The organism is Enterobacter cloacae complex sp. 397G4 (assembly GCF_050031515.1).
GTDB classification, from domain to species: Bacteria; Pseudomonadota; Gammaproteobacteria; order Enterobacterales; family Enterobacteriaceae; genus Enterobacter; species Enterobacter hormaechei_C.
Genome location: NZ_JBLGWE010000001.1, coordinates 516,188 through 573,858, shown reverse-complemented (window position 1 = coordinate 573,858; position 57,671 = coordinate 516,188). Strand labels below are relative to the sequence as shown.

The 57,671-nt window shown below is 57.4% G+C and carries 49 protein-coding genes and 1 pseudogene (2 of these 50 running past the window's edge); 23 read left to right on the top strand and 27 right to left on the bottom strand.

The genetic code is table 11. The features are described from left to right. On the bottom strand, window positions 1-429 hold the start of the coding sequence (yagE, locus tag ACQG1Y_RS02750) for a 2-keto-3-deoxygluconate aldolase (protein ID WP_023302991.1). The gene continues 480 nt to the left of window position 1, outside the view; only the first 429 of its 909 coding nucleotides appear in the window; the start codon lies at window positions 427-429; its stop codon lies beyond the left edge, outside the window. 236 nt (window positions 430-665) lie between these two features. Then, on the bottom strand, window positions 666-1,118 hold the full coding sequence (locus ACQG1Y_RS02745; protein WP_077580394.1) for a YhcH/YjgK/YiaL family protein: 453 nt from the start codon (window positions 1,116-1,118) through the stop codon (window positions 666-668). A 675-nt stretch (window positions 1,119-1,793) separates the two neighbouring features. Here ACQG1Y_RS02745 and arcA point away from each other — a divergent pair. The 5 genes from arcA to ACQG1Y_RS02720 all read left to right on the top strand — a co-directional run bounded on the left by arcA (window position 1,794) and on the right by ACQG1Y_RS02720 (window position 7,070). Continuing rightward, window positions 1,794-3,014, top strand: coding sequence for an arginine deiminase (gene arcA, locus ACQG1Y_RS02740; protein ID WP_368740763.1), 1,221 nt, complete (start codon window positions 1,794-1,796; stop codon window positions 3,012-3,014). A gap of 10 nt (window positions 3,015-3,024) precedes the next feature. Continuing rightward, on the top strand, window positions 3,025-3,936 hold the full coding sequence (arcC, locus tag ACQG1Y_RS02735) for a carbamate kinase (protein WP_254309540.1): 912 nt from the start codon (window positions 3,025-3,027) through the stop codon (window positions 3,934-3,936). 119 nt (window positions 3,937-4,055) lie between these two features. Further along, window positions 4,056-5,060 (top strand): ornithine carbamoyltransferase, encoded by a 1,005-nt coding sequence (gene argF / locus ACQG1Y_RS02730; RefSeq protein ID WP_368740764.1) that lies wholly within the window; start codon window positions 4,056-4,058, stop codon window positions 5,058-5,060. 46 nt (window positions 5,061-5,106) lie between these two features. Further along, a complete protein-coding gene (locus ACQG1Y_RS02725) occupies window positions 5,107-6,510 on the top strand; it encodes a YfcC family protein (protein WP_063134966.1) in 1,404 nt (467 codons plus the stop codon). Between the two features lie 80 nt (window positions 6,511-6,590). Further along, window positions 6,591-7,070: an arginine repressor gene (locus ACQG1Y_RS02720; RefSeq protein ID WP_003863366.1), complete on the top strand. Its 480-nt coding sequence runs from the start codon at window positions 6,591-6,593 to the stop codon at window positions 7,068-7,070. Between the two features lie 3 nt (window positions 7,071-7,073). On the opposite strand, the pseudogene ACQG1Y_RS02715 reads toward ACQG1Y_RS02720, so the two are convergent. Next, window positions 7,074-7,191: pseudogene (locus tag ACQG1Y_RS02715) on the bottom strand (hypothetical protein). Between ACQG1Y_RS02715 and ACQG1Y_RS02710 the strand changes: the two are divergent. From ACQG1Y_RS02710 to gbpA, 5 genes are all read left to right on the top strand, one after another. Then, window positions 7,171-7,275 (top strand): pyrBI operon leader peptide, encoded by a 105-nt coding sequence (locus ACQG1Y_RS02710; RefSeq protein WP_071524139.1) that lies wholly within the window; start codon window positions 7,171-7,173, stop codon window positions 7,273-7,275. The pseudogene ACQG1Y_RS02715 and the gene ACQG1Y_RS02710 overlap by 21 nt on opposite strands. A 34-nt stretch (window positions 7,276-7,309) precedes the next feature. Next, complete coding sequence (pyrB, locus tag ACQG1Y_RS02705) at window positions 7,310-8,242, top strand: aspartate carbamoyltransferase (protein WP_003863368.1); 933 nt, start codon at window positions 7,310-7,312, stop codon at window positions 8,240-8,242. A gap of 12 nt (window positions 8,243-8,254) precedes the next feature. Continuing rightward, window positions 8,255-8,716, top strand: coding sequence for an aspartate carbamoyltransferase regulatory subunit (pyrI, locus tag ACQG1Y_RS02700; protein WP_003863370.1), 462 nt, complete (start codon window positions 8,255-8,257; stop codon window positions 8,714-8,716). A gap of 73 nt (window positions 8,717-8,789) precedes the next feature. Beyond that, complete coding sequence (ridA, locus tag ACQG1Y_RS02695; RefSeq protein WP_003863373.1) at window positions 8,790-9,176, top strand: 2-iminobutanoate/2-iminopropanoate deaminase; 387 nt, start codon at window positions 8,790-8,792, stop codon at window positions 9,174-9,176. A gap of 137 nt (window positions 9,177-9,313) precedes the next feature. Beyond that, entirely contained in the window at window positions 9,314-10,762 is a 1,449-nt protein-coding gene (gbpA, locus tag ACQG1Y_RS02690) for an N-acetylglucosamine-binding protein GbpA (protein WP_368740765.1), read from the top strand. A gap of 85 nt (window positions 10,763-10,847) precedes the next feature. Here the strand turns inward: gbpA and ACQG1Y_RS02685 are convergent, their stop codons facing one another. Further along, window positions 10,848-13,232, bottom strand: coding sequence for a beta-N-acetylhexosaminidase (locus ACQG1Y_RS02685; RefSeq protein WP_045341486.1), 2,385 nt, complete (start codon window positions 13,230-13,232; stop codon window positions 10,848-10,850). A gap of 200 nt (window positions 13,233-13,432) precedes the next feature. Continuing rightward, entirely contained in the window at window positions 13,433-16,141 is a 2,709-nt protein-coding gene (gene mgtA / locus ACQG1Y_RS02680; RefSeq protein WP_086626230.1) for a magnesium-translocating P-type ATPase, read from the bottom strand. A 386-nt stretch (window positions 16,142-16,527) separates the two neighbouring features. Here mgtA and treR point away from each other — a divergent pair, with 386 nt between their 5' ends. From treR to ACQG1Y_RS02660, 4 genes are all read left to right on the top strand, one after another. After that, window positions 16,528-17,475 carry a trehalose operon repressor TreR gene (gene treR / locus ACQG1Y_RS02675; protein ID WP_017383908.1) on the top strand — a complete coding sequence of 316 codons (948 nt, stop codon included), beginning with the start codon at window positions 16,528-16,530 and terminating at the stop codon, window positions 17,473-17,475. A gap of 127 nt (window positions 17,476-17,602) precedes the next feature. Continuing rightward, complete coding sequence (gene treB / locus ACQG1Y_RS02670; protein ID WP_020480548.1) at window positions 17,603-19,021, top strand: PTS trehalose transporter subunit IIBC; 1,419 nt, start codon at window positions 17,603-17,605, stop codon at window positions 19,019-19,021. Between the two features lie 51 nt (window positions 19,022-19,072). Next, complete coding sequence (gene treC / locus ACQG1Y_RS02665; RefSeq protein ID WP_165468259.1) at window positions 19,073-20,728, top strand: alpha,alpha-phosphotrehalase; 1,656 nt, start codon at window positions 19,073-19,075, stop codon at window positions 20,726-20,728. Window positions 20,729-20,862: 134 nt separating this feature from the next. Then, the gene (locus ACQG1Y_RS02660; protein ID WP_047732933.1) at window positions 20,863-21,609 is read left to right on the top strand and encodes an oligogalacturonate-specific porin KdgM family protein; all 747 of its coding nucleotides are present in this window, start codon (window positions 20,863-20,865) and stop codon (window positions 21,607-21,609) included. Window positions 21,610-21,617: 8 nt separating this feature from the next. Here ACQG1Y_RS02660 and ACQG1Y_RS02655 read toward each other — a convergent pair whose 3' ends face one another. Then, window positions 21,618-22,277 (bottom strand): MurR/RpiR family transcriptional regulator, encoded by a 660-nt coding sequence (locus ACQG1Y_RS02655; protein ID WP_015572516.1) that lies wholly within the window; start codon window positions 22,275-22,277, stop codon window positions 21,618-21,620. Between the two features lie 179 nt (window positions 22,278-22,456). Between ACQG1Y_RS02655 and ACQG1Y_RS02650 the strand changes: the two genes are divergently transcribed. The 5 genes from ACQG1Y_RS02650 to nrdG all read left to right on the top strand — a co-directional run bounded on the left by ACQG1Y_RS02650 (window position 22,457) and on the right by nrdG (window position 30,148). Continuing rightward, window positions 22,457-23,854, top strand: coding sequence for a PTS fructose transporter subunit IIC (locus ACQG1Y_RS02650; protein WP_072059120.1), 1,398 nt, complete (start codon window positions 22,457-22,459; stop codon window positions 23,852-23,854). A gap of 10 nt (window positions 23,855-23,864) precedes the next feature. Continuing rightward, window positions 23,865-26,462 (top strand): glycoside hydrolase family 38 C-terminal domain-containing protein, encoded by a 2,598-nt coding sequence (locus ACQG1Y_RS02645; protein ID WP_163278566.1) that lies wholly within the window; start codon window positions 23,865-23,867, stop codon window positions 26,460-26,462. A gap of 1 nt (window position 26,463) precedes the next feature. After that, window positions 26,464-27,036 (top strand): PTS sugar transporter subunit IIA, encoded by a 573-nt coding sequence (locus ACQG1Y_RS02640; protein ID WP_045338909.1) that lies wholly within the window; start codon window positions 26,464-26,466, stop codon window positions 27,034-27,036. Window positions 27,037-27,404: 368 nt separating this feature from the next. Beyond that, a complete protein-coding gene (nrdD, locus tag ACQG1Y_RS02635) occupies window positions 27,405-29,543 on the top strand; it encodes an anaerobic ribonucleoside-triphosphate reductase (RefSeq protein WP_015572514.1) in 2,139 nt (712 codons plus the stop codon). Between the two features lie 140 nt (window positions 29,544-29,683). Next, window positions 29,684-30,148, top strand: a complete 465-nt coding sequence (nrdG, locus tag ACQG1Y_RS02630) for an anaerobic ribonucleoside-triphosphate reductase-activating protein (RefSeq protein WP_015572513.1) — start codon at window positions 29,684-29,686, stop codon at window positions 30,146-30,148. Window positions 30,149-30,180: 32 nt separating this feature from the next. Here nrdG and ACQG1Y_RS02625 read toward each other — a convergent pair whose 3' ends face one another. From ACQG1Y_RS02625 to ACQG1Y_RS02580, 10 genes are all read right to left on the bottom strand, one after another. Then, window positions 30,181-32,091: a BglG family transcription antiterminator gene (locus ACQG1Y_RS02625; protein WP_414234791.1), complete on the bottom strand. Its 1,911-nt coding sequence runs from the start codon at window positions 32,089-32,091 to the stop codon at window positions 30,181-30,183. A gap of 19 nt (window positions 32,092-32,110) precedes the next feature. Further along, window positions 32,111-33,247 carry a lactonase family protein gene (locus ACQG1Y_RS02620; RefSeq protein WP_032652328.1) on the bottom strand — a complete coding sequence of 379 codons (1,137 nt, stop codon included), beginning with the start codon at window positions 33,245-33,247 and terminating at the stop codon, window positions 32,111-32,113. 115 nt (window positions 33,248-33,362) lie between these two features. After that, the gene (gene dagF, locus ACQG1Y_RS02615; protein WP_015572511.1) at window positions 33,363-34,103 is read right to left on the bottom strand and encodes a 2-dehydro-3-deoxy-phosphogluconate aldolase; all 741 of its coding nucleotides are present in this window, start codon (window positions 34,101-34,103) and stop codon (window positions 33,363-33,365) included. Continuing rightward, a complete protein-coding gene (locus tag ACQG1Y_RS02610; RefSeq protein ID WP_368740784.1) occupies window positions 34,100-35,218 on the bottom strand; it encodes a DgaE family pyridoxal phosphate-dependent ammonia lyase in 1,119 nt (372 codons plus the stop codon). The genes dagF and ACQG1Y_RS02610 overlap by 4 nt, the downstream gene beginning before the upstream one ends. After that, on the bottom strand, window positions 35,202-36,335 hold the full coding sequence (locus ACQG1Y_RS02605; RefSeq protein WP_039271920.1) for an amidohydrolase/deacetylase family metallohydrolase: 1,134 nt from the start codon (window positions 36,333-36,335) through the stop codon (window positions 35,202-35,204). Before ACQG1Y_RS02605 ends, ACQG1Y_RS02610 begins: the two co-directional genes overlap by 17 nt. Before the next feature lie 42 nt (window positions 36,336-36,377). Beyond that, window positions 36,378-37,019, bottom strand: coding sequence for a DUF4310 family protein (locus ACQG1Y_RS02600; RefSeq protein WP_015572508.1), 642 nt, complete (start codon window positions 37,017-37,019; stop codon window positions 36,378-36,380). A gap of 13 nt (window positions 37,020-37,032) precedes the next feature. Next, window positions 37,033-37,809: a DUF4311 domain-containing protein gene (locus tag ACQG1Y_RS02595; protein ID WP_006810337.1), complete on the bottom strand. Its 777-nt coding sequence runs from the start codon at window positions 37,807-37,809 to the stop codon at window positions 37,033-37,035. A gap of 22 nt (window positions 37,810-37,831) precedes the next feature. Further along, window positions 37,832-38,131, bottom strand: a complete 300-nt coding sequence (locus ACQG1Y_RS02590; protein ID WP_006810338.1) for a DUF4312 family protein — start codon at window positions 38,129-38,131, stop codon at window positions 37,832-37,834. Between the two features lie 2 nt (window positions 38,132-38,133). Next, on the bottom strand, window positions 38,134-38,496 hold the full coding sequence (locus ACQG1Y_RS02585) for an SFCGS family glycine-rich protein (RefSeq protein WP_006810339.1): 363 nt from the start codon (window positions 38,494-38,496) through the stop codon (window positions 38,134-38,136). Window positions 38,497-38,506: 10 nt separating this feature from the next. Beyond that, window positions 38,507-38,845, bottom strand: a complete 339-nt coding sequence (locus tag ACQG1Y_RS02580; protein ID WP_026080657.1) for a PRD domain-containing protein — start codon at window positions 38,843-38,845, stop codon at window positions 38,507-38,509. Between the two features lie 416 nt (window positions 38,846-39,261). Between ACQG1Y_RS02580 and ACQG1Y_RS02575 the strand changes: the two genes are divergently transcribed. Next, the gene (locus tag ACQG1Y_RS02575) at window positions 39,262-39,417 is read left to right on the top strand and encodes a Hok/Gef family protein (protein WP_072058938.1); all 156 of its coding nucleotides are present in this window, start codon (window positions 39,262-39,264) and stop codon (window positions 39,415-39,417) included. Window positions 39,418-39,487: 70 nt separating this feature from the next. Here the strand turns inward: ACQG1Y_RS02575 and cybC are convergent, their stop codons facing one another. Together cybC and pmbA are read right to left on the bottom strand one after the other, a co-directional pair. Beyond that, window positions 39,488-39,874 carry a cytochrome b562 gene (cybC, locus tag ACQG1Y_RS02570; protein WP_010427378.1) on the bottom strand — a complete coding sequence of 129 codons (387 nt, stop codon included), beginning with the start codon at window positions 39,872-39,874 and terminating at the stop codon, window positions 39,488-39,490. A gap of 44 nt (window positions 39,875-39,918) precedes the next feature. Then, window positions 39,919-41,271, bottom strand: coding sequence for a metalloprotease PmbA (gene pmbA, locus ACQG1Y_RS02565; protein ID WP_015572506.1), 1,353 nt, complete (start codon window positions 41,269-41,271; stop codon window positions 39,919-39,921). A gap of 95 nt (window positions 41,272-41,366) precedes the next feature. On the opposite strand from pmbA, the gene yjgA reads away from it, so the two are divergent. Continuing rightward, window positions 41,367-41,918, top strand: coding sequence for a ribosome biogenesis factor YjgA (yjgA, locus tag ACQG1Y_RS02560; protein WP_003856072.1), 552 nt, complete (start codon window positions 41,367-41,369; stop codon window positions 41,916-41,918). Window positions 41,919-42,022: 104 nt separating this feature from the next. Here yjgA and mpl read toward each other — a convergent pair whose 3' ends face one another. Next, window positions 42,023-43,396, bottom strand: coding sequence for a UDP-N-acetylmuramate:L-alanyl-gamma-D-glutamyl-meso-diaminopimelate ligase (gene mpl / locus ACQG1Y_RS02555; protein ID WP_017694649.1), 1,374 nt, complete (start codon window positions 43,394-43,396; stop codon window positions 42,023-42,025). Window positions 43,397-43,575: 179 nt separating this feature from the next. On the opposite strand from mpl, the gene fbp reads away from it, so the two are divergent. After that, complete coding sequence (fbp, locus tag ACQG1Y_RS02550; RefSeq protein ID WP_003856070.1) at window positions 43,576-44,574, top strand: class 1 fructose-bisphosphatase; 999 nt, start codon at window positions 43,576-43,578, stop codon at window positions 44,572-44,574. A gap of 36 nt (window positions 44,575-44,610) precedes the next feature. On the opposite strand, the gene ACQG1Y_RS02545 is transcribed toward fbp, so the two are convergent. The 5 genes from ACQG1Y_RS02545 to ytfQ form a co-directional block, all read right to left on the bottom strand. After that, window positions 44,611-46,179 (bottom strand): methyl-accepting chemotaxis protein, encoded by a 1,569-nt coding sequence (locus ACQG1Y_RS02545; protein ID WP_015572503.1) that lies wholly within the window; start codon window positions 46,177-46,179, stop codon window positions 44,611-44,613. 93 nt (window positions 46,180-46,272) lie between these two features. Then, a complete protein-coding gene (gene yjfF, locus ACQG1Y_RS02540; RefSeq protein WP_017383921.1) occupies window positions 46,273-47,274 on the bottom strand; it encodes a galactofuranose ABC transporter, permease protein YjfF in 1,002 nt (333 codons plus the stop codon). Continuing rightward, window positions 47,261-48,286, bottom strand: coding sequence for a galactofuranose ABC transporter, ATP-binding protein YtfT (ytfT, locus tag ACQG1Y_RS02535; RefSeq protein ID WP_017383922.1), 1,026 nt, complete (start codon window positions 48,284-48,286; stop codon window positions 47,261-47,263). Before ytfT ends, yjfF begins: the two co-directional genes overlap by 14 nt. A 10-nt stretch (window positions 48,287-48,296) precedes the next feature. Beyond that, entirely contained in the window at window positions 48,297-49,799 is a 1,503-nt protein-coding gene (ytfR, locus tag ACQG1Y_RS02530; RefSeq protein ID WP_017383923.1) for a galactofuranose ABC transporter, ATP-binding protein YtfR, read from the bottom strand. A gap of 103 nt (window positions 49,800-49,902) precedes the next feature. Next, the gene (gene ytfQ, locus ACQG1Y_RS02525) at window positions 49,903-50,859 is read right to left on the bottom strand and encodes a galactofuranose ABC transporter substrate-binding protein YtfQ (RefSeq protein WP_017383924.1); all 957 of its coding nucleotides are present in this window, start codon (window positions 50,857-50,859) and stop codon (window positions 49,903-49,905) included. Between the two features lie 309 nt (window positions 50,860-51,168). Between ytfQ and ppa the strand changes: the two genes are divergently transcribed. Continuing rightward, the gene (ppa, locus tag ACQG1Y_RS02520; protein WP_006810347.1) at window positions 51,169-51,699 is read left to right on the top strand and encodes an inorganic diphosphatase; all 531 of its coding nucleotides are present in this window, start codon (window positions 51,169-51,171) and stop codon (window positions 51,697-51,699) included. A gap of 157 nt (window positions 51,700-51,856) precedes the next feature. On the opposite strand, the gene ACQG1Y_RS02515 is transcribed toward ppa, so the two are convergent. The 3 genes in view from ACQG1Y_RS02515 to tamA are tightly spaced (at most 2 nt apart) and all read right to left on the bottom strand, a layout consistent with a single transcriptional unit that may run on beyond the window. Beyond that, complete coding sequence (locus ACQG1Y_RS02515; protein WP_017383925.1) at window positions 51,857-52,201, bottom strand: gamma-glutamylcyclotransferase family protein; 345 nt, start codon at window positions 52,199-52,201, stop codon at window positions 51,857-51,859. Window positions 52,202-52,203: 2 nt separating this feature from the next. Continuing rightward, a complete protein-coding gene (gene tamB / locus ACQG1Y_RS02510) occupies window positions 52,204-55,980 on the bottom strand; it encodes an autotransporter assembly complex protein TamB (RefSeq protein ID WP_368740783.1) in 3,777 nt (1,258 codons plus the stop codon). Then, window positions 55,977-57,671 carry the 3' portion of an autotransporter assembly complex protein TamA gene (gene tamA, locus ACQG1Y_RS02505; RefSeq protein ID WP_017694656.1) on the bottom strand. Its footprint extends 39 nt past the window's final position, so only the last 1,695 of its 1,734 coding nucleotides appear in the window; its start codon lies beyond the right edge, outside the window — the gene reads right to left on this strand; the stop codon is at window positions 55,977-55,979. The genes tamB and tamA overlap by 4 nt, the downstream gene beginning before the upstream one ends.

Here is a 57,671-nt window from a genome sequence, read left to right as displayed (position 1 = left end):
TAGCGCCGGGAAGTTATAGAGCATCACCGGCAATGTGACGCTGTCGGCCACCTGTTCGAAATAGCGGATCAGGTTCGCTTCCGATACTTTCCAGTAGTAAGGGTTGATCACCACGATGCCGTCCGCGCCCGCCTGCTGCGCGTGCTGGCTCAGCTCAATGGTTTCCCGGGCATTGGTGCCGCCGGTGCCGATCAGAACCGGCACGCGACGATCGACATGATCGATCGCAAACCGGGCAATGGTTTTACGCTCTTCGGCGCTGAGCTGGGAGAACTCGCCGCCGCTGCCCAGGAAGAACAGGCCGTCGACGCCCGCAGCAATCAGATCGTCGATCAGCGCGGCGGTACCCGGTTTATCGAGCTGGCCATCGGCGGTAAAAATGGTGGAGACAGGGGGAATGATACCCGTGAACAACGCGGACTGCGGCATGAGATCTCCTTGCTGAATCATTTTGTTCTACATTATAGAACAGCGTTCATTATTTTAACGATCATACTATGACGCAGAAAAAGCGCAGGTAAATGGGAGATGAGGAGGGAGTGCGGGAAGTTTAAGCTGGATCACATTATGCGTGGGTGCGGTCTGGTTCCCTCACCCTAACCCTCTCCCAAGGGGAGAGGGAACTTTTACACCCTCTCCCCTTGGGAGAGGGCCGGGGTGAGGGGTTACTCTACCAGCATCTTCACCACAACCTTACGCACCTGCGCCGGCGCTCCCGCCGCGCACAGCGGCTTATGCACTTCGCCCGGCCAGAACACTACAAAATCCCCTTCGCTCAGCACCACGGTTTTCTCCCGCTCGCCTTCCGGCAGGAACGCGATGTCTTTGTCCGCCAGCCAGTCGGTGTCCGGCGTACCGTGCGGCAGGGTACTGAAGGTCATCCCTTCCTGACCTTTTAGCACAATCTGAATATCCAGATAGCGTGCATGGTATTCAGCGCGACGCTCGGCGAACGGCTGGGTCATGTCCTCCGAAACCAGATAAAACAGGCTGTTGCCATTGATGTCGTGCTTACCGGTCGGCGTTGCGTCGGTGACGTGGGCCTTAACGTGCTCAATGGCCTGGCGCAGCTCTTCTGGCAGCCAGGACTGGAGATGATGAATATTGCCAATAATCATGATACAACCCTCAGATTAAAACATTGTTTCATTTTTATGTTTTATACGAGAATTGCCTCTTCCATACCAGCCCTTTTTTGACAAGATTTGCGTCAGCGCATGTTTATCGGGAAATGTGTTAATCCACTGTTAATTGCACACAGGCATTTATGCAATGGTTATGCATAACCTCATTTCATGCACTTTGCACACAGGATCTAACTCACTGAATTTAAAACATAACTCACAAAACCTGTTGGTGTATCACACTTTACCACTTTGGTTATTTCCTTTAAAAATCCATAATTATTTATTGATTTCTCTTAAGTGAAAAATAGTTAACTGTCATTATTGCATAGCTATTCCCGTGACAACATTTTATCCATTAAAATCAACAACATAACTAAATATTTCAAAGCGTGTGATTCTACAAAATAATAACAACTTCAAATATTGCCACCCGTTCCTGCTTAGCTATTCATCCCTTAATAATATGAAATTAATCATTATCTGATACGAATCATGCAATTGAAAATAAACTGCTCAATATCGGTTTTCGCGTGAGCAATGTCACAATAACCATTATTTAAGCGCCTACTATAAATCACGAAATCAATTGAGCTTAGCCGCCATGAAATTAAACACATCACATGGCGCATGCCCTTTTTATTCTGAAAAAAAGTTAAAGGAATAATTATGGAAAAGCATTACGTCGGTTCTGAAATTGGTCAATTGCGTAGCGTTATGCTGCACCGTCCTAATTTAAGTCTGAAACGGTTAACCCCCTCAAACTGTCAGGAGCTGCTATTTGATGACGTGCTCTCGGTTGAACGGGCGGGTGAAGAGCATGACATCTTCGCAAACACGCTGCGCGAGCAGGGTGTGGAAGTCCTGCTGTTGACCGACCTTCTTACGCAAACGCTTGATATTGCTGAAGCAAAAGCCTGGCTTCTTGAAACACAAATCTCCGACTATCGCCTGGGACCAACCTTTGCCGCCGACGTGCGCGGCTGGCTGGCGGATATGCCGCACCGCGAACTGGCGCGCAGATTAAGCGGCGGATTAACCTACGGTGAAATTCCGGCGGCCATTAAAAATATGGTGGTCGATACCCACACGGCGAATGATTTTATTATGAAGCCGCTGCCGAACCACTTATTTACCCGCGATACCTCCTGCTGGATATATAACGGCGTCTCCATTAATCCGATGGCGAAACCCGCCCGCCAGCGTGAAACCAATAACCTGCGGGCAATATATCGCTGGCACCCCGCATTTGCCGACGGCGAGTTTATTAAGTATTTCGGCGACGAGAATATTAATTACGACCACGCCACATTAGAAGGCGGCGACGTATTAGTGATTGGTCGCGGGGCGGTACTGATCGGCATGTCCGAGCGCACGACGCCGCAGGGCGTGGAGTTCCTCGCCAACAGCCTGTTTAAACATCGCCAGGCCGAGCGCGTGATTGCCGTTGAGCTGCCGAAACACCGCTCCTGCATGCACCTCGACACCGTGATGACCCACATCGACGTGGACACCTTCTCCGTTTACCCGGAAGTGGTGCGCAAGGACGCCCAGTGCTGGACGCTCACCCCGCACGGACGCGGCGGCCTGCTGCGTACCCAGGAAACCGACCTGCTGCACGCCATCGAGAAAGCCCTCGGCATTAACCACGTCCGCCTGATCACCACCGGCGGCGACGCCTTTGAAGCCGAACGCGAGCAGTGGAACGACGCTAACAACGTCCTGACCATCCGCCCGGGCGTGGTGATCGGCTACGAGCGCAACGTCTGGACCAACGAGAAGTACGACAAAGCAGGCATCACCGTGCTGCCGATCCCGGGCGACGAGCTGGGACGCGGTCGCGGCGGCGCGCGCTGCATGAGCTGCCCACTGGAACGCGACGGAATTTAAAGGAGCCATCATGGAACGAAAACCCACTCTGGTTGTGGCCCTTGGCGGCAACGCGCTGCTCAAGCGCGGCGAGCCGCTGGAAGCGGACATCCAGCGCCAGAACATCGAGCAGGCCGCCCGCACCATCGCCGGCTTAACGGAACAGTGGCGCGTGGTGCTGGTGCACGGCAACGGCCCGCAGGTCGGACTGCTGGCGCTGCAAAACAGCGCCTACGACAAAGTCACTCCCTACCCGCTGGACGTTCTTGGCGCCGAAAGCCAGGGAATGATCGGCTACATGCTCCAGCAGGCGCTGAAAAACAATCTGCCCCAGCGCGAGGTCAGCGTCCTGCTCACGCAGGTGGAAGTGGACGCCGCCGACCCGGCGTTCAGCAACCCGACCAAGTACATCGGCCCGGTCTACAGCGAAGCCCAGGCTAAAGCGCTGGCCGCGGAAAAAGGCTGGGTGTTTAAGGCCGACGGCAGCTACTTCCGCCGCGTGGTGCCGTCGCCGCAGCCGAAGCGCATCGTCGAGAGCGACGCCATCACGGCGCTGATTCAGCGCGACCACCTGGTGATCTGCAACGGCGGCGGTGGCGTGCCGGTAGTGGAAAACGCCAACGGCTATCACGGGATCGAGGCGGTGATCGACAAAGACCTCTCCGCCGCCCTGCTGGCGCGCCAGATCGAGGCCGATGCCCTGCTGATCCTCACCGATGCCGACGCGGTGTACCTCGACTGGGGCAAGCCGACCCAGCGTCCGCTGGCGCAGGTGACGCCGGAGCTGCTCAGAGGCATGCAGTTCGACGCCGGATCGATGGGGCCGAAAGTGGCCGCCTGCCGCGAGTTTGTTGAGGCCTGCAACGGCATTGCCGGGATCGGCGCGCTGAATGACGGCGCGGAGATCCTGGCGGGCGAGAAAGGCACGTTGATTCGTAACTGAGTCGTTTTCCCCTCACCCTAACCCTCTCCCAAAGGGAGAGGGAATGTACGCCCCCTCTCCCTTTGGGAGAGGGCCGGGATGAGGGCATCAGACAGCTAAATTTTAAAAAGGATTTCCCCATGACCATTAACCTGAAAAACCGCAACTTCCTGAAACTGCTGGACTACACCCCGGCGGAGATCCAGTACCTGATCGATCTCGCCATCGAGCTGAAGGCCGCCAAAAAAGCCGGACGCGAAAAACAAACCCTGGTCGGGAAAAACATCGCCCTGATCTTTGAAAAAACCTCCACCCGCACCCGCTGCGCCTTCGAAGTGGGTGCGTTCGACCAGGGCGCGCAGGTCACCTACCTCGGCCCAAGCGGTTCGCAGATTGGCCACAAAGAGTCGATGAAGGACACCGCCCGCGTGCTGGGCCACATGTATGACGGCATCGAGTATCGCGGCTACGGCCAGGCCATCGTTGAAGAGCTGGGCGAGTACGCGGGCGTGCCGGTGTGGAACGGCCTGACCGACGAGTTCCACCCCACCCAAATTCTGGCGGATCTGATGACCATGCTGGAGCACTCTCCGGGCAAAACCCTGCCGGAGCTGAGCTTTGCTTATCTCGGCGACGCGCGGAACAACATGGGTAATTCGCTAATGGTCGGCGCGGCCAAAATGGGGATGGATATCCGCCTTGTGGCGCCGAAATCCTTCTGGCCGGAGGCGGGCCTGGTTGAGCAGTGCCGCGCCATCGCCAAAGAGACCGGCGCGCGCATCACCCTCACCGACGACGTGGAGGAAGGCGTGCAGGGCACCGATTTCCTCTACACCGACGTGTGGGTTTCCATGGGTGAGCCGAAGGAGGCCTGGGCCGAGCGCGTCAGCCTGATGAAGCCGTATCAGATCAACGCGGACGTGATGAAGGCCACCGGTAACCCGAACGTCAAGTTCATGCACTGCCTGCCGGCGTTCCACAACGAGCACACCAAAGTGGGCCGCGAAATCGAAATGGCGTACGGCCTGAAGGGGCTGGAAGTGACGGAAGAGGTCTTCGAATCACCGAACTCCATCGTCTTCGACGAAGCAGAGAACCGCATGCACACCATTAAAGCGGTCATGGTGGCGACACTCGGCGACTAATCACCGCCCGGCGCGCCGCGGGGTGCGCCGGGTTCAGGAGAACATCATGGGCAAGTTCAAGTTTCCCTCCGCTTACACCATTCTCTTTTTTCTGATTGCCGTGGTTGCCGTGCTGACGTGGATTGTTCCGGCCGGGCAGTACCATATGGCAATGAACGAGGCGCTCGGTAAAGAAGTGCCGGTTGCTGGCACCTACGCGCACGTGGCAGCGCACCCGCAGGGGCTGGTTTCGGTGCTGATGGCGCCGATTGCCGGGCTGTACGATCCAGAATCCGGCCAGGCCGGGGCCATCGACGTGGCGCTGTTTATCCTTATCATCGGGGGATTCCTCGGGATCGTCACTAAAACCGGGGCGATAGACGCCGGGATCGAGCGCGTCACTACCCGACTACGCGGCCGCGAAGAGTGGATGATCCCGATCCTGATGGCGCTGTTTGCCGCAGGCGGCACGATTTACGGCATGGCAGAAGAGTCGCTGCCCTTCTATACCTTACTGGTGCCGGTGATGCTGGCGGCGCGGTTCGATCCGGTGGTTGCTGCGTCCACCGTGCTGCTCGGCGCGGGGATCGGCACCCTCGGCTCCACCATCAACCCGTTCGCCACGGTGATCGCCGCCAACGCCGCCGGGATCCCCTTCACCAACGGCATCATGTTGCGCATCGCGCTGCTGGTGATCGGCTGGATCATCTGCGTGGCGTGGGTAATGCGCTATGCCCGCAAGGTGCGCAAGGATCCGTCGCTGTCGATCGTGGCGGATAAGCAGGAAGAGAACCGCGCCCACTTCCTCGGCAACAAGGGCGAGCAGTCGCTGGAGTTTACCCCGGTGCGCAAACTCATCCTGGTGATCTTCGCCCTCGCCTTCGCGGTGATGATCTACGGCGTGGCGGTGCTGGGCTGGTGGATGGCGGAGATCTCGGCGGTGTTCCTCGCCAGCGCGATTATCGTCGGGCTGATCGCCCGCATGAGCGAAGAGGAGCTGACCTCAACCTTTATCAACGGCGCGCGAGATTTGCTGGGCGTCGCGCTGATTATCGGCATCGCGCGCGGTATCGTAGTGATCATGGATAAGGGCATGATTACCCACACCATTTTGCACAGCGCCGAGGGAATAGTCACCGGATTGTCGACGGTGGCGTTCATCAACGTGATGTACTGGCTGGAAGTGGTGCTGTCGTTTCTTGTGCCTTCTTCGTCCGGCCTGGCCGTTCTGACGATGCCGATCATGGCGCCCCTTGCCGATTTCGCTAACGTCAACCGCGACCTGGTGGTTACGGCTTACCAGTCGGCGTCCGGCATCGTTAACCTGATCACTCCCACCTCTGCCGTCGTGATGGGCGGGCTGGCTATCGCCCGCGTGCCCTACGTGCGCTATCTGAAATGGGTCGCGCCGCTGCTGGGGATTTTAACGGTGGTGATTATGGTGGCGTTAAGCCTGGGCGCCCTGTTGTAATTTGCCGGATGGCGCTGCGCTTATCCGGCCTACGGATCGGTGCGGTGCCACCGGTTATTTCGGGAACTGATATGGGAACTATGATGGATTACGAAGAGTACTCTCCCAAAGAGCAACTACAGCTAACGGTCTGCCAGCGTCTGATCGCGGAAAAGAGCTATCTCTCCCAGGAGGAGATCCGCCGCGACTTACAGGAGCGGGGTTTTGAGACCATCAGCCAGTCCACCGTTTCACGTCTGCTCAAGTTGCTCGGTGTCATAAAAATTCGCAATGCCAAAGGGCTAAAGATTTATTCGCTGAATCCCCAGCTGCGCCCGGCCCCCGACGCGGCGCGTACCGTCTCTGAAATGGTGGTGAGCGTGGAGCACAACAGCGAATTTATCCTTATCCATACCGTCGCCGGATATGGCCGCGCGGTGGCGCGTATTCTGGATTATCACCAGTTACCGGAAATTTTAGGCGTGGTGGCCGGAAGCAGTATTGTCTGGGTCGCGCCCCGCGTGGTGAAGCGCACCGCGCTGGTGCATAAGCAAATTAATTATTTACTCAGAACGCATTAATATTCATAAAGAACCGTTTGCATTGAGTAAAGCGTGCATTAAATCGCTTGATCCCAAAAGCGAGCTGCGTATAATGCCCGACAATTTGCCGGGAGGAAGCATGGTCAAGCGTGTACGACATATCGTCTTACCGCGTCTGAAATCAGACGCTGGCCTGCCGTTTTTCTTCCCGTTGCTAAACCTATTCCCAGAGCCCCTCATTTGAGGGGCTTTTTTTTGCCCGGCGTCAGGAGATAAACATGAATCCGCTTTATCAAAAACACATCATTTCCATAAACGACCTCAGCCGCGAAGAGCTGGAACTGGTTCTGGAAACCGCGGCAAAACTGAAGGCCAATCCGCAACCGGAGCTGCTGAAGCACAAGGTGATTGCGAGCTGCTTCTTCGAGGCCTCCACCCGCACCCGCCTCTCCTTCGAAACCTCCATGCACCGCCTGGGCGCGAGCGTGGTGGGCTTCTCGGACAGCAGCAACACGTCGCTGGGCAAAAAAGGCGAGACCCTGGCGGATACCATTTCGGTTATCAGTACCTACGTGGACGCGATTGTGATGCGCCACCCGCAGGAGGGCGCGGCGCGTCTGGCGACCGAGTTTTCCGGCGGCATTCCGGTGCTGAACGCCGGTGACGGTGCCAACCAGCACCCGACGCAGACCCTGCTGGATCTGTTCACCATTCAGGAGACGCAGGGCACGCTTGAGAACCTGAACATCGCCATGGTCGGCGACCTGAAATATGGCCGCACCGTCCACTCCCTGACCCAGGCGCTGGCGAAATTTAACGGCAACCGCTTCTTCTTCATCGCGCCGGACGCGCTGGCGATGCCGCAGTACATTCTCGATATGCTGGACGAAAAAGGCATCGCGTGGAGCCTGCACGCCAGCATCGAAGAGGTGATGGGCAACGTGGATATTCTCTACATGACCCGCGTGCAGAAAGAGCGTCTTGACCCATCCGAGTACGCCAACGTGAAGGCGCAGTTCGTCCTGCGCGCCAGCGACCTCGAGGGCGCGCGCGACAACATGAAGGTGCTGCATCCGCTGCCGCGCATCGATGAGATCACCACAGACGTGGATAAAACGCCGCACGCCTGGTACTTCCAGCAGGCCGGAAACGGCATCTTCGCCCGCCAGGCGTTACTGGCACTGGTTCTGAATCGCGAATTAGCTCTGTAAGGGGAGACGACCATGACACACGATAACAAACTCCAGGTTGAAGCCATCAAGCGTGGCACCGTGATTGACCACATCCCTGCGCAGGTGGGCTTTAAGCTGCTGACGCTGTTCAAACTGACTGAAACCGACCAGCGCATCACCATCGGCCTGAACCTGCCGTCGGGCGAAATGGGCCGTAAAGACCTGATCAAGATCGAGAACACTTTCCTGACCGACGAGCAGGTCAACCAGCTGTCTCTGTACGCGCCGGACGCAACGGTTAACCGCATCGACGATTACGACGTGGTGGGCAAATCCCGCCCAAGCCTGCCGGATCGCATCGAAAGCGTGCTGGTCTGCCCGAACAGCAACTGCATCAGTCATGCTGAGCCGGTTTCCTCCAGTTTCGCAGTGAAAAAACGCGCCAATGACATTGCACTCAAATGCAAATACTGCGAAAAAGAGTTTTCTCATTATGTGGTGCTGGCCAACTAATTGAGGTTGGTAATGAAATCCCGGCTGTTATAATGGCCGGGAACATTCTTAACGCTGTAATTCTGGAGAAAAAATGAGCAAAGTACTCGCGACGGAAAATGCACCAGCGGCTATCGGCCCATACGTTCAGGGCGTTGATCTGGGCAGCATGATCATCACTTCTGGTCAGATCCCGGTGAACCCAAAAACCGGTGAAGTGCCAGCCGACGTAGCGGCGCAGGCGCGTCAGTCGCTGGAAAACGTGCAGGCGATCGTCGAATCTGCCGGTCTGAAAGTGGGCGATATCGTCAAAACCACCGTGTTCGTGAAAGATCTGAACGATTTCGCCACCGTTAACGCCACTTATGAAGCGTTCTTCACCGAGCACAACGCCACCTTCCCGGCGCGCTCCTGTGTGGAAGTGGCGCGTCTGCCAAAAGACGTAAAAATTGAAATTGAAGCGATTGCCGTACGTCGCTAATTTATTTCAATAAAGAGAAGGCAGCTCAGGCTGCCTTTTTTATTGCGACCATTTTTACTCTCTCCAGGCAATGACGCATCCCCCACTCCATTAATAGACTGACGCTGCCTTGTTATATTCTAATTAATGGATGAAGAATGAAACTCTCTAAGATCGCGCTGGCCGTTGCCACATTAGCGGTTGCGTCTTCCGCACTTGCACACGGATATATAGAATCCCCCGCCAGCCGCGCTTATATGTGTAAGCTCGGCCAGAATATTGACTGTGGCTCTGTACAATATGAACCGCAGAGCGTAGAAAAGACCTCCGGCTTCCCGACGGGCGCAATGCCGCCTGACGGCCAGCTTGCCAGCGCCGGTATTGCCAGCTACTCCCAGCTTGATAAGCAGAGCCTGAACGCCTGGACTAAAAGCCCCATGACGGCAGGCCCGCATGAATTTGTCTGGCACCATACCGCGCCGCATAAAACCACCAACTGGCGTTATTACATTACCAAACAAAACTGGGACCCCAATAAACCGCTGACCCGTGACCAGTTCGAATTAACGCCGTTCTGTACTATTAACGGGAATGGTCAGGCACCGTCCATGACAAAATCCATGACCTGTAATGTCCCGGAACGTACGGGCTACCAGGTTATTTATGGCGTGTGGGAAATTGCGGATACCACAAACAGTTTCTATCAGGCCATTGACGTTGATTTCGGTAACGGCGGCAACGTCACGCCGGACGATACCCCAGCGGTAATATTCCAGTGGAGTAAAACCCTGAGCGGACAGATTGCCGGGAATAACCTGAACGTGGGCGATAAAGTGATTGCACGCTTCTTCGACGCCAACGGGGAAGTTGCCGCCCTGCGTACTGAAATGACCATCGGCTCTTCAGAACAAGGCGACGCTAACCACTGGTCCTACGATCTGGCGCAGAAGATCAACACCACTCATAGCGATGTCCGCGTCGGTGTGAAAGATGAAGCCGGTGAAATCAGCCCGATTCACGGCGCCAACAGCGTATTCGTGAAAGACGGCAGCACGCTGAGATCCGTTGCCATCTCTTATGAAGAGCAAAAAGCGCAGGTGAGCGAGACCATCGCCGTTTCCGATCTGCAATACAGCAAAATCGAACATGGCAATGTGATTGTGACCTTCCATGTGAACACGCAGGGTGACGTTAATTTTGAAGCGCACGTGATGAACCACCACGGTGCCGAAAAAGGTTACCTGAAGCAGGATATGAATAACGTCAATCAAAACGTGACCATGACGCTGACTGACGTCACGGCGGGCCACCATATGCTGAAATACTACGCCACCAATAAAGACGGCACCCTGTTCGCGCAGGACGTGCTAAACCTGATGCTGGAAAGCGACGCGGCGGACAGCAGCGGCCCGCATGACTTTATCTTCCCGGACAGCATTGCCTCCTACAAAGCGGGCACCGTGGTGTTACAGCCTAAAAACGGTAAGACCTACGAGTGTAAACCGTTCCCGTATAGCGGCTACTGCGTGCAGTGGAGCAAATACGCGACCCAGTTTGAGCCAGGCGTGGGCGCGCACTGGAGAGAGGCGTGGGTGCTGAAGAACTGAGTTGCCTTCACGCCCGGCGGCACTTCGTTTGCCGGGCCTACACGTCACGTAGGCCCGGTAAGCGTAGCGCCACCGGGCGCATTTGTTACTGATTCCGCGTCGCCCTAAGCAGCGTCTCCAGCGGGTACACCGCCGCAATCACCACCTCGTCCTGGATCGTCGCCGCGTTATCCAGTTCGCTCTGGATCGACGCGATCTCGTTGTCGTCCAGCGTGCCCTGACGCGCCACCAGATCCGTCAGCCTCAGGCCAATCGAGGCCAGTTTATCCACCTCCTGGATCACCGGCTTAATGGCCTTCAGCTGATAGCTGTTTTCACTCAAGGCCAGCGCATCGCTGGTGTTGTTCTGCCAGCGGTTAAAGACGTGGCGCAGCGCGTCGGCGCTTTCCGTGTCTTCCGCGTCGCTCACCAGACGGTCCGCCCATTTATTCATCTGACGCACGGTCGCACTTTCCGCGTTTAGCGCGTCAGCGAGCCGGTTGAGCGGCTCAAACTGATGATAGTTTCCGGCCTGGAACTTAAGATGCTGGCGGGTGTAATACTGCGCCGGTTCAAGCGCCTGGGCGAGAATTTGCAGCGGAAGGGTATCCGCATTGTTGGCGAGGCGCGTGAACTGCACCTGCTGCTGGGTATGCTGCTGTAGTCCAGCCGACACCGTGGACCAACTGTCCATCGCCTGGAGCCGGGTATACATGTTGTCGATGTCGTTGACGTCCTTTGCCGACCATAGCCGCTCCGCCACCGCAAAGGCGCGCGGCCACAGACGGATATCCAGCACCGGCGCGACCACGTTTTCCGCCCACAGCGCGGCTTCACCGCCGAGCAGATTGGCCTCGTTCGCCGGGTCCGGCACCACCGGCGGTATGCCTTTTGGCACCGCGTCCAGACGCGTGCCGTCGATCGGGTAGCGGGCGTTACCCACCAGGAAATAGCCGCTGAGCTTATCGTTCTCAACAGAAACGACCGGACGCGTTTCACCCATCCAGGTATCAACGGTAAACGTTACCTGGTTGTCGTCCCGCCACTGAATGTTCTCCACCGCCCGACGCGATTTTCCAGCAAAATCAATAAATCCACGCCACCCGGCATCGCCTTTCACCAGCGTAAAGCTGCCTTCCACCGGCTTGCCTTTCAGACGCGGCATGGAGAAAGCCCAGCTCTGGACGCTGTCGGTGTCCGCTATCACATCCACGCCGTTCAGCCCCTGCGGCACAATTTCATTGCGGTAGTGGTAGGCGGTGGATTGCGGCTGATCGAGGTAGAAACCGGTTGAGAGAATACCCTTATAGCCGTTCTGCGCCACCTGCCCCAGCGCGTCCTGTCCCTGCCAGGACTGGATCAGAATGCTTTTCGGCAGATCGGGATGGTAGATCTCATCCCAGCCAACCATCTGCCGGTGGTGCTTCTCAAGGATCGTCTCCAGCTTGCGGTTGAAATACGCCTGCAACGCGTGGCTGTCCGCCAGTTTGTTGTCGCGCATAAACGTCTGGATCGCAGCGTTCGCTTTCCACTGGCTGTCGTCAACCTCATCGCCGCCAATATGCAGATACGGATCCGGGAAGATCGCCGCCAGTTCGCTGACCATCGCGTCGGCAAAGGTATAAGTTGCCTCTTTTGTTGGATCCAGCACCGGCTTCAGCACGCCCCAGTGGCGCTCCATGGCGTAAGGCCCCGGCGCGCTCATCAGCTCCGGGTAGGCGACGGCAATCGCCGAGGCGTGGCCCGGCATATCAATTTCCGGCACCACGCGTATGCCGCGCTCGGCAGCGTAACGCACAATCTCGCGCATCTGCTCCGGGGTGTAGAACAGCCCATCGCTGGCAAGCTGGGTTAATTTTGGATAACGTTTCGAGGTAAAGCGCCAGCCCTGATCGTCCGTCAAATGCCAGTGCAGGACGTTGAGTTTGGCCGCGGCCATGCCGTCGATCTGGCGTTTAATATCCGGAATCGGGAGGAAGTGGCGCGCCGAATCGAGCAGCAGCCCGCGCCACGGGAAGCGCGGCGAATCTTCAATGGTCACCCACGGGATCGAGGTGTTTTCGGCGCCGTTCTGCATCAGCTGAAGCAAGGTTTCCATGGCGCGCAGCGCGCCAAAGCGGGTGTTGGCAGAGATATTTACGCCGTTGGCGTCCACCGTGAGTTTATAGCTCTCATCGCTGTCCGGCAGCGGCTGCGGCTTCACCTTTTTGGCGATGGCGATGCGGATGGTCGGCTTGTCAGGTTTTTCGGCCTGCGGCTGTAGCGTCCAGCCGGTTTGCAGCGCAATGCGCTGGCGCAGGCGGTTGACCGCATCCCCCAGATCGTCGCCGCTGACGCTCACAGAGAGTTGATTGTTAAGCACCAGCGCGCCCTGAGTGGTCGGACGTTCAACCTTCGCAGGCCAGGGCATTAAGGGAAGGTCACCTGCCGGGGCGGCAAAGGCGGAGGCGCCGAGCATGAGCCCGGCGGTTAAGAGGCTGTACCGTAACATGAATGTTCCTTATCTGACGGGCCAAATACAGGCAAAACATTCTGTTAACATGCGCTCAAATTGTCGTCAAGCGAATGCGCCGACGGAGATCACAGGTTGTTGAATTTGGGAGGAAAGCCAGCTGCCGGGTGGCGGCTTCGCCTTACCCGGCCTACGTTCGGATCGTAGGCCCGGTAAGCGCAGCGCCACCGGGCTTGCCGTTACTGCCATCCATATCGGCGCGCATAGAACCCTTTCACCATCTGCGTCAGCACCATGTAGCCCGCGAGGATCGCCACCAGCCATGGGAAGTAGCTCAGCGGCAGCGCCTGAAGTTGCAGGTAGCTTGCCAGCGGCGAGAACGGCAGCGCGATCCCGAGCGCCATCACAATGCCCGTCATCACAATCAGCGGCCACGCGGCACGGCTCTGGATGAACGGAATGCGGCGGGTGCGGATCATGTGCACAATCAGCGTCTGAGACAGCAGTCCCACCACGAACCAGCCGGACTGGAACAGCGTCTGGTGTTCTGGCGTATTCGCATGGAACACAAACCACATCAGGCAGAAGGTCAGAATGTCGAAGATTGAGCTGATCGGCCCAAAGAACAGCATAAAGCGCCCCAGATCGGCGGGGTTCCAGCGCTGCGGCTTCTGGATCTGCTCGTCGTCCACGTTATCAAACGGGATCGCCACCTGAGAGACATCGTACATCAGGTTCTGGATCAGCAGGTGCAGCGGCAGCATCGGCAGAAACGGCAGAAACGCGCTCGCCACCAGCACGCTGAAGACGTTGCCGAAGTTGGAGCTGGCGGTCATTTTGATGTATTTGAGCATATTGGCGAAGGTGCGACGCCCTTCGATGACGCCCTCTTCCAGCACCATCAGGCTCTTTTCCAGCAGAATGATATCCGCCGCTTCACGGGCAATATCCACCGCGCCGTCCACGGAGATACCGATATCCGCCGCACGCAGGGCTGGCGCATCATTGATGCCGTCGCCCATAAAGCCCACTACGTGCCCTTCGCGACGCAGCAGAGTGACGATGCGCTCTTTATGCAGCGGCGTCAGGCGGGCAAACAGCGTGGTGCGTTGGGCAAGCTCGGCCAGCTCATCGTCGGACAGGTGCTCAATGTCGCTCCCCACGACGACGTCGCCCGCGTCCAGGCCGACTTCGTGGCACACTTTGGCCGCCACCAGCTCGCTGTCACCGGTGAGGATTTTGACGGTGATACCGCTCGCTTTCAGCGCTTTTAGCGCCGGCGCGGTGGTCTCTTTCGGCGGATCGAGGAATGCGATGTAACCTTCGAGGATCAAATCGGATTCATCGATACGCTGGTAGTCACCTTCCCGCGCAGGCAGGAACTTGCTGGCTACTGCCACCACGCGCAGCCCCTGACGGTTCAGGTTATCGGTGACGCGTTTGATGCGGCGCAGCATGGTCTCATCCAACGGCACGATCTCGCCGTTATGGCGCACCTGCGTGGAAACATTCAGGATCTCCTGCAATGCCCCTTTGCAGATCAGCTGATGTACGTCCGCCTGCTCGCTGACCACCACCGACATGCGGCGGCGCTCGAAGTCGAACGGGATTTCATCCACCTTCTGCCAGCGACCGGAGAGCGTGCGGGCAGACTCCTCGTCCACCCCTTCCAGCACCGCCACGTCGAGCAGATTTTTCAGCCCGGTCTGATAGTGGCTGTTCAGCCAGGCGCTGTGGAGCACGCGCTCGCTGGTTTTTCCGGCGATGTCGGTGTGGTTCTCCAGCACGATTTTGTCCTGCGTCAGGGTGCCGGTTTTATCGGTGCAAAGGATGTCCATCGCGCCAAAGTTCTGGATGGCGTCGAGGTGTTTAACGATCACCTTTTGTTTAGAGAGTTTGACCGCCCCGCGCGCCAGCGTGGACGTGACAATCATCGGCAGCATTTCCGGCGTTAAGCCAACGGCCACGGAGAGCGCGAACAGCGCCGCTTCCCACCAGTCGCCTTTGGTGTAGCCGTTGATCAGCAGGACAATCGGCGTCATGACCATCATAAAGCGGATCAGCAGCATGCTGACGCGGCCAATGCCTTTCTGGAACGCATTCGGCTCGCTCTCCTGCTCGCTGACGCGTCCGGCAAGCTGTCCAAACCAGGTATTGCCGCCGGTGGCGGTGACAATCGCCTGCGCGGTGCCGCTGACCACCGTGGTGCCCATAAAGCACAGGGTGTCGCACTCCAGCGGGTTCATCTGCTGCGGATCGCGGGTCCGCGCTACCTTCTCTACGGGCAGGGACTCACCGGTGAGTGACGCCTGCGCGACGAACAGATCCCGCGCCTGGATGACGCGTAAATCCGCCGGGATCATGTCCCCCGCCGCCAGCTTCACCAGATCGCCCGGCACCAGTTGGTCAATGGGAAGCTCAATCCAGGCGTTCTCGCCGAGGTCGTTAATCACGCGCGACACGGTGGCGGTGTTGCTGACCATCGCTTTCAGGGCGTCCGCCGCTTTGGTGGAGCGCGCTTCCTGAATAAAGTTCAGCAGCGTGGAGATCCCCACCATCAGGGCAATCACGCCTGCGGCAAACAGATCTTCAGTGGCGTAAGAGATAATCCCGAGCACCGTCAACAGCAGGTTGAACGGATTGCGGTAGCAGAGCCACAGGTGGACCCACCAGGGAGAGGGTTTCTGCGCCGGGATCTGGTTATCGCCATGTTCCGCGCGGATTTTTGACACTTCTTGCGCGTTCAGCCCTTCCGGGTGGCCGCCAAAGGCGCGCCAGACTTCGTTTTCATCCATCGCCGCCACGTTCAGGCAGCGCTCGGTCAGGGAAGCGGGGATTGCCGCTCCCGCCATGGTGTTGGCATTTGGCAGCGGATCGCGCGCAATCAGGCGATGTGGCAGGTGACGGCTCAGCAGCGCTTGCAGCTGCCGGGTGATATTTTTCAGCATAGTCATTCCCCCGCATCCGCAAAGGCGGACGCAGTTTTCCCGCAGGCGTGGCAAAGCCGTACCTGTCAGGCACTTAATTTATCAAGCAGGAACGTATGAACGTTGCTGCCTCACGCCGGTGAGACAGCAAAAGGCTGGCTTACCGGAAAGAAGGTTTTCTCCTGGTCAGGAGAGGTGTGGGATCGGGATCCATGTGGCCTCCGGTAAGTAAAAAGTTGGGTATCGGCACGCAGTATAGTGATTTATCCATACCGTTTGTGACTAATCGGGCGGTATTATAACGCCCTGCAAATAAACCGAACGTAAACCAGACTTTGCCCATAGCGAATTCGCAGGATAGCATTAGGCTCAATTGATTATTTTATCGTTGTTACAGGGAATACAGCATGCAGAACCGCCTTACGATTAAAGATATCGCGCGTTTAAGCGGCGTGGGGAAATCGACTGTCTCACGCGTGCTGAACAACGAAAGCGGTGTCAGCGAGCGCACACGCGAGCGCGTCGAGGCGGTGATGAATCAGCACGGTTTTTCCCCTTCCCGCTCCGCGCGCGCCATGCGCGGGCAGAGCGATAAAGTGGTCGCCATTATTGTCTCGCGTCTGGATTCCCTCTCCGAAAACCTCGCCGTACAGACGATGCTGCCCGCGTTCTACGAGCAGGGCTACGATCCGATCATGATGGAGAGCAAGTTCTCCGCGCAAATGGTGGAGGAGCATCTCGGCATGCTTCAGCGCCGTAATATTGATGGGGTGGTGCTGTTCGGATTTACCGGCCTAAAAGAGGACGTGCTTAAACCCTGGCAGCCGTCACTGGTGCTGCTGGCGCGCGACGCCAGCGGGTTTGCCTCTGTCTGTTACGATGACGAAGGGGCGATCGTGATCCTGATGCAGCGCCTGTATGAACAGGGCCATCGGCATATCAGCTATCTCGGCGTGCCACATGCTGACATCACCACCGGCAAGCGTCGCCACGAAGCGTACCTGGCGTTTTGTAAAAAACACAATCTTCCCGCCGTGGCCGCGCTGCCCGGTCTGGGTATGAAACAGGGATATGAACAGGTCGCCAGCGTGCTGACGTCACAAACCACCGCCCTGGTATGCGCCACGGATACCCTTGCATTGGGTGCGAGCAAATATTTGCAGGAGCAGCGCATCGGGGAACTGCAATTAGCGAGCGTGGGAAGCACGCCGCTGATGAAGTTCTTACACCCGGAGATTATCAGCGTTGATCCGGGTTACGCCGAGTCTGGCCGGCAGGCTGCCGCGCAGCTGATCGAGCAGATTACCGGGCGAACCGAGCCCCGTCAGATCGTTATTCCAGCCCATCTCTCATAATTCTTTTGAATAGATTATTGTGATCTTCGCCCGATTTCGGGAACGTTCCCATTTTCGCCGTCACGTTGAAGGAGTAGGCTTGCGCACAGGTCATAACCCCTATCACCATCTGTCATGAGGTTTCATGATGAGTAAAGTCAAACAAACAGATATCGATCAGCTGATCGTCCTGGTCGGCGGACGCGATAACATCGCCACCGTCAGCCATTGCATTACCCGCCTGCGCTTCGTGCTGAACGATCCGGCCAAAGCCAACCCGAAGGCCATTGAAGAGCTTTCCATGGTTAAAGGCTGCTTCACCAACGCCGGGCAGTTTCAGGTGGTGATTGGCACCGAAGTGGGCGATTACTATCAGGCTCTGCTGGCGACTACCGGGCACTCTTCCGCCGATAAAGAGCAGGCGAAGAAGGCCGCGCGCCAGAATATGAAATGGCATGAGCAGCTGATTTCCCATTTTGCGGAGATCTTCTTCCCGCTGCTGCCAGCGCTGATCAGCGGGGGCTTAATTCTGGGCTTCCGTAACGTCATCGGCGATGTGCCAATGAGCGACGGCAAAACCCTGGCGCAGATGTACCCGGCGCTGCAAAGCATCTATGACTTCCTGTGGCTGATTGGCGAAGCGATCTTCTTCTATCTGCCAGTCGGGATCTGCTGGTCCGCGGTGCGCAAGATGGGCGGAACGCCAATTCTCGGTATCGTGCTCGGCGTGACGCTGGTCTCTCCGCAGTTAATGAACGCTTACTTACTTGGTCAGCAAACGCCAGAGGTGTGGAACTTTGGCCTGTTTACCATCGCCAAAGTGGGCTATCAGGCGCAGGTGATCCCGGCATTGCTGGCGGGCCTGGCGCTGGGCTTCATTGAGACGCGCCTGAAGCGCATCGTGCCGGATTACCTCTATCTGGTGGTGGTCCCGGTCTGCTCGCTGATCCTGGCAGTGTTCCTGGCGCACGCCTTTATCGGTCCGTTTGGCCGCATGATTGGCGACGGCGTGGCCTTCGCGGTCCGTCACCTGATGACCGGCAGCTTCGCGCCAATCGGTGCCGCGCTGTTTGGCTTCCTCTACGCTCCGCTGGTGATCACCGGCGTGCACCAGACCACGCTGGCGATTGATATGCAGATGATCCAGAGCCTCGGCGGTACGCCTGTCTGGCCGATCATCGCCCTGTCTAACATTGCGCAGGCCTCGGCGGTAACCGGCATCATCATCGTCAGCCGTAAGCACAACGAGCGAGAGATCTCCGTTCCGGCTGCCATCTCCGCTTACCTCGGCGTCACTGAACCGGCGATGTACGGTATCAACCTGAAATACCGCTTCCCGATGCTCTGCGCGATGATCGGCTCCGGTCTGGCGGGCTTGCTGTGCGGCCTGAACAGCGTGATGGCGAACGGGATTGGCGTCGGCGGCCTGCCGGGTATCCTCTCCATTCAGCCCGCGTTCTGGCAGGTATTTGCGCTGGCGATGGCGGTGGCGATTATCATCCCAATGGCGCTGACTACTGTGGTTTACCAGCGTAAGTTCCGTCAGGGCACGTTGCAAATTGTTTAATTCTCTCTTTCGGGGCGCAGTTGCGCCCCTTCGCATTTGCAGGAACGTACTATGAATACCCTTCCTCACTGGTGGCAGAACGGCGTCATCTATCAGATTTACCCAAAGAGTTTCCAGGACACCACCGGCAGCGGCACGGGCGATCTGCGCGGCGTGACGCAGCGCCTGGACTACCTGAAAACCCTCGGCATTGACGCCATCTGGCTGACGCCGTTTTATATCTCCCCGCAGGTGGATAACGGTTACGACGTGGCGAACTACACTGCCATCGATCCGACCTACGGCACGCTGGACGACTTTGACGAGCTGGTTGCCCGGGCGCATGAACGCGGCATCCGCATCGTGCTGGATATGGTCTTTAACCACACGTCCACGCAGCACGCCTGGTTCCGTGAGTCGCTGGATAAAGCGAGTCCGTACCGCCAGTTCTATATCTGGCGCGACGGTACGCCGGATACGCTTCCCAACAACTGGCGCTCCAAATTTGGCGGCAACGCCTGGCGCTGGCACGCCGAAAGCGAGCAGTATTATCTGCACCTGTTCGCACCGGAGCAGGCGGATCTCAACTGGGAAAACCCGGCGGTGCGCGCCGAGCTGAAAAAAGTGTGCGAGTTCTGGGCCGATCGCGGCGTGGACGGCTTGCGTCTGGACGTGATTAACCTGATTTCAAAAGATCAGGATTTCCCGGACGATACCCTCGGCGACGGTCGCCGCTTCTACACTGACGGGCCGCGCATCCACGAATATCTCCAGGAGATGAGCCGCGACGTCTTTACGCCGCGTAATCTGATGACGGTGGGCGAGATGTCCTCCACCTCGCTGGAGAACTGCCAACAGTACGCGTCTCTTGACGGCCGCGAGCTGTCGATGACCTTTAACTTCCACCACCTCAAGGTAGACTACCCCGGCGGCGAAAAATGGACGAAGGCGAAGCCGGACTTCGTGGCGCTAAAAACCCTTTTCCGCCACTGGCAGCAGGGGATGCACAACAAAGCCTGGAACGCGCTGTTCTGGTGTAACCATGACCAGCCGCGCATCGTGTCGCGCTTTGGTGACGAAGGGGAACACCGCGTGGCGGCGGCGAAAATGCTCGGCATGGTGCTGCACGGGATGCAGGGCACGCCGTATATCTACCAGGGTGAAGAACTGGGTATGACCAACCCGCATTTCAGCCGTATCACCGACTACCGCGACGTGGAAAGCCTGAACATGTTCGCCGAACAGCGGGCTAACGGTCGCGATACGGATGAACTACTGGCGATTCTGGCGAGTAAGTCACGCGATAATGGCCGCACGCCGATGCAGTGGGACGCCTCGCATAATGCGGGCTTTACCGAGGCCGAGCCGTGGATTGGCGTCTGCGACAACTACGAAACCGTGAACGCCCGCGCGGCGCTGGACGACCCCGATTCGGTGTTTTACACCTATCAGTCGCTGATTCGCCTGCGCAAAACCTTGTCGGTACTGACGTGGGGAGACTATGAAGATTTGCTTCCGGATCACCCTTCCCTGTGGTGCTACCGCCGCCAGTGGCAGGGACAAACGCTGATGGTGGTGGCGAACCTGAGCCACGCGCGCCAGCAGTGGCAGCCCGCCTCCGTAGAGGGAGCATGGCGGGTGGCACTCAGCAACTATGAAGAGGTTCCCTTCCGACCCGATACGTTGCTATTGCGCCCGTTTGAAGCTATCTGGTGGGTGCAGGAATAAACCTCAGGAGATACAGCATGCTGTATCTCTTTTTTTATGTTTAGCGATACGCTAAATGTACGACGATAACTTTTACAATATGGCGCACTCAAAATAAAAATAGCCTGCCAATTAAATAACCTCGGCAGGATATTATGAAAAAGATAATTATTAAAGCAACGTGTATTAGCGCATTATTATTGAGCACACAGGGATGGTGCGGGAATACGTCCGTCGACCTTCGCTTTGGTCATAATACGCGCTCAGACGTAAATGATTCACGCATTAAGGTCATGCATCAGGCGAATAACGGTTTTTACTTCTCCGTTGAAGCCGCACAAAACCATAATGATACGTTTTTTGGTGATACCGACAGATATAATCCCGACGACAAGGGGTTAACGGAAGCGGCACAGGAAATCGAAACGCGCTGGCGTTTTGATCTGGGAAATGGTTTCGCCGTTGCGCCTGGCATGGTGACGGTTTTCACCGCCAGCAATACGCATTACCGCCCCTTCATTCAGGGCTGGAAAGCCTTCGATAACGGTCTGAATCTCTCCGCCCGTTACCGCTATAACACCGTCAATGACGCGCACAGCGATAAAGAACTCGACGGCAGCGGTTATACTCGCCGCCAGTCACACCAGTTCGACATTTGGTTCGCGTATAACATCGGCAAATTCGGTATGTCCTATAACCCGCGCTTTCGCTGGCAGGATAACGTCGATCAGGGAACCGGGGATGACACCTACTGGGAGCATACCGTCGCGTTCAACTACAAGTTCGACGATGGCTGGACGCCATACGTCGAACTGGTTTCACTGGATAAAACGTACATCAATAATGACGGCAACCATGAAAATGATTATGCCGTACGTCTGGGAATAGTGAAGCAGCTCTGACGGCCTGACTACACCGTATCGTGCTGTAGCAGCCTACAGCCGATACGGTCCACGGCGCTTAACAGTTCAAGCTGCCCTTCCCGCTGATACAGCGAAACCGCGTTAATGTCGATTGGTAACGGCCAGCATAGCGTTGAGATCGACGCCAGTGTCGACCCCTGACGGGTAATCGCAATAATCTTCAACCCTTTGCGCAGCGCGTTACGCGCCATTTCAATCAGCGACTGCGTCTCCCCGGATTTACTGATCAACACCAGCGTCCCCTTCGATACGCGTGTCAACTGGTGCATGTCATTCAAAATAAGGTGCGGCAGGCTCGCCAGCGACAAAAAGCGCGACAGGTAGTTGAGGCTGGTGAGCGAGGCTCCCCGTGCGTAAAGATAGATATGGCTGGAATGCGTAAGCAACCTGGACACGTCTGTCACAATATCATCCGGCTGCGGCCCCACGTCGGGTGTAGCAGGTGCAGGTGTAAAATGGTCGCGTAAAAAACGGTACCGAAGCTCGGTATAGCTTTTATAGCCCATTTTTTTACATACACGATTAACGGATGTTGTCGTGGTAAAGGTATCACGGGCAATCTCTTTTGCCGATATATTAGAAATATTACACGCATGATGCTGAATGTATTCAAATATCAAACGTTCACTTCCCTGGAATGAATTCATCTATTACGCCCCGTTTAATCCCGAGATGATATTAACACAACAGAGAAATAGTCTCTGGAAGGCGCTTCACACATTGCATTTACGCGTATCACGATACGAAATTAGTATTAGCAAACATTAAAAACTGTTTTAGGTTCTCTTTATACTTCCCCTGTTTTCACATCCAGGGAATTATGACAATGACGAAACAAAAAGTTGTCGCGGTAACGGCCTGCCCGACAGGTATCGCACACACCTTTATGGCGGCGAATAAAATTATTGCATGGGCTAACGAGCACAATATCGAGGTAAAGGTCGAAACGCAGGGCAGCGATGGCGTTAAAAACCGCTTAACAAAACAGGATATCGCCTCCGCCACGGCCATTATTCTGGCAACCGACGTTCCCATTCAGGATGCCGAGCGTTTTGAAAACATTCCTCACCTTCAAACCCGCACACAAGAGCTGATCAAACATACCGATCGCTATCTGCGTCAGGCGCTGGCAAAGGAAAAAAACGTCACCACTGTCGCACAAGAAGACGATCTTCAGCGTTCGGCTTACCAGATTTTTATTGGCCATATTATGACAGCCATCAGCTATATGCTGCCGGTGGTGGTGATGGGCGGGCTGATGATGGCGACGGCCAAAATAACCGGGCAGTTTATTAACATCGAACATTCGCCGTTCAGCGTGCTGGATAAAGTGGGCTTTATGACCATTAAGTTCATGTATCCCGTTTTTGCGATGTATCTGGCGTTTTCCATTGCCGGTAAACCGGCACTCATCCCCGGTCTTATTGGCGGCATCATGTCAGACGAAGTCTATAAGCGCTTCTTTGATATCGAAGGCTTTATGCCATCCGGCTTTTTCGGCGCCATTGGTATCGGCTTTTTTGTGGGCTATCTGGTGCGCTGGCTCAATGATTCGATTCACGTCCGCCAGCAGCTCACCACCATTAAAACCATGCTGCTCGTCCCGCTGATCACCGGCATTACGCTGGTGATGGTCATGGAATATTTGATTAACCCGATTTTTGGCTCGCTTAACCAGCTGATGGTGGTCTTTTTTACCTCGGCAGGTGACACCGGGCGCGGGTTCTATTCCGCGATGATTGCCGCGGGCACCGCGTTCGACCTGGGCGGTCCGGTCAACAAGGCGGCAGGCTCGGTCGCGCTCGGCCTGAATGGCATGAGCGAGACGTTTGATTTAACCGCCCGCGAACTCTCCATCGTGATCCCCTCCATTGGCGTCGGCTTTGCTGCGTTCCTCAACGGCCGCTTTGGATTACCGGATGTCTTTAGCCAGGAAGAGAAAACCGTCGGTAGCACCTCGTTGTTGCTGGGCGTGATTGGGATCTCCGAAGGCGCGATCCCGTTCATCCTGAAAAACCCACGTCTGATCCCGGTGTTCATGACCGGTGCCGTCGCCGGCGCGCTGGTCGCCATTACCCTTGGCGTGAAGCAGACGCTGCCTCTGCCAGCCGTCTGGGGCTGGCCGCTGGCAACCAACGTGGCGGGCTACCTGGCGAGCGTCTTTATTGGCGCACTGATTTGCGCCCTGGGCGTGCTCTATGTCAGCCCAAAGAACGCCAGATAAGGGGAACGTCATGAATCAGATCCACGTCATTGCCCATACGCACTGGGATCAGGAGTGGTATTTCACCCGTCAGGACAGCATGGTGCTGGCGTCATATAATTTTGCGGACGTCATCAACACGCTGGAGCAGGACTCCGCTTACACCTGCTATCACCTTGACGGACAGATGGCGGTAGTGGAGGACTTTCTCGCCATCAATCCTGATTATCGCGCCAGGCTGGAAAAGCTGGTCAGAGAAAAAAGGATCTTCGTAGGGCCATGGTATACCCAGACGGACACCTACAACGTGCATGGCGAATCGATTATCCGCAACCTGAAGTACGGCATTTTTTCTGCCCGGACGCTGGGGCATGCGATGCAGGTTGGGTATCTTCCGGATACCTTTGGCCACAATGCGCAAATGCCCACGATCTTGCAGGGCTGCAATATCGACAATATCGTCTTCTGGCGCGGTATCGATCACGACAGGCACGCCAAAAGCAGCCAGTTCCTCTGGCGCGCACCCTCAGGTGCGACCGTCATCGCCTGTGCGATGGCGCTCGGTTATGGCGCGGCTAAAAACATGCGTTCGGAAGCCTCCCATCTCCGGGGAAAAATCTACCCGATGACCACACTTTTGCGTTCACGGGCCGGTCTAAACGACCTGCTCCTGCCCTGCGGCGGCGATCAGGTCAGCATCGACCCGGCGCTACCGAAAATCCTGGAGGTCGCCAGCGCACAGTCCCCGGATCAGGACCGTTACTTCATCAGCTCTCTGGAGCGTTATGTAGAAACCCTTCGCGCGCAGCGTGAACAGTTTGAGCTCCTGGAAGGAGAGCTGAAATCGCCGCGCTACACCCGCATCCATAAAACGATCGGCTCCGTGCGCTACGACATCAAAAAGAAAAACGATGAGGTTGAACAGTTCATCCTGCGACAGCTGGAGCCGACAATCGCAATGGCGCGTCACCAGGGGATTCCGGTCAACCTCGCGGTAGTCGACACCCTCTGGAAAAAGCTGTTGCGAAACCATGCCCACGATTCCATTGGCGGCTGTAATAGCGATGCCACCAACCGCGACATTCTGCATCGTATGGAACAAACCGAACAGCTGTGCCATAGCCTGTGGAATCTGGTGGTGAAAACCCTGGCCGCCGCCTGCGTTCAGGATGGCGACCTGCTGATCTTTAACCCGCTAGCTACCCCAACGCAGCGCGTGGTGATAAACACCCTGTATAGCCGGGCGGATAATATCGCCCTGACGCATCAGGGGCAGCCCATCCCTTTCGACGTCCTGGAAAGAGACATTCTGCCCGGCGGAACGGCGATCTCCCTTACCGCCGAGGGCGAGTGCGAGACGCCCCTTCTCCCTTATTACCGCTGGCACGTTGCGGTAAAGACACCGGTTCTGCCGCCGATCGGCTATCTCACCATTAACGTTGAAGAAGACCCTGCGCCTTTCCTGGCGTCTGAAAAGATAAAGGGCAGCGAGATTGAGAATGCGCATTATCGACTGTCGCTGGATGCCGGAACGCTTACCCTGCATGACAAACGCAGCGGCAGACGTATCCCCTCTTTCTTTACCTTTGAAGACTGCGTGGACGCGGGCGACAGCTACGATTTCTCACCGCTTGCGGGCGACGCGCCGACGCGCTGTTCGCATTTTACGCTCGTCGACGGCGTAAAAACGCCGCTTGTCGAAAAGCTGACCGTCGAGGCCACAATGCGTCTTCCGCAGGATCTCGCCAGCCGTCAGGATACGGCCCGAACGCCGTTATCCATTCGTCTGGTCTGCGAATTACGCCACGACGATCCGAATCTGTATGTCGAGGCTTCGCTGGAAAACAGCCACTGCGATCACCGGCTACGTTTACTGATCGGCAGCGATGTTCACACCCGTCACGCTATCGCCTCACAGCCCTTCGCAATCATCCAGCGCGAAACGGGATATGACGGTGAACACTGGCAAGAACGCTATCGCGAGAAGCCCGTGGATATCGAAACCAGCGAGGGCATTATCGCTGTCACGGAACCGGGTAAAGCGCTGGTTGTGACTAGCCGTGGCATGAAAGAATTTCAGATTATCGGCAGCGAACCCGCTGCTATTGCCCTGACGATGTTTAAATCGACGGGCGTGCTCGGACGCAGCGATCTCGAATGGCGACCGGGTCGGGCCTCCGGCATCAATAATACGGTGGTTGAGACTCCTGATGCCCAGTTGCTGAAACCGTTGCGCTTTTCATTCACCGTCGCGCTGGCCGACAACGCCGACCACCTCACGCTGCGCCAGCTGGAAAATCAGGCGGCTGGACAGCCCTTCACCTACCAACGGCAAACGCTACACACGCTCGATCACCGTCTTGAGCGCTTTTCGTTGCGTCTGCCCGAGCGCAGGCTTCCGGCAGAGTTCTCGCTACTGACCGTGCCGGAGCCGCTCATCCTTTCCGCTCTGCCCCATGCGCAGCTGCTGCATGGCACCGTCTTACGCGTATTTAACGCCGGGACACAACCGGCTCCCGTCCCGGAAAGTCTGGCAGTGTTACGGCAGATCAACTATCTGGAAGAGCCGATGCAACCGGTAACGGCGATCCTCCCCTCCGCAACCTGCGATTTTTTGATTGAGGCTTAATATGAACTTGCTGGCATTGACGCATCCCGATCTGGTGTTTATCAACCCGCCCCAACGTACGCCGGAAGCAGTGATCCGTTGGCTCACCGAGCCGCTCGCCAGGCGGAATGTCATCAACGATCGAGAGGCATTTATCGAAAGCGTTTTACAACGCGAAAGTGAAGGCCCTACCGCGCTGGGTGAAGCGCTCGCCGTCCCGCACGGTAAAACCGAGGCGGTGCAACAGGCGGCATTTTGTCTGGCGCTCTTTGACGATCCGATATGCTGGCCGGGGCTGGAGGGTGATGAAGAGGTGAGGATGGTTTTCCTGCTCGCCATTCCGCCAGCGGAAGCAGGCAGTACGCATATGCACCTGCTGACGACGCTGACCAGCAGACTCACGGATGAGCGGGTGCGTGAGCAATTGCTGGCGGCGCGTACGCGGGAAGAGGCGATGTCTGCGCTGAGTAATGAAGGTTCTCAAAAACAGGACGATGCCCCCGAAAGCTCTCTTCTCATCCCGTTGGTACTGGGCTGCATCGTTACCGTAGCCTTTTTGCAGGCAGGGTTGAGCTGGGCCTGCGGGGTGAGTTAATCGAGCAGCGCTCAGCACAGGCTCTGCTGAGCGCTTGTTTTTGTTGAATAATTAATCAGATTTTTCCTTCGAGTCTTTACAATTGCCCCAGCGCCCGCCGTTTGTACTCTCGTCTTTTTACTTTGTTCTGCATCAAAAAAATCGCAAACTTGTTTGATGCAAATCACTATATGTAGCACTTAAAATGCACGCCGACCCAACATCTTGTATTTATCGTCTACTATTCCAACAACAAGACGGCGCGAACGCTGGCCGGAATTGTGGATAACACGAGCTGGGCACGCGGGAAGTCTTTGCCGCGGCGAGGAATACGTCCGGTGAATACTTCTCCACCTTTGTGGATAACCTGTTTTTAAAATGGAGTGATCATGACACCGCATGTGATGAAACGTGATGGCTGTAAAGTGCCGTTTAAATCAGAGCGCATCAAAGAAGCCATTCTGCGTGCAGCTAAAGCAGCGGGAGTCGATGACGCAGATTACTGCGCCACCGTCGCAGAAGTCGTTAGCAGCCAGATGCATGAACGCAGCCAGGTGGATATCAACGAGATCCAGACCGCGGTTGAAAACCAGCTGATGTCTGGTCCATACAAGCAGCTGGCGCGCGCCTACATTGAGTATCGTCACGACCGTGACGTCCAGCGTGAGAAACGCGGTCGCCTGAACCAGGAGATCCGCGGCCTGGTGGAGCAAACCAACTCGTCGCTGCTCAATGAAAATGCCAACAAAGACAGCAAAGTGATCCCAACCCAGCGCGACCTGCTGGCCGGTATCGTCGCCAAGCACTATGCCCGCCAGCACCTGCTGCCGCGCGACGTGGTGTCTGCGCACGAGCGCGGTGAGATCCACTATCACGATCTCGACTACTCGCCGTTCTTCCCGATGTTTAACTGCATGCTGATCGACCTGAAAGGCATGCTGACCCACGGTTTTAAAATGGGTAACGCCGAGATTGAGCCGCCGAAATCCATCTCCACCGCGACGGCGGTCACGGCGCAGATCATCGCCCAGGTGGCGAGCCACATCTATGGCGGCACCACCATTAACCGCATCGATGAAGTGCTGGCCCCGTTCGTGGCCGAGAGCTTCAACAAACACCGTAAAACGGCGGAAGAGTGGCAGATCCCGGATGCCGACGGTTACGCCCGTTCCCGCACCGAGAAAGAGTGCTACGACGCGTTCCAGTCGCTGGAATATGAGGTAAACACGCTGCACACCGCCAACGGCCAGACGCCGTTTGTGACCTTCGGGTTTGGCCTCGGCACCAGCTGGGAATCACGCCTGATCCAGCAGTCTATTCTGCGCAACCGCATCTCCGGCCTCGGTAAAAACCGTAAAACGGCGGTGTTCCCGAAACTGGTGTTCGCCATTCGTGACGGCCTGAACCACAAGTTTGGCGATCCGAACTATGACATCAAGCAGCTGGCGCTGGAGTGCGCGAGCAAGCGTATGTACCCGGACATCCTCAACTACGACCAGGTGGTGAAAGTCACCGGTTCGTTTAAAACGCCAATGGGCTGCCGCAGCTTCCTCGGCGTGTACGAAGATGAGAACGGCGAGCAGATCCACGACGGGCGCAACAACCTGGGCGTCATCAGCCTGAACCTGCCGCGCATCGCGCTGGAAGCTAAAGGGAATGAAGCGGCCTTCTGGACGCTGCTGGATGAACGTTTACAGCTGGCACGTAAGGCGCTGATGACCCGCATCGCCCGTCTTGAAGGGGTGAAAGCCCGCGTCGCGCCAATTCTCTATATGGAAGGAGCCTGCGGCGTGCGCCTGAAGGCGGACGATGATGTGTCGGAGATCTTCAAAAACGGTCGCGCATCGATCTCTCTTGGCTATATCGGCATTCACGAAACGATTAACGCGCTGTTTGGCGACAAGCACATCTATGACAACGACGCCCTGCGTGAGAAAGGTATCGCGATTGTGCAGCGCCTGCGCGATGCGGTAGACCAGTGGAAAGAGGAAACTGGCTACGGTTTCAGCCTGTACAGCACGCCGAGCGAAAACCTCTGCGATCGCTTCTGCCGTCTGGACACCGCTGAGTTCGGCATCGTGGAAGGCGTGACCGACAAAGGTTACTACACCAACAGCTTCCACCTCGATGTGGAGAAGAAGGTGAACCCGTACGACAAGATCGACTTTGAAGCGGCCTATCCGCCCATCGCGAACGGCGGTTTTATCTGCTACGGCGAGTACCCGAACATTCAGCACAACCTGAAGGCGCTGGAAGACGTGTGGGATTACAGCTATCAGCACGTGCCGTACTACGGAACCAACACGCCAATTGATGAGTGCTACGAGTGCGGCTTTACCGGTGAGTTCGAATGCACCAGCAAAGGCTTCACCTGCCCGAAATGCGGTAACCACGACGCAGCCCGCGTCTCCGTGACCCGCCGCGTGTGCGGCTACCTCGGCAGCCCGGATGCCCGTCCGTTTAACGCCGGGAAGCAGGAAGAGGTGAAGCGCAGGGTGAAACATCTGGGGAATGGGCAGATCGGGTAAGTTCTGCGCAGGGTTTCCCCCTCACCCTACCCCTCTCCCTCAAGGGAGAGGGAACCGATCGAGCAAATTGTTATTCCAGCCACCGGTTTTCTCCCTCTCCCTGTGGGAGAGGGCCGGGGTGAGGGCATCAGGTTAACGCTATGAACTATCACCAGTACTACCCCGTCGACATCGTCAACGGCCCCGGCACCCGCTGTACCCTGTTTGTATCAGGCTGCGTTCACGAGTGCCCCGGCTGCTACAACAAAAGCACCTGGCGCCTGAACTCGGGTATGCCGTTTACCGCTGAGATGGAAGACCGCATCATCAACGACCTGAACGACACGCGCATCAAACGCCAGGGGATCTCGCTCTCCGGCGGCGACCCGCTCCATCCGCAAAACGTGCCGGCGATCCTGAAGCTGGTAAAACGCATCCGCCGCGAGTGCGCGGGAAAAGACGTCTGGGTCTGGACGGGCTATAAGCTGGATGAACTGAATGCGCAGCAGATGGAAGTGGTGGATCTGATTAACGTCCTGGTCGACGGCAAGTTCGTGCAGGATCTAAAAGATCCTATGCTTATCTGGCGCGGCAGCAGCAACCAGGTTGTGCATCATCTGCGTTGAATGAAGGCGGATATCCTCTGTCCGCCTGAACGTCAAAACCGACTCAAACTCTCCATCGCCTCAGCCTTAAACGCCGCAAAATTCTCGCACTGGCACAGGCGCGCCATCGCGCGTTCACGCAGGAAGGTGACAAAGATGTCGTAAATCGCCATTGCCTCTTCGTACTCGCTTTTGCTGATGGCGAGCAGGAAGATGACATGGGCGGTTTCATCTCCCCACTGAATGCCCTGCGGCGCCAGCACGGTGTAGACCACCGTTTTTTGCGCCAGCAGCCCGAGGGAGTGCGGCAGCGCGATGCCGTCGCCGAGCATGGTGCTGACAATGGCTTCACGCTCGATAACCGATTCCAGAAACTCCGCGCCGACAAAACCTTCCCCTTCAAGCTGCCCGCACAGTTCGCGGAACAGCGTTTGCTGGTCGACAGGCTTGTCGAGAATGCGGAAATGGGCCGCGTCGAAGTATTTTTCCAGCATCCACGGGCGGGTGCGATCCACCAGCACCAGCTTGCCGATCTGCTCTAACTGATAATCGGTCGGGAACGGGGCGATCGTCACCACCGGTTTGGATTTTTCGCTCACGCGGGCGGTGGAGATCACGAAGTCTTCGCCAATGGCATCGGCAAGCTCGTACTCACGAAGGGTGAGCGTGCGCGTCACCTCAATCTGCGGATATTTACGCTGAAGTACCGCCTCGATCATGCGCACCATCGCGTTACCGGCGTCGCACACCAGCAGCACCCGCGGCTGGCGCTGGTAGCCGATATTGTAATGGCGCTCCAGCCCGACGCCGATATGCAGCACCAGAAAACCAATTTCGTTTTCGCTGATCACATACGGGGTGTATTTGCCCCAGCTCGACACCGCCGCGAGGGTCATATCCCACGCCATCGGGTAGTGCTGCTTGATGTTATCCAGCAGCGGATTGGGGATCATGATTTGATACCGCACGCGGGTAATCATGGTTTTGATGTGCGTGAGCAGATCTGCATGCAGTTGCTCATCGCTCAGCAGGTTGTAGTTATAGTGGGTGTTGATGTAGCGCAGAATGTAGTTAACCAGCGCTTCGTCGTCGTCGGCGTTAATGGCACTGGGGGCGATCTCCTGGATCTGCCGCGCCGCAATGTGCACGCACAGCCAGCTCTCTTCTGACGGCGACAGCGCTTTGCCCGCCAGTTGCTGAATGGTGACGGCGATATCTTTCGCCGCCTCACGCACGTTCTCTTCCACGTCTTCCGCGTGGAATTCCGGCAGCGGATACCCCTCGCTGATGCGCCGCACCGACACCGCGCAGTACAGGCGCAGGAACAGCTCGCCTTCATCGGTCAGGCGAATGTGATGGCGCGTCAGCGCATCGTGCAGCACCGGCACCATCTTTTCCGCCACCCCCGCGTTCAACGCCACGTCGGTCACCAGCGGGTTCAGGCTGTCCTGCTGCGCCAGCTCCCACAGAAGGTCGGTCAGGCAGGCGCGGATCGCCATCTCGCTGCCAAACAGCTTCATCCCGTGGCGCGGGCGGGTTTCCAGCGTCAGGTTGTAACGGTGAAACCACTCACGCACTTCCACCATGTCGCTCTGCAACGTGGCCCGGCTGACGAACCACTCATCGGCCAGATCCTCCAGCTTGAGGGAAAAGGCTGACGTCAGAAAACGCACCACCAGATAGTGCACGCGCTCCGGTCCGGTTCGCGGAATACGCAGCGCGCGCGGGTGGGACGCCTGCAATTGTTGATAGCGCACCACATCATTAATTTTGAGCTGATAGCCGTTGCCCCGGCTCAAAATGAACTGCGCGCCGTGGCTGGCCAGCAGCGCGTTCAGGGCGGTGATATCCGCCCGGACGGTTCGCGTGGAGACCGACAGCCGCTGCGCCAGCTCGTCCTGTGGCAGCGTCTCGTTTTGCAACAGATCGAAAAGTTGCGCTAAACGTTGGTTCGGAAATCGCACGTCGTTGTCCTCTTACTGCTCAGGGTGAAATGACCATCTGGGATGGGCTGCCGACCGGGGTATAGTCTGGCTCGGCGCTCAGCTTGCCGTCCGGCGCCACGCGGAAACGGGTAATGTTGTCGCTGCGCTGGTTCATGACGTACAGCCAGCGACCCTGCTTATCGAGCGTCAGGGTGCGCGGATAGTCGCCGCGCGTCCAGACATCATCCTGATGCGTCAGCGTACCCTCCGCCGTTACGGTAAAGTGCCCGATGCTGTTATGCAAACGGTTAGCGACATACAGCTGTTTCCCGTCGGCGCTTAGCGCCAGCCCGGCAGCAAAACTGGTGCCTTTATAACCGTCCGGCAAGGCTGAAACCGTTTTACCCTCTTTCAGCCTGCCATTACTGTCCAGCGCATAATGGGTGAGCGTAGACGCCTCTTCGTTAATCAGCCACAGGGCATCGCCTTTCGGCGTAAAGACGAAGTGGCGCGGCCCGGCCCCTTTTGAGGAGGCGCTGATAAATGGCGGATCGTTCGGAGTCAGCTTCCCGGTTTGATCGTCAAAACGGTACTGATAGATGCGATCCAGCCCCAGATCGGTGGAAAAAACGTATTTCCCGCCCGGATCGGCGGCGATCATGTGCGCATGTGGGCCGTTATGATCGCTGATGGCGAAACTGCCCTCGACGGCAGCTTCCGGCTTCGCCGCGCCCGGTTCGCCTTTGTCCTGATGGGTGTCCGTAGCATCGCCCAGGCTGCCGTCTGCGTTAACGGGCAGCACCGCGACAGTTCCGCTGACGTAGTTTGCCACCAGCAGATGTTTGCCGTTCGGCGTCAGGGAAAGATACACCGGCCCCGCGCCGCCGGAGGACACCTGATTCAGCTCGTTCAGCGCGCCGTTATCACCGATGCGCAGCGCCTGCACCACGCCCTGCTCCACTTCGCTTGCCAGATACAGCGTTTTGCCGTCGTGTGAGACGGTTAACTGCGCGGCGTTCGGCAGTTTGCTCACCAGTGTTTTATCGTTCAGCGCACCGGTTTGCGGATCGACGGTAAAGCGGTACAGCCCTTCACCGTTCGGATTATAGGTGCCCACCCAGGCGTACTGGGTTTGAGCGATTGCAGAGGTAGCAAGTAAAGAGAGTGAAGCGACAAGCAGGGTACGGGTGTGCATGGTGGCTCCTTTGGGTGTGTGCGGTTTGTTTCCCCTCACCCCAGCCCTCTCCCAAAGGGAGAGGGGGTAAAGGTTCCCTCTCCCTTTGGGAGAGGGTTAGGGTGAGGGGCAGGTTCTACTTAACCAGCTTCTTCGTCATCGCCAGCAGCGTGCGCACATCTTCCGGACGCGTGTCGCCGCTGGCCTTGTCGATAATCGAGCTGTAGATATGCGGGATGATTTTGCTCACGCCCGCATCCAGGGCGATCTGCAAGATCGCCTCGAAGTTCTCCAGATCGATTCCCCCGGTCGGCTCCAGCCAGAAGTCGTGACGGGCGCAGGCTTCCGCCACCGCCTGGTATTCGTCACGGCATTTCAGGCCGCCCATCGGGAAGTACTTGATGGAGCTGCCGCCGAAATCTTTCAGCAGGGCGATAGCGGTTTCAACCGGCACTATGCCGTCCATAGCTGCGCTGCTCAGCGGGCCGGTGGAGATTTTCACCATCCCGACGGTGCCGGTCGGGGAGACCAGACCGTTGACCACGGACTCATTCTGCCCCAGCAGCGCGCGGCTGGTGGCCACGCCGGTAAAGACCTGGTTAACGTGCTGCGGCTGCACCTGGCGGGAGATTTCACTCACCATCGCCGACTGGTTCGGGTCGCCCGCGCCCAGCCCCACGGAGAGCGCATTATCAATCAGGGCTGCGTATTCGCGCATGTCCGCAACCGCGCTCGCCACGTCCGGGTAATTTTTGGAGAGCACGCCCACCAGCACGTGACCTTCCGCCGCCTCGTAAATGGCGCTGGCGTTGGCTTTCGATCCCGCCAGCACGTTCAGGCAGACGCGGTCACGGTAAAAGTTGGGGGTCAGTTTCATGCTTTTTTCTCCTGTCCTAATACTTCGCTAATGCGGCGGTACACGATGTTCAGCTGGTCAGCATTCACGCTGCGCACGTCCGCCTCGATAATCCCTTCGTTGGCCTTATAGCCACGGAAGTAAATGGCGTATTCGCCCTGTTTCAGCTTCGCCACCAGATCGCCCGTGCCGACGCCCGTAGCGGCTTCGTCGAACTTAATCTCGGTACGGGCGATATCGCGACCGGCGCTGTCCCAGACCACGCGCGCGGTTACGCCGTTCAGGGTGTTCAACGCGTCGATAAACGGCGTCATCTTCGCCACCATCTCGGCCCCGCTCTCTTTGGTCGCCGTCAGGTAGTGTTCGATGGCGCAGGTCAGGCCCAGGATACCCTCTTTGCCCACTTTCATCGCGCGACCAATGCCCGCCGTCTGGCGCTTCACCCACTCAACGTACTGGGTTTTGCCGATCACCAGGCCGCTGGTTGGCCCTTCGATCGCCTTCGCGCCGCTGTAGATCACCAGATCGGCACCGGAGCGGTAGTAGGCGTGCAGATCTTCTTCCGCCGCCGCATCGACGATCAGCGGGAGATCGTGCTTGCGCGCCACGACCGCCGCCTGCTCGACGCTGAGCATGCTTTTCTGCACGCAGTGGTGCGATTTGATGTAGAGGATCGCCGCCGTGCGCGGAGTGATCGCCGCCGCCAGCTGATCGGCAGAGCATTCGTTGGCGTAGCCCGCCTCCGCCAGCTTGCCGCCGCCCAGCGCCACCATGGTGCCCACCGGCGCGCCAAAGTTCACGTTGTGGCCTTTCGGCAGGACGATTTCGTTGTTTTCAACCGGTGTGACGTGCAGGTTTTCCAGCAGCCAGTCGCTGTCTTTCACCAGCACCGCCGCCACGGACTGGGCAATGCCCGCCGACGCGCAGGAGACCACCGTCGCCCCTTCCACCTCCAGCAGCTTCGCGATGTATTCCCCGGTTTTATTGACCAGATCCTTCATCTCGAAATAGTGATTCATGCCGTCCATCGCCGCCTGCACCACTTCCGGGCGCGGCGTGGAGACACCCAGCGCCGTCATGCGGCCAGAGGTGTTGATAACCTGCTTTAAGTTGTACTTCTCATAAATCGAAGGCATGTTCCGTGCTCCCTTGTTCGGTCATGTAGCCCTTGCCCGCGCGGATCGCGGCAAGCGGCATCAGAATGTGTTCAGCCTGTAGGCTGTCGTTTTCGGCATCCGTCAGCACCGTCGGCTGGCGCTTGAGCGTAAACAGCGTCAGATCGGCATCGAGGCCAGGCTGAATGCGGCCTTTGCGCGTCAGGCGCAGGCCGTCGGCGGCGTTGGCCGTGACACAGTCAATCACCTGCGGCAATGACATGCCGATGGCGAGGAATTTCGACATCACGCTCGCCAGCGAGCCGACCGGGCCGTTGATGCGGTTGCGGCAGTAAATATCCGAGCTGATGGTATGCGGCAGAATGCCCATCGCAATGGCGCGCTTCGCCACTTCAAAGCTGAAGCTCGCCGTGCCGTGACCGACGTCCAGGCGCACGCCGCGCTTCAGCGCAGACGTAATGGAGGCGCGTAGCTCGCCGGAGGGCGTCAGAATGCGGTTAGGCTTGCCGTTGTAGCAGTGGGTGATGATGTCGCCGGAGCTCAGCAGTTCGGCAATCTCATCGAGGTTCGGCGGGTTGTTGCCGATGTGCACCATCAGCGGCAGGTCGCTGTTCTCTTTCTGAATCGCTTTCGCGCGCTCCAGCGGGGTGATGCCGTTTTCACCGACCACGCTGCTGCTCATGCGCGCCTTCAGGCCAACGATAAAATCCGGGTGGCGCGTCACAGCCTGCTTCACCGCATCGGCGTCAATGTTCGCCATGTTGGCCAGCTCGTTCTGGGCGATCAGCCCCACGCGGGAGATGTTCAGCAGGGCAAACACCTCGGTGGAAGCCTTGCGGGTGATAGCGTAAAAATCGTCCACGTCGTCGGCGCCGGTGCTGCCCGCGTCCACCACGGTGGTGACGCCGGTGGCAATGCCCACGCTGTCCGGCTCGTCATGGTAAATCGGGGAGTTCGGGTAGCAGTGGACGTGGGAGTCAATCCAGCCCGCGCTGACGAACACGTCGCCGTTCAGCTCAACCGTTTTGCGGGCGGGAGCGTCAATGTCGCCTGTCGCGGCAATCTTCCCGTCCTGGATGGCGATATCGGTCAGGGTATCGTCGGCGAGGCGCGCACGGCGCAGGAGTAAATCAAACATGAGGATCTCCTGATAAAGCGGGCGCCGGAGCGCCCGCGGGTATTAAAGGGCGACCGGGAACAGCCAGCCCAAAATCATTGCGCCGAGGATGGCGCCACCGGTAATCGGCTTCTGCCAGATGTAGAACAGCAGCGCGCCCACCAGCGAACCGACGCCGATTGGAATAGAGGCGGTCATAGCGCTGAGGATAATCAACGGCCCGAGGAAGCGGCCGGAGGCGTTACCCGCGCCCATCATCACGTCTGCGCCGTAGGTGGAGTTGCTCTGATTGATGGTGAACTTACGCGCCAGGATGATGACGTAGCCAATCGCCAGGCCAATCACCAGGCCGGTAATCAGCGCGGCAATGAAGTTGGTCACCGGGAACATGATCCCCGCGCCCAGCAGCAGCGCCGGAACGCCGAGGCCCACGCCGGTCTGGATCGCACCGCCGATATCGAGAATACCCACCAGCGAGCCTTCGATAATACGGGCGAACAGGAAGCTAGCACCGAACGCCGCCACCGCGCCGTAGACGCCGGTATCGATTCCCGCTTTCAGCATCGCCACGAAGGCCACTTCGTTAAACGCGCCGATGCCGTAGAGGTAGTACATGTGCGTCCCGGCGAAGACGCCGGAGGAGAGCAGGCCAACGAAGATCGGGAACGACCAGTCGGCATACCAAAAACCTTTATTCTGTTCCATTTAGAGGCTCCTGTTATTTACCGCTGAGCGAGTTGTGGATCATGTCGAGCCAGTTCGGCACGGTCAGATGGAAGGATTCGATCATCTTCATGTCGAAGCCGCGGAAGAAGCCGCTCAGCACGAAGAGCAGAACGATCGCCGCCATCATCACTTTGGTGACGTGGTTCCAGCCACTCTCTTCAACACCTTTACCAATCAGAATACCCAGTACCAGACCCGGTACGGCGTTACCCATGATCAGCTGTGCCGCGCCGCCAAAGATGGTGGCCCAGAAGCCCGATTTTTTACCCGCGTCGATGGCCGCCAGCCAGAAGATCACCGGCATCACGGTGTTGACCAGCAGGTTCGCCGCCGGTACCAGCACCTTCACGGCGGTCACCTGAAGCGCTGCCGGAACGGAGGAGGCGGTCAGGTTAAGGAAGGTCACGACAATCATGCCGATGATGCCGCAGGCAATCGCCATTTTGCGCGGGTCATGCAGCGTTTCACCGACGTTACGGTTTTTAATCATCAGTGCAGCAGCACCCCAGTTCGGGATGATGCGGTGGTCAACGTCCTGTGTGAAGGCACCTGCGGCCACGGAAGAGGCCCAGGCGTTAAAGAAGAAACCTAACCCAAAGGAGAAGTGGGACGCCGGATCCCCTTCGCAGGAGTTCAGTTCCCCCAACGTACGAAACGCGCCCATACCCTGAGTGGTAGGCGCATGAAACATGCGTGCAGCCCCGGCGCCAACACCGACGCCAACCAGGCCGCCAATGATGAGCGATTTTATTAATATAATTAAGAACATCAGTCTGCCCTTTTATGAATAATCAGCGTTGCGTGACGAAATCCACCTGGTCGAGATTGATGGCGGTCACGTTGACGGTCACATCCAGCTCCACGCTGTAGGTGCGTCTTTCCCGGCGCAAAAAGAAGAACAGAAACGCTTCTTTTCGCACCGCTTCTTGCGCCTGAACAACCTGCACATCCTGTGGCTCAATACGCAGTAAGATATGCGGTGAGGCTTTCATCACCGCAGCCTGAACGTGGTTAAGGGCGTCGGCAAAGGCGCGCGCTTTGGCGTCGCCCTTCCCCTTCACTCTCACCGTGGTTGTGAACTGTTCTTTCATGCTTACGCGCCGTATTTCTTCTGCCACGCCTGTACCAGACGCTCGCCCAGCTCTTCTTTATCCATAAAGCCAAAGCCCAGCACGTTGCAGCCTTCGTTTATGGCGGTCACCCCCTCATCCACGGAGCGCATGCCGTATTTGGCCTTGTAGCCATATTTGGTCTGAGCGGTGATGGCGCCCGCGCCGCCGCTGCCGCAGAAGGAGATCCCGAAGGTGGCGTTTTCTGCTTTCATCACGTCACCGAGCTTCATATCCGCTGCCATGCCCGGTACGACAACCGCGCGTCCGCCGGCTTTTTCCACACCCGCAGCCACTTTCTGACCTTTACCCAGGCGATCGCCAATCACGACTGTAATCTGTTCCATGTGTTGCTCCTTAAAGGTTGTCTTTCGCGACTTCGAAGTGAACGGAGAGCAGCCAGGCCTCTTCATCAGGAAGGTTGCCGAACTGCGCTACCACTTCACGGGCGAGTTGCATTGAATCTGGTGAAATTTCGTCAAACAGCTCTGCTTCAACCTCTGGCAGCGGCTCGCCGGTCACGGACCGGTGCGCCATTGCGCGAACGTGGGAGGTCAGCATCTGCTCCTGTACCGCGTTGGGAATGATGTTGTGCCGGGCCAGCAGGGCGTAGACCTGCTGAAGCATGGTGTTCGCGAGCTGTTCTGTTTGCACCGCCTGTTCCCCAACGTCGTTCATTACCGCTCCGTTAATCACTCGTCTTACCCCGTTAATGGCTCTGGAATAAAACTAACGTCGAGGGGGAATTGTTTGTAGCGAGTTGTTTTCCACTTCGAAGTGGAAAGGCGAGCAGCAGCAGTGATCTGTGCCACATAAATGCGGTGAATCTGTATAAATCGCTGGATTTACGTGATGAATATCACGCTATTACGCGGCATTAGACTGGTAAGCGGAGTGGAAAAGATTACGAGCAGGCTCGTAGAAATGTGACGTGGATAAGGTTTTCTTATGGGGATCCGCTAGAGTGGCGGCGGGTGCTTGAGACTGACCGTCTCAGGCATGGGACGGAAAGTGGAAAGCCCCGCCTGATAAAAAATCAGGGCGGGGGCTCGAAACGACACGTCACACCGTGGAGTTCGCTACCTCGCCCGCTTAAAAGCAAGGAGGCATCCATGAAACGCAGAAACCCAAGTATCGTGGTTTTGATGATTATTTCTTTGACAATAATCATCTTAACGCTGGTGACGAGGAAAACACTGTGCGAGATCCGTTTTCGTAACGGCTCGCTTGAAGTGACAGCGCGGATGGATTGTCGCTCCGGCAAGTAGGGAGCAACGATGCGGGGGCGCATCATGCGCCTCCGCATACGGGGAGAGGACGTACAGCTCAGGCACCCAATTAACGATACTTTTTGTGGTACGTGTTGCGGGTCGCGACAAACTGATCGGCTGCCGCCTGGGCTTCTTTCACTTTGCCTTCGTTCGCCAGCTTCAGCGCGCCGTCAATCTGGCCGACCAGCACGTCAAAACCGTGGCGGTAGTCTTTCATCTCGGCGCTGTCTGCCGCTTTGCTTTCCAGCTTCGGCGGCGTCGCTTTTTGCGCATCCAGCGCGGCTTCACGCATTTTAGTCAATGCGTCTTTCATGTCCGCCGCATTGTCCGTTTTCTGCACCACCTTCAGGTTTTCACTGAGGATGTCCATGTTGTCTTCGAGATCGGCAGCAAACGCAGACGAGCCAAGAACCAGCGTTGAAGCCGCGACGATCGCTAACAGGTGTTTACGCATTGCTCACTTCCTTTTTTTTATTATTAATCACGCTTTTACGGGGATTATTGCCCGGCGATTTTCATCTCCGGCAGTAATACAGAACCACACTGAATATTGCTGCGTGTTTCAATATCGTTACCGACCGTAACAATATTGCGCCACATGTCCTTCAGGTTGCCGGCGATGGTGATTTCGCTCACCGGATACTGAATTTCACCGTTTTCGACCCAGAAGCCCGCTGCACCGCGAGAGTAGTCGCCGGTGATACCGCTCACGCCCTGCCCCATCAGCTCGGTGACCACCAGGCCGGTGCCCATCTCTTTCAGCATCTGTTCAAAATTCAGGCCCTGTCCGGCAATGCGCCAGTTATGAATGCCGCCCGCGTGCCCGGTGCTTTTCAGCCCCAGCTTACGTGCGGAGTAGTTGGTCAGCAGCCACTGGGTCAGAATGCCGTCTTTCACGATATCACGACGTTCCGTGCGCACGCCTTCGCTGTCGAACGGCGTAGAGGCCAGCCCTTTCAGCAGGTGTGGGTGCTCTTCGATGGTCAGCCATTCCGGCAGGATCTGCTTGCCCAGCGAGTCGAGCAGGAAGGTCGATTTACGGTACACCGAACCGCCCGCAATCGCTCCCACCAGATGACCAAACAGGCCGGTTGCCACTTCGTTGGCAAAAATGACCGGCGCTTTCATGGTGGAGAGTTTACGCGGCGAAAGGCGTGACAGCGTGCGTTCGGCGCACGCTTTTCCCACCCACTCCGGAGACTGCAAATCTCCCAGCGCGCGGCCAATGGTATACGCGTAATCACGCTCCATATCGCCGTTTTCTTCGGCGATGACGCAGCTGGAAAGCGAGTGGCGGGTTGAGCAGTACCCCTGCAACATGCCATGGGAGTTACCAAACACTTTAATGCCGTAGTGGCTGTTAAAGCTGCCGCCTTCGGTATTGGTGATGCGTTTGTCAGCCTGCAAAGAGGCCTGCTCGGCTCGCGCGGCCAGCTCAATGGCTTCATCCGGCGTCACTTCCGCGGGATGGAACAGATCGAGATCCGGCGCGTCAAACGCCAGCAGCTCTTTATCGGCCACGCCAGCGTAAGGGTCCGGGGAGGTGTAACGCGCGATATCCAGCGCCGCCTGCACCGTACGGGCGATGGCATCCGGGCTCAGATCGGTAGACGACGCGCTGCCTTTACGATTCTGGTGATACACCGTGATCCCCAGCGCGCCATCGCTGTTAAATTCTACATTCTCCACTTCGCCATAGCGGGTGCTCACGCTAATGCCGGTGGTTTTGCTGACCGCCACTTCGGCGCCATCTGATTTACCTGAAGCGAGCGTCAGCGCGGTGGAGACGGCTTCTTCCAGGATCTTACGCTGCGCTTCAACTTGTGAGGTTACTTTCATCGCAAATGCCATACTGTAAGAGAGAGTTAAGTGAAGTCTAACAGAGAACCATTTTTCAGTGCGCGTCTTAACTGGTAACATTAGCCTCTTTTTTTAAGGAGCCTGACATGACTAAGCAGCCCGAAGACTGGCTCGACGACGTTCCCGGTGATGACATCGAAGACGAAGATGATGAGATCATCTGGGTCAGTAAAAGTGAAATTAAACGTGACGCCGAAGAGTTAAAACAGCTTGGCGCAGAAATGGTAGAACTGGGTAAAAACGCGCTGGATAAGATCCCGCTCGACCAGGATCTGCGTGATGCCATTGAACTGGCACAGAAAATCAAGAAAGAAGGGCGTCGCCGCCAGCTTCAGCTTATCGGTAAACTGCTGCGTCAGCGCGACGTGGAGCCGATCCGTCAGGCGCTGGACAAACTGAAAAACCGCCACAATCAGCAGGTTGCGCTGTTCCATAAGCTGGAGCAGATCCGCGATCGTTTGATCGAGCAGGGTGATGACGCAGTACCTGAAGTGCTGAACCTGTGGCCGAATGCCGACCGCCAGCAGCTGCGATCGCTTATCCGCAACGCGAAGAAAGAGAAAGAAGGGAATAAGCCGCCGAAGTCTGCGCGCCTGATTTTCCAGTATCTGCGCGAGCTGTCTGAGAACGAAGAGTAATCTGTGCGGGTTTGCGCCGGATGGCGGCGTAAACGCCTTATCCGGCCTACAAGGTCGTGCGAAAAAATGTAGGCCCGGTAAGCGCTAACGCCACCGGGCTTTTTTTACTCTGCGGCCGCGGCTTTCTTCGCCAGACCGTCCAGCAGCTTCTGATGGATCCCACCAAACCCACCGTTGCTCATCACCAGAATGTGATCGCCAGGCTGTGCGGCTTTCACCACCATATCCGCTAAGACATCCACGTCCGCACTCCAGTGCGCCGGCTGAATGCAGGCGTCTGCCACTTCGGCCACCTGCCACGGAATATGCTGCGGTTGCAGCAGGAAGACCTCGTCGGCACGCCCTAAGGACGGTGCGAGATCGTCTTTGCAAATACCCATTTTCATGGTGTTCGAACGCGGTTCCAGCACGGCCAGAATGCGCGCGGTGCCGCCAACTTTGCCACGCAATGCGGCAAGCGTCGCCAGAATGGCCGTTGGGTGGTGCGCGAAATCGTCATACACGGTAACGCCGTGGGCTTCACCGCGCAGCTCCAGACGGCGACGGGCGTTGATAAACGAGCCCAGCGCATTGGCGGCATCCGCAGGCAGTACGCCCACGTGACGCGCCGCGGCGATCGCCATCAGGCCGTTGTGCATGTTGTGCTCGCCCACCAGGCCCCACTTCACCTCGCCCACTTTCTCACCGTCGAGCAGCACTTCCCATTCGGAGGCATCCGCGTTGAGCTTTTTCGCCTGCCAGTGCCCCTGCTCGCCAACCAGCTCCTGCTCGCTCCAGCACCCCATCGCCATAGTCTGCTTCAGGTTGATGTCGTTCTCCGGCAGGATAATGCGGCCCTGACCCGGAACAATGCGCACCAGATGGTGGAACTGTTTCTGAATCGCTTTCAGGTCGTCAAAGATATCCGCGTGATCGAACTCAAGGTTGTTGAGGATCAGCGTGCGTGGGCAGTAATGCACGAACTTGGAGCGCTTATCGAAGAACGCGCAGTCGTATTCATCCGCTTCAATCACAAAGAACGGGCTGTCGCCCAGACGCGCGGAGACATCGAAATTCCCCGGTACGCCGCCGATCACGAAGCCCGGCTTGTAGCCGCAGGCTTCGAGGATCCAGGTCGCCATACCGGCGGTGGTGGTTTTGCCGTGCGTCCCGGCAACGGCGACAACCCAGCGGTCGCGCAGGACAAAATCATGCAGCCACTGCGGGCCAGACATGTACGGGATATTGCGTTCCAGCACCGCTTCAACGCATGGATTCCCACGGGTCATGGCGTTACCCACGATCACCAGATCCGGCTGCGGCTCCAGCTGGCTGGCGTCATATCCCTGAATCAGAGAAATTCCCTGCTTCTCGAGCAGCGTGCTCATCGGCGGATACACATTGGCGTCCGAACCTGTCACTTCATGGCCCAGCGAGCGCGCCAGCATTGCCAGTCCGCCCATGAAAGTGCCACAAATCCCCAATATATGAATGCGCATACGTCACTATCCTTCTTCAATGTGGCGCACATTTTACTCACATGTCAGCGGCTGTGAAACGCATTTCAGGTAAATCCGTATTTTGCTGGCGCGATTCACCTCTGCGCTAATATTTGAATGTTTGTTAAGATTGTTGGACATCAACCGCTTTACTCAACATAAGATGCAGGGAAAGTGTTATGAAAACGTTAGGTGAATTTATTGTCGAGAAGCAGCACGAGTTCTCTCATGCTACGGGTGAGCTCACTGCTTTGCTGTCGGCAATAAAGCTGGGCGCTAAGATCATCCACCGCGATATCAACAAGGCCGGTCTGGTCGATATCCTGGGTGCCAGCGGTGCCGAGAACGTTCAGGGTGAGGTTCAGCAGAAACTCGACCTGTTCGCCAATGAAAAACTGAAAGCTGCACTGCGCGCGCGCGACATCGTTGCGGGTATCGCCTCTGAAGAAGAAGATGAGATCGTCGTATTCGAAGGGTGTGAACACGCGAAATACGTTGTTCTGATGGATCCGCTGGACGGCTCCTCCAACATCGACGTTAACGTTTCTGTCGGTACCATTTTCTCCATCTACCGTCGCGTCACGCCGGTTGGCACACCGGTGACGGAAGAAGACTTCCTGCAACCGGGCAGTAAACAGGTTGCTGCCGGTTATGTGGTGTATGGCTCGTCCACCATGCTGGTGTACACCACCGGCTGCGGCGTACACGCCTTTACCTACGATCCGTCCCTGGGCGTGTTCTGCCTGTGCCAGGAGCGTATGCGCTTCCCGGAGAAGGGCAACACCTACTCCATCAACGAAGGCAACTACATCAAATTCCCGAACGGCGTGAAGAAGTACATCAAATTCTGCCAGGAAGAGGATAAAGCCACCCAGCGCCCATACACCTCGCGCTACATCGGCTCGCTGGTGGCGGATTTCCACCGTAACCTGCTGAAGGGCGGTATTTACCTCTACCCAAGCACCGCCAGCCACCCGGACGGAAAACTGCGTCTGCTGTACGAGTGCAACCCGATGGCGTTCCTGGCCGAACAGGCAGGCGGCAAGGCGAGCGACGGTAAAGAGCGTATTCTGGATATCGTGCCGGAAAGCCTGCACCAGCGCCGTTCATTCTTCGTCGGCAACCGCCATATGGTGGATGACGTTGAACGCATGATCCGCGAATTCCCGGACGCGTAACGCACGAAAAGGGGAGCCAGGCAGGCTCCCTTTTTTTCAGGCCGTTTGCATCGTCAGCTTGAAGGAAGCCATCGCTTCCATCAGCTCGCGCGACTGTTCCTCCAGGGAACGAGTTGCCGCAGATGATTGCTGGACCAGCGCCGCATTTTGCTGCGCCGTTTCATCCATCTGATTGACGGCGATATTCACCTGCTCAATACCGCGGCTCTGCTCCTGGGACGCCGTCGCAATTTCACGCATCAGTTTGGTCATACGCAGTACTTCGGTGGCGATCTCGTCCATCGTCTCACCGGCCTGCTGCGCCAGCTCGCTGCCCTCGTTCACGTGGGTTTGCGAATCGCTGATAAGCGAGCGGATCTCTTTCGCCGCATCAGCACTGCGGCTGGCGAGATTACGCACCTCACCCGCCACGACCGCAAAACCTCGCCCCTGCTCACCCGCACGCGCCGCTTCAACGGAGGCGTTCAGCGCCAGAATATTGGTCTGGAAGGCAATGCCGTCGATGACGCTCAGGATATCGGCGATGCGCGCCGAACTGCCGGAGATGTCGCGCATCTTCTCAATGACATAGCAGACCATTTCACTGCCGTGATCGGCGGTATCGGAGACCGACTTCGCCAGCTGGTGCGCCTGCTCGGCGTTATCGGCGTTAAGTTTCACCGTGGCGGTGATCTCTTCCATGCTGGCGGCCGTCTGCTCCAGCGAGGTGGCGGTGGATTCCGTGCGCTGGGCCAGGTTCATATTCCCGGCCGTCAGCTCGCGGCTGCCGGTATCAATCTGCGAGCTGGCGTCACGCACCCGCAGAACCGAGTCCATCAGCGACTGGCGCATCCCTTCGATCGCCGCGTTAAGGCGATTAAATTCCTGGCTGGCCGGCGCGTTCAGGGTATGGGTTAAATCCCCGGCCGCCACATGTTCCAGCTGGGCAATCGAGGCTGAAAGCGGCTTGAGCAGCATATGGCGCAGCACCAGCCAGGCCAGCACGATAATGCCAGCCGTCAGCAGCGCCGCGACGATAATCAGGATCAGCACGCGGGTTTTACTCGCCTGCACGGCGCTCACCTCCGCTTTACCGCGCGCCTCGCTCCATGCCTGGAACGCCTGCATATCGTTATCAAACTGCTTCGCCACCGGGACCAGCTTGTTTTCCAGCAGATCGTAATAGCTGTCCGCGCTTTGCTCGTTCAGGGCTTTCAGCATCGGGCTGATACCCTGCTGGTTGTACACCGCCAGACTCGCGGCAACGTTATCCAGCAGCTTTTGCCCCTGCTCATCCGCCACGCCGCTGCCGATCACGTCCTTCAGCGTTTTCTGTGCCAGCGCCACTTCCTGGTTAATGGTTTTGACCGCCCTGGCCGCATCGTCCAGCAGGCCGACCTCCATCATGCGAACGGCCTGCCCCGCTTCGTTACGCGCGCGCAGGATCAGCGTATAGCCGGCATTCAGCTGCACCATCTGTTCACCCTGAAGATGATTGATGCGCTGGAGAGAAGCGGAACTTTGTGTAAGGGCATAAATGCCGATGCCGCTGACAATCAGCAGCAGAAGGGTCATAACGGCCAGTAAAGAGAGCAAGCCGGTACGAATCGATAGCGTTTTAAGCATGATGTTATTTCCGGTAGCGAGATATTTCTGGGCATAAAAAAAGAATATCGGCCGCTACCGGAAAATGTTTAGAGTTTAAGCAATTTCAGCATGTTATCGCTCTGTTAAAGATGTATTCACCCGGGTAACAGGCGAGCTCTGGCGGTTCTCCCACAGCACCGTCAGGCCGCGCTGGAGCGCGATGAAAATAAACAGCAGGATGCCGATGGCGATTTTGGTCCACCAGGAGCTGAGCGTGCCGTCGAAGTTGATATAGGTCTGAATCAGCCCCTGGATCGCCACGCCAAACAGCGTGCCGAGGACTGTCCCCACTCCGCCGCTGAGCAGCGTACCGCCAATCACTACCGAGGCAATGGCGTCCAGCTCAACGCCCACCCCCGCCAGGGCATAGCCTGCCTGGGTATAAACCGAGAAGACAATCCCCGCGAGGGTGGCCAGCCCGGTCGAAAGCATGTAGATGCGAATAGTCGTGCTGCGCGTGGAAATTCCCATCAGGTTCGCGGACGTGGCGCTGCCGCCAATGGCATAAACCTGGTTACCAAATCGGGTACGGTGGGCGAGGAAGATCCCGATCACCACCACGCCCAGCATCAGCAGCCCCATTGCGCTCAGGCGCCCCCCGCCGGGGATTTTCCACGCCAGACTGGAGAGCGTGTCGTAGATCGGATGGTTTATCGGAATTGACTCCTCCGACACCAGATAGCTCACGCCGCGCAGGAAGAACATCCCGGCGAGGGTGATGATAAAGGCCGGGATTTTCAGCGCATCGATCAAAAGCCCCATAAAGGCGCCGAACGCGCAGCCCATGACTAGCACCAGCGGAAAAGCCAGCAGCGGCGAAATCCCCCAAAAGCCAATCGCCTTGGCAAGGAACACGCCGGTAAAGGCGATCACCGACCCAACGGAGAGGTCGATCCCGCCGGAGAGGATCACAAACGTCATGCCGACGGCGATAATGCCTAAAAAGGCATTGTCGGTCAGGATGTTGCAAATCACCCGCGTGGAGGCGAAGCCCGGGAACTGGGTCAGGCAATAGAGGTACCCCAGCACGAACACGCCCAGCGTGATCATTAACGGCAAATTACGTTTTATCATGACCGCGGTTCCCCTTAATGAGAGTGATAAAGCGCGGCGACTGCACGATAAGTACGATAAGCACCACGACCGCTTTGACGACCTGATTCAGCTCCGGCTGGAACCCGGAGAGCAAAATACCGGTATTCATACCCTGAATAATCAACGCCCCCACCACCGAGAGCAGCAGATTAAAACGTCCGCCCATCAGCGATCCACCGCCGATAACCACCGCGAGGATCGCATCCAGCTCGAGCCAGAGTCCGGCGTTATTGGCATCCGCTCCGCGAATATCGGCGGCCACGATCACCCCGGCAATCGCAGCACAGACGCCGCTCAGCACGTAAGTCAGCATCACCATCAGCCGCGTATTTACCCCGGCGTTTTTCGCGGCCCGAATGTTAATCCCCACCGCTTCGATGAACATCCCGAGCGCCGTTTTGCGGGTGAAAAGCCAGAACACCACCAGCGTCACCAGCGCGACGATCACCGGCGTCGGGAAGAACAGAAAATTACCGCTGCCTATCCACGCCAGGCTCGGGGAGTTAAAGGTGACGATTTGACCGGAGGTGATAAGCTGCGCCACACCGCGCCCGGCCACCATCAAAATCAACGTCGCGACAAACGGCTGGATCTTGAGCACTGCGACCAGAATGCCGTTCCATAGCCCGGCTAATACACCGGAGCCCAGCGCGGCCAGCAGAACCACCGGCAGGCTGTGCCCGGCGACGGTCATCGAGGCGGCGGTAGCGCCCGCAATCGCCATTACCGCACCGACGGAGAGGTCGATCCCGCCGGTGGCAATGACCAGCGTCATACCAATCGCCAGCAGCGCCACGGGCGCGGCACGGTTTAAGATGTCGATCGGGCTACCAAACAGGCGGCCATCCTGCACGACGATCTGGAAAAAATGCGGAGCCACCAGGCTATCCACCAGCAGCACCAGCAGCAGCGCCACGATTTGCGGCGTGCCGGTCGGCCAGGTGAAGCGGCGCTTCGCTTCGCCAGTTTGCGAAAGAGAACGGGACATCACATTTGACTCCTTACGCCGCGATGGCATTCATGATCGCCGGAACCGACAGTTTATCCAGCGGGATCTCTGCCACCTGCCTGCGATCGCGCATGATGATGACGCGATCGGCATAGCCGACCAGCTCCTCCAGCTCAGATGAGATCACCAGCAGCGCCAGACCGTCGGCGCAGAGCGTTTCGATAAGCCGGATGATTTCGGCGTGCGCGCCCACGTCGATACCGCGCGTGGGCTCGTCGAGGATCAGGAATTGCGGCTTGGTGAGCAGCCAGCGAGAGAGCAACACCTTCTGCTGATTACCGCCCGAGAGGAACTCGATGGGCTGTTCCGCGCTCGGGGTACGTATACCGAGCTGGCGGATGAAGCGCTCGGCAATCGCGTTCTGCTCGCGCTTAGGGATCGGACGCAGCCAGCCGCGCTGGGCCTGTAGCGCCAGAATGATGTTTTCCCGCACCGAGGCGGCGGCAATAATCCCGTCCGTTTTCCTGTCCTCCGGGCAGAAGCCCACGCCGAGGCACGACGCCTGATGCGGTGAACGTAGCGTTTGTGGTTTGCCTTTGATCAGCGCCGTTCCGCTGTCGGCAGGTTTGATCCCGAAGATGACTTCGGCGGTTTCGGTGCGCCCGGAGCCTAACAGCCCCGCCAGACCCACAATTTCACCGGGGCGTACCTCGAGGTTAAACGGCGCGATGGTCCCTTTTCTGCCGTAATCGTGAAACGCGGCGATCGGTTTTTCGCTCAGCAGCGTACGGCCCGCGCGCTGAAGCGCGTTGGTCTCGAGCTCGCGGCCCAGCATCATTTTGACCAGCTCTATCTGCGGCAGCTCGCGGGTTTCCCGGCAGCCGACAAAGCTGCCGTTGCGCAGCACCGTTATACGGTCGCTCACCTCGTAAACCTGATCGAGGAAATGCGTCACGAAAATCAGGCTGACGCCCTGATTACGCAGCTGGCGCATCAGGGTAAAAAGCATCTCCACTTCCTGGGTATCGAGGCTGGCGGTGGGTTCATCGAGGATCAGCACTTTCGCCGAGAGATCGATAGCGCGACAGATCGCGACGATTTGCTGCATCGCTACGGAAAAACGGTTCAGCGGTTCGCGCACGTCGAGAGAGAAGCCATACGATTCCATCAGCTTCGCGGCGCGCGCTTCCATCTCTTTGCGGCGCAGCAGGCCAAAACGTCTGGGTTCGCGGCCAATAAACAGGTTATCCGCTACCGACATGTTTGGCAGCAGGTTCACCTCCTGGTAGACCGTGCCGATCCCCAGTTGCTGGGCATGCGCGGTGTTTTTGGGCGAAATGGCGTTACCTTCCAGCCAGATAGCGCCGCGATCGGCGTGATAGACCCCGGTCAGGGTTTTAATCAGCGTCGACTTCCCCGCCCCGTTTTCGCCGAGCAACGCCATGATCTCCCCACGCCGCAGGCTGAAATCAACGTTATCCAGCGCCTTAACGCCAGGGAAAAATTTACTCAGGCCCTCTGTGCGGAGGATTTCCTGGTGTTGTTCGGTGGTCATGGTTTCCCCCTGCATCAGGCCGGATGACGCTACGCTTATCCGGCCTACAAAAGAGCGTATCGTAGGCCGGGTAAGCGCAGCGCCACCCGGCAATTTCACTGGATCAGTAGCCCATATTTTTCTTCTTCTCTAACTCTTCTTTCGCCGTGTCCGGCAGGTAGAGCGTGGATTTGGTGATGGTCAACTTCTCAGGCTGGGTGCCGTCTTTCTTGAATTTCTCCAGCGCATCGAATGCCGGGCCCGCCATATTTGGCGTCAGCTCCACGCTGGCGTTCGCTTCGCCGTCAATCATCGCTTTGTAGATGTCCGGTACGCCGTCGATCGAGCCGGTGAGGATATCTTTGCCCGGCTTCAGGCCCGCTTCTTTGATGGCCTGGATGGCGCCGATCACCATGTCGTCGTTGTGGGCGTAAACCATGCAGATATTTTTGCCGTTATTTTCTGCCTTGATGAAGCTTTCCATGACCTCTTTACCCTTACTACGGGTGAAGTCGCCGGACTGAGAACGGATGATCTTAATGTTTGGTGCTTTGGCGATGGCCTCCGCGAAACCTTTCTTACGGTCGATAGCCACGCTCGCCCCGACGGTGCCCTGCAACTCAACCACGTTACACGGCTTGCCATCCACCTGCTTCACCAGCCAGTCACCAATCAGTTTGCCTTCCAGCACGTTATCGGCGGTGACGGTGGTCATATAGAGAGATTTGTCTTTTACGTCGATGGAACGGTCGAGCAGGAAGACCGGAATTTCAGCATCTTTGGCTTCCTTCAGCACCGGCTCCCAGCCCGTGGCGACAACCGGGGCAATAAAGATGGCATCCACGCCCTGAGCGATAAACGAGCGCACCGCTTTAATCTGGTTCTCTTGCTTTTGCTGACCATCGGCGATTTTCAGCGTAATACCGCGCTTTTCGGCCTCACTTTTCGCCACATTCGTTTCAGCGGCGCGCCAGCCAGATTCAGATCCGACCTGCGAAAATCCAACGGTTAAGGGTGCGGCCATCGCCATAGACGACATGGCTGCCGAAACTGCTGTAACAAGAAGTAAGCGCTTCCACATATGAACGTCCTCGTAGGGTAGGTTATTGTTGGTTAAAAGATGTTCCGCGGATGAACTATAGCCAATGGAATATGTTACGGATTGCGTTACATCACACTTCAGAAAAGTGAATAAAACGTTAATCACAAGTTTGTAATCGCTTTCATTTCAACATTTAAAATGCGGCTGAGTTTATGGATTATCCTGTCATGGAAACGGTCTGAAAAGTGAAGGCGCGAGGGAGAGAAGACGAAAACAGGCGGAGACTTTCAGCGCCAGTTGGCTATAATACCTGCCACTTGTTTACCATCCATTTTAAAGGACACCGACATGAGCTTACTCAACGTCCCTGCGGGTAAAGAACTGCCAGAAGACATCTACGTTGTGATCGAAATCCCGGCCAACGCAGATCCAATTAAATACGAAATCGACAAAGACACCGGTGCGCTGTTCGTTGACCGTTTCATGTCTACCGCCATGTTCTATCCGTGCAACTACGGCTACATCAACCACACTCTGTCTCTGGACGGTGACCCGGTTGACGTACTGGTCCCAACGCCATATCCATTGCAGCCAGGCTCCGTCATTCGCTGCCGTCCTGTTGGCGTGCTGAAAATGACTGACGAAGCGGGTGAAGATGCGAAACTGGTTGCCGTACCGCACACCAAGCTGAGCAAAGAGTACGATCACATTAAAGATGTGAACGACCTGCCAGAGCTGCTGAAAGCGCAGATCGCCCACTTCTTCGAGCACTACAAAGATCTCGAAAAAGGCAAATGGGTTAAAGTTGAAGGCTGGGATAACGCAGAAGCGGCGAAAGCAGAAATCATCGCCTCTTTCGAACGTGCTGCTAAGAAGTAATTCTTACTGCTGAGACTAAGCCCCGCGCGTCGGGGCTTTTTTGTGCCTGTCGCTCCAGGTAACCCGTGCGATTGGGGAGTATCGCCCGGCGGCGCTACGCTTGCACGGGCCTACGGCGCAAAACGACAACGCCACCTTACGGTGGCGTTGTCGTTTTTCAGAACTGGTCTCTGTCTAACCAGTTACCGCTTTCAATCAACGTTAACCCGTCGACCGAACGTTGGTACACGTACATCCATGCACTGCCGTAAGGCGTCTGGATCAACTGGCGAGCGTATTCACCGCCCCTGGTGCGCAAGGCATCAAGTTCGGCCAGCGTGGCATTATCAATACGATAAACCTCACCCTGTACCGTTCCGTTCCCCGGAACCGCGCCTGGATAGTGGCCCAGACTGTACAACTGGTAGTTTTCGATTGTGTAATTTCCCAGCAACTGGGCGTTGGTCATCCAGTGGCTGTTGCCTTGCCTGGTTCGTAAACTGCCGTAAACAAATATTCGCATTGCTAAAACTCAAACTGATAGAGCAGATCAAGTGCCTGGTCTACGCCGGACACTGCTTCCAGATATAGCTTAGGCATCAGGCGATAACGTAACGTGAGTGTAGCCAGTGAGTCAAAGATCCCCACGCCATATTTTACCTGTAGACCCGGCAGTACATAGCCGCTGACCACTACCTGCGAAGAGTCACCCACGCCCTGAGTGTCCAGCGCCAGATTGCTTACGCCAAACGTCTCGCCGATTTTACCCACAACCTGACCACTTTGTGCAACCCCCAGACCGACTAACATTGATGTCATTGCCGCACCATCGCCCTGTTGGCTATCCAGACCCTGGCCGCGCAAGAGGTAAGAGAGCGCTTCCTGTTGCGACATGGCCGGGTCAGAGAAGATCTCTGCCTTAGGTTCATCGGCGGAGCCCGTCACGCGCACGCCTGCAATCACATCATCTTCGGTGGCTTCCGGGTTACGGATCGCTTCGATATTGAGTACCGGCTGATCCGGTGGACCGGAGAACAGCAGCTCGCCTTTACGCACAATCAAATCCTGCCCGTAGGCATGGAAGCGCCCTTCAGGAATATTGATTTGTCCATTGAGGCCAAGTCCCTGTTGATCCTGCGCCACTTTCAGGTCACCCGTGAGTCTCGCCTTCAGCCCAAACGCGTCCAAACGCACGTTATTCCCCACGTGCACGATAAGATTACTATTGATCGGTATGCCAGCGCTCTTCTGTTCAACAGGTTTCAGATTTTCATTGAGCATAACTTCGTCACTGGAGACGCCAACCGCGCTTTCCGGCACCTCGTGAACCACGATGCGCGCCCACGGTACGTCAACACGGCCGTCCAGGGTGAAGAGACTCGGCGTTGCCTCAAAGACCACGTCTGGCGACACGTCCAGGCGCACCATCGGCGGTACCGTGATACGCACCCTGCTGCCCTTGGCCGCAATACGGGCGCGCCAGTTGTCGAGCTGGCTCCAGTCTGCGTCACCGCTCAGGTTGATTTGTCCCTGCTGCGTCAGCACTGAGCCACTGAGGGTTGAGCTTTGGCCGTTAAAGTTCATCGCCAGCTGGCTTGGCTGCATATCGAACGGCATAAAGTTACCGTCAATGTCCACACCGTTTAACCGCATCTGGCCAAACAGCTGCGGGCTTTGCGCGTCCCCCGCCAGACGCAGGTTGGCGCTGAGCATCCCCGCCGCCTTTTCTCCACGCGAGAAGATCGGATTCACCATCGCCAGGTTGAAGTTGCGAATATTGACGTTGCCGCCGAGATTGCGCCGCCCTTGCGGATCGGTAATTTGCACCTGTCCGTCAAACTGACCGTTGTTGGTCAGGCGGATCAGCCATCCCAGTTCCGCACGATTGTTACGCAGGTCAGCGTTCACATTCAGGGTGTCGAACGCCACCGGCAGCGGCGCGTCATTGACCTCCTGCGTCACCTTCACGTTACGCCCGGAGAGGGTAACGCTGCCCTGCGGCAGTCCCTCTTTGGTGGTGTCCCACGCGACGTCCGCTTTACCGCTGAAGACCCCGCTGGCCTGGGTGGTTTCCGGCATAAACGGTTTCAGCATCGCCAGGTCGAAACGGTTGAGGTTGATCTGCGCGCGTCCTTCCGCGCCTGCATCAATGGTCTGCGGCACGCACAGCTCAGCATTCGGGTTGGTCCAGCAGTGTGGCCCAATGCTGATCTTTTGCTCCGCGTTGCGGTAATCCAGCGCGACAGACCGCGACAGCACCAGCGGGCCGACCGGCGTGCTGAAGCGGGTGTTATCCAGCACGCCTTTCCAGCGCGTCGCCTGGCGGTCAAAACTGCCCGTCAGGTGCAGCTGCCCGGAGACCGGCTCGCCCTGCACGCGTAGCTGGAGATCGTGCTGCTTTTCGTTACCTTTTGCCGCCAGCGTGACCAGACTGATGTTCACGTCCGGCTGAGAGATACGCTCCACGCGCAGATTCAGGTTTCCGCCGATCTGATCGGTGGATTTCACGTCTCCCTCGACACGTACGCGGGCAATAGAAAGTTCCTGCCAGCGCAGGTTATTGGCGGTGATGTCCGCCAGCAGCTGCGGCGCCTCCACCATACCGCGAACCTTCACTAACCCCTTCGCCGTGCCGCCAAGACCCGGCAGGGCGTTATCGAGATTTGGCGCGTCGATGGTGGCATCCAGATTGAGGTCTTTCACGCCCAGCTCGCCTTTGATATCCGCCGTGTTGCGACCCAACGCCACGTGCAGGCCCGGGATCACCCACTGGAGATAGCTGTTGCCCTTAAGCGAGCCCTCTACGTTGACTTTGTTCTGCTTCACGTTGCCGGTGAGCTTGAGTTCCGGCACGTCCATCTGCCAGGTGCCACCGTACAGGCTACCGCGGGTTTTGATCAGGCCATCCAGTTTTGACGGCCAGTCCGGGACCTCTTTAGCGGTGTTGATCCCGGTCAGTTTCAGCTCGCCGCGCCAGCTGATCGCCTGCTGCCAGTCGAGCAGCGCGGTCAGCTCGGTTTTTCCTTCCAGCGCCGCCACGGTCAGCTTGTCGAGGTTAACCTGCAACTCGTTACCCTTCGCATCCAGGGTGATATCGGCGGGCGGTACCCCCTGCCCCTTCACTGCTGTGCGGAACGACAGCGTGTAGTCGGTCATTTTGCCACTCAGCTTCAGCTTCAGATCGTCAGCCTGGAACTGTTTTTCGCCGGTGAACGGCCAGTAAAGCTGCTTGCTGACAACCTCAAGGTTGAGCGGTAAACCGGCCTCTGCCAGCTGGGTTTGCCCGCGCAGCACCATATCCACCGGTCCGGAGAGGTTCACGCCGAACTCCAGCTTCTCGCGCAGCGCGCCGCCGACTTTCACCTTCACCTTTTCGCCTTTCAGCGGATCGATGTTCAGGGCGCTGTTCAGCGTAATATCTACCGGCCAGTTGTCGCGCAGCAGCGCATTGCCTGAGGCGTTGACCGACCCCTGGTTAGTATCAATATCCAGCGCGTCGAGCTTCATGTTGCCGTCGATACTGCTGACTTTAAGCAGCATGTTGAAGACCGTCAGATCGGTATCGCCGGTCAGACGCAACTGCTCGCCCTTAAACTCTTCGATATTGAGGTTCAGCGGCAGATGCACATCGGTCATCTCCGGCAGAACCGATTTCGAGAAGAGATCTTTCAGCGTTTCGCCCAGCGGTTTTTCTTCCGGCTGCGGGTTCTGGATCTTCGGCTCGACGATCTCTTCCTGCGCCACGTCGGCCACCTTCGGTAGCGCAATCAGCAGCCCTTGCAGGGAGGTTGGGGTCAGGGTGAGGTTTTTCTCCTGCCAGCGCAGACCGGAGGTGAAATCCATCACGGATACCGTCGTGTCGTCGATTTTGATATTCACGTTATCCAGTGCGACCCGGTAAAGCGCAATCGGGTACGGCGTGGAGAGGTTCAGCGGGCCGCTGTCCTCTTCTTCGACAGGCTCGGACTTCGGCATTTTTTTGGAATCTATCGCCACGCTAACGTCTTTTAGCGACAGACCGTTTACGCACAGCTGGCTGTCCCGCAGGCAGCCGAGCTTGACCGCCAGATGAAACTCGCCCGCGTTCACCGCCACGCCGGGCTGTTCATAACGGATATTTTTCAGGCGCAGATCGCGCCAGCCGCCCGTTACCTGGCCGATTTCCAGCCCCGGCACCCAGCGGTTCGCGGCGTTAAACAGCAAATGCAGGCCCGTGGTGGTGCCCACCAGAAACGCCACCGTACCGAGCAGTAATACGATAAAAATCAGCACCCCGAGGCTTATCTTCTTCCATAAACTCATAATTCAGGCCCCAGACCGATGTAAAACTGTAAACCGTGTTCGTCTTTGTCGCCCACCGGAACGGCGAAATCGAGCTTGATGGGCCCGACCGGTGACTGCCAGCGCACGCCTACGCCCGCGCCGGTTTTGAAATCGCTGCGGCGGATATCGTTCACCGCTTCACCGCCGTCAACGAACATCGCTCCCCACCACTTGCCGCTGACGTTGTACTGGTACTCCAGCGAGCCAGTCGCCAGTTTTGACGCCCCGGTCAACTGGCCTTTGTCGTTTTCAGGTGAGATCGATTTGTACTTATACCCGCGAATGCTGCGGTCGCCCCCGGCGAAGAAGCGCAGATCCGGCGGGACGCGTTCGAAATCACCGGTTTCGATCCAGCCGAGATTACCGCGCATCACAAAGCGGTGTTTGTCGTACAGCGTGCGGATCCAGACGTTTTGCGCCTGAAAGACGGAGAAGTCTACGTCGGAGCCCCAGGCGGTGTTGGAGTAATCGATGGAGTAGCGCTGAGAATCGCCCCAGGTCGGCATCAGGCCACCGCGCGAGCGGGTACGGCTGATCATCACGCCCGGATAAAGCAGCATGGTGGTGTTGGTGACGTTTGCCTGGGTAAAGTGGTCGAGGCTCCAGCGCAGGTTAATGGCGCGCTGCCAGCCGCTGGAGAGATCCCAGAAGCGTGATACCGCAAGCGTCGTCGAGTCCTGCTCGGTATCGTTCAAATCGGTACGCTTAAAGCCGCCCTGCACGAGGTAGTATTGCTCAAGCGGATTTTTCAGCAGCGGCATTTTATAGCTGAAGTCCAGCTGCTGTTCAGGCGCAGACAGGCTGACGCTGGTGGTCAGGCTGTGGCCGTAGGAGTTCATCCACGGTTTTTTCCATGAGGCTTTCACGCGCGGGCCGACGTCCGTGGAGTAGCCGACACCGGTCTCAATGGTGTTCTCGGTGCGCGGAGAGACCACGCCATGCAGCGGTAACACTTTCGTTTTACGGGATTTATCAAATTCCGGCGCTACCACCACGGAGTTAAACCAGCCCGTCGCGGACAAACGACGGTTCAGCTCGCCCAGGTCGCTGGACTGGTAGTAGTCGCCCTTTTTAAACGGCACCAGATTTTGCAGATACTCGTCACGGATTTGCGATCCTTCGAAGGTCACATCGCCAAACCGGTAGCGCTCGCCGCTGTCGTAATCGATATCCCAGAATGCCTGACGTCGCTCAAGCGCAACGCCCAGCTGGCTTTTGTTGAACCGGCTGTCGAAGTAGCCTTTGCGCAGCGAAACGCTGGTTAAGGATTTTTTAAAACGATCGTAATCCCCGTGATTGAGCACGGTGCCCACTTTCGGACGGGTGCTGAGCAGATCCAGGTAGTCCCGATCGGTGCGCGCACCGCCGCGCAACACCACGTTCGTGCCGCCAATCAGGACGGGTTCGCCCGGCGAGACGCGGGCAATCAACACCTGGCGTCCTTTCGCCGGCGGCGGGCGTAAATCGAAATCGATGGTGGGTTCGTAGTACCCCAACGCCTTTAAGCCTTCGCGGATGGCGTCATCCACGCGCGCGCGAAAACGCCGATCCGGCGTGACCTCATCGCTCTGGATGGTAGAAAGCTGCGCACGCACGTTTTTTTCCAGCGCCCCGGATAACCCCTCAACCTGCAAACGGACATTCGCCGCGCTGGCAATCCCGCTGGTCAG

Bases quoted from the DNA above. Each gene is read 5' to 3' on its own strand.
- ACQG1Y_RS02745 (WP_077580394.1), bottom strand. From the start codon at position 1,118: ATGATTATTGGCAATATTCATCATCTCCAGTCCTGGCTGCCAGAAGAG.
- arcA (WP_368740763.1), top strand. From the start codon at position 1,794: ATGGAAAAGCATTACGTCGGTTCTGAAATTGGTCAATTGCGTAGCGTT.
- arcC (WP_254309540.1), top strand. From the start codon at position 3,025: ATGGAACGAAAACCCACTCTGGTTGTGGCCCTTGGCGGCAACGCGCTG.
- argF (WP_368740764.1), top strand. From the start codon at position 4,056: ATGACCATTAACCTGAAAAACCGCAACTTCCTGAAACTGCTGGACTAC.
- ACQG1Y_RS02725 (WP_063134966.1), top strand. From the start codon at position 5,107: ATGGGCAAGTTCAAGTTTCCCTCCGCTTACACCATTCTCTTTTTTCTG.
- ACQG1Y_RS02720 (WP_003863366.1), top strand. From the start codon at position 6,591: ATGATGGATTACGAAGAGTACTCTCCCAAAGAGCAACTACAGCTAACG.
- ACQG1Y_RS02710 (WP_071524139.1), top strand. From the start codon at position 7,171: ATGGTCAAGCGTGTACGACATATCGTCTTACCGCGTCTGAAATCAGAC.
- pyrB (WP_003863368.1), top strand. From the start codon at position 7,310: ATGAATCCGCTTTATCAAAAACACATCATTTCCATAAACGACCTCAGC.
- pyrI (WP_003863370.1), top strand. From the start codon at position 8,255: ATGACACACGATAACAAACTCCAGGTTGAAGCCATCAAGCGTGGCACC.
- ridA (WP_003863373.1), top strand. From the start codon at position 8,790: ATGAGCAAAGTACTCGCGACGGAAAATGCACCAGCGGCTATCGGCCCA.
- gbpA (WP_368740765.1), top strand. From the start codon at position 9,314: ATGAAACTCTCTAAGATCGCGCTGGCCGTTGCCACATTAGCGGTTGCG.
- ACQG1Y_RS02685 (WP_045341486.1), bottom strand. From the start codon at position 13,232: ATGTTACGGTACAGCCTCTTAACCGCCGGGCTCATGCTCGGCGCCTCC.
- mgtA (WP_086626230.1), bottom strand. From the start codon at position 16,141: ATGCTGAAAAATATCACCCGGCAGCTGCAAGCGCTGCTGAGCCGTCAC.
- treR (WP_017383908.1), top strand. From the start codon at position 16,528: ATGCAGAACCGCCTTACGATTAAAGATATCGCGCGTTTAAGCGGCGTG.
- treB (WP_020480548.1), top strand. From the start codon at position 17,603: ATGAGTAAAGTCAAACAAACAGATATCGATCAGCTGATCGTCCTGGTC.
- treC (WP_165468259.1), top strand. From the start codon at position 19,073: ATGAATACCCTTCCTCACTGGTGGCAGAACGGCGTCATCTATCAGATT.
- ACQG1Y_RS02660 (WP_047732933.1), top strand. From the start codon at position 20,863: ATGAAAAAGATAATTATTAAAGCAACGTGTATTAGCGCATTATTATTG.
- ACQG1Y_RS02655 (WP_015572516.1), bottom strand. From the start codon at position 22,277: ATGAATTCATTCCAGGGAAGTGAACGTTTGATATTTGAATACATTCAG.
- ACQG1Y_RS02650 (WP_072059120.1), top strand. From the start codon at position 22,457: ATGACGAAACAAAAAGTTGTCGCGGTAACGGCCTGCCCGACAGGTATC.
- ACQG1Y_RS02645 (WP_163278566.1), top strand. From the start codon at position 23,865: ATGAATCAGATCCACGTCATTGCCCATACGCACTGGGATCAGGAGTGG.
- ACQG1Y_RS02640 (WP_045338909.1), top strand. From the start codon at position 26,464: ATGAACTTGCTGGCATTGACGCATCCCGATCTGGTGTTTATCAACCCG.
- nrdD (WP_015572514.1), top strand. From the start codon at position 27,405: ATGACACCGCATGTGATGAAACGTGATGGCTGTAAAGTGCCGTTTAAA.
- nrdG (WP_015572513.1), top strand. From the start codon at position 29,684: ATGAACTATCACCAGTACTACCCCGTCGACATCGTCAACGGCCCCGGC.
- ACQG1Y_RS02620 (WP_032652328.1), bottom strand. From the start codon at position 33,247: ATGCACACCCGTACCCTGCTTGTCGCTTCACTCTCTTTACTTGCTACC.
- dagF (WP_015572511.1), bottom strand. From the start codon at position 34,103: ATGAAACTGACCCCCAACTTTTACCGTGACCGCGTCTGCCTGAACGTG.
- ACQG1Y_RS02610 (WP_368740784.1), bottom strand. From the start codon at position 35,218: ATGCCTTCGATTTATGAGAAGTACAACTTAAAGCAGGTTATCAACACC.
- ACQG1Y_RS02605 (WP_039271920.1), bottom strand. From the start codon at position 36,335: ATGTTTGATTTACTCCTGCGCCGTGCGCGCCTCGCCGACGATACCCTG.
- ACQG1Y_RS02600 (WP_015572508.1), bottom strand. From the start codon at position 37,019: ATGGAACAGAATAAAGGTTTTTGGTATGCCGACTGGTCGTTCCCGATC.
- ACQG1Y_RS02595 (WP_006810337.1), bottom strand. From the start codon at position 37,809: ATGTTCTTAATTATATTAATAAAATCGCTCATCATTGGCGGCCTGGTT.
- ACQG1Y_RS02590 (WP_006810338.1), bottom strand. From the start codon at position 38,131: ATGAAAGAACAGTTCACAACCACGGTGAGAGTGAAGGGGAAGGGCGAC.
- ACQG1Y_RS02585 (WP_006810339.1), bottom strand. From the start codon at position 38,496: ATGGAACAGATTACAGTCGTGATTGGCGATCGCCTGGGTAAAGGTCAG.
- ACQG1Y_RS02575 (WP_072058938.1), top strand. From the start codon at position 39,262: ATGAAACGCAGAAACCCAAGTATCGTGGTTTTGATGATTATTTCTTTG.
- cybC (WP_010427378.1), bottom strand. From the start codon at position 39,874: ATGCGTAAACACCTGTTAGCGATCGTCGCGGCTTCAACGCTGGTTCTT.
- pmbA (WP_015572506.1), bottom strand. From the start codon at position 41,271: ATGGCATTTGCGATGAAAGTAACCTCACAAGTTGAAGCGCAGCGTAAG.
- yjgA (WP_003856072.1), top strand. From the start codon at position 41,367: ATGACTAAGCAGCCCGAAGACTGGCTCGACGACGTTCCCGGTGATGAC.
- mpl (WP_017694649.1), bottom strand. From the start codon at position 43,396: ATGCGCATTCATATATTGGGGATTTGTGGCACTTTCATGGGCGGACTG.
- fbp (WP_003856070.1), top strand. From the start codon at position 43,576: ATGAAAACGTTAGGTGAATTTATTGTCGAGAAGCAGCACGAGTTCTCT.
- ACQG1Y_RS02545 (WP_015572503.1), bottom strand. From the start codon at position 46,179: ATGCTTAAAACGCTATCGATTCGTACCGGCTTGCTCTCTTTACTGGCC.
- yjfF (WP_017383921.1), bottom strand. From the start codon at position 47,274: ATGATAAAACGTAATTTGCCGTTAATGATCACGCTGGGCGTGTTCGTG.
- ytfR (WP_017383923.1), bottom strand. From the start codon at position 49,799: ATGACCACCGAACAACACCAGGAAATCCTCCGCACAGAGGGCCTGAGT.
- ytfQ (WP_017383924.1), bottom strand. From the start codon at position 50,859: ATGTGGAAGCGCTTACTTCTTGTTACAGCAGTTTCGGCAGCCATGTCG.
- ppa (WP_006810347.1), top strand. From the start codon at position 51,169: ATGAGCTTACTCAACGTCCCTGCGGGTAAAGAACTGCCAGAAGACATC.
- ACQG1Y_RS02515 (WP_017383925.1), bottom strand. From the start codon at position 52,201: ATGCGAATATTTGTTTACGGCAGTTTACGAACCAGGCAAGGCAACAGC.
- tamB (WP_368740783.1), bottom strand. From the start codon at position 55,980: ATGAGTTTATGGAAGAAGATAAGCCTCGGGGTGCTGATTTTTATCGTA.